At 62.0% G+C, this 53,001-nt stretch carries 34 protein-coding genes (1 of these 34 cut by a window edge); 21 read left to right on the top strand and 13 right to left on the bottom strand.

The window, feature by feature from the left end:
* The 14 genes from RCH93_RS15685 to RCH93_RS15620 all read left to right on the top strand — a co-directional run.
* Positions 1–348 (top strand): MliC family protein (locus RCH93_RS15685; RefSeq protein ID WP_306549364.1); only part of this gene is annotated, 348 nt, incomplete at its 5' end.
* A 209-nt stretch (positions 349–557) separates the two neighbouring features.
* Positions 558–1,070 (top strand): lysozyme, encoded by a 513-nt coding sequence (locus tag RCH93_RS15680; protein ID WP_306549363.1) that lies wholly within the window; start codon positions 558–560, stop codon positions 1,068–1,070.
* Positions 1,049–1,666 (top strand): GNAT family N-acetyltransferase, encoded by a 618-nt coding sequence (locus tag RCH93_RS15675; protein WP_306549362.1) that lies wholly within the window; start codon positions 1,049–1,051, stop codon positions 1,664–1,666. The genes RCH93_RS15680 and RCH93_RS15675 overlap by 22 nt, the downstream gene beginning before the upstream one ends.
* A gap of 49 nt (positions 1,667–1,715) precedes the next feature.
* Positions 1,716–2,690: an alpha/beta hydrolase gene (locus tag RCH93_RS15670; protein ID WP_306549361.1), complete on the top strand. Its 975-nt coding sequence runs from the start codon at positions 1,716–1,718 to the stop codon at positions 2,688–2,690.
* Positions 2,691–2,861: 171 nt separating this feature from the next.
* Complete coding sequence (locus RCH93_RS15665; RefSeq protein ID WP_306549360.1) at positions 2,862–3,416, top strand: cysteine hydrolase family protein; 555 nt, start codon at positions 2,862–2,864, stop codon at positions 3,414–3,416.
* A 14-nt stretch (positions 3,417–3,430) separates the two neighbouring features.
* Complete coding sequence (locus tag RCH93_RS15660; protein ID WP_306549359.1) at positions 3,431–4,042, top strand: NAD(P)H-dependent oxidoreductase; 612 nt, start codon at positions 3,431–3,433, stop codon at positions 4,040–4,042.
* Between the two features lie 154 nt (positions 4,043–4,196).
* The gene (locus RCH93_RS15655) at positions 4,197–7,004 is read left to right on the top strand and encodes a monovalent cation/H+ antiporter subunit A (RefSeq protein ID WP_306549358.1); all 2,808 of its coding nucleotides are present in this window, start codon (positions 4,197–4,199) and stop codon (positions 7,002–7,004) included.
* Positions 7,004–7,342: a Na+/H+ antiporter subunit C gene (locus RCH93_RS15650; protein ID WP_306549357.1), complete on the top strand. Its 339-nt coding sequence runs from the start codon at positions 7,004–7,006 to the stop codon at positions 7,340–7,342. Before RCH93_RS15655 ends, RCH93_RS15650 begins: the two co-directional genes overlap by 1 nt.
* Complete coding sequence (locus RCH93_RS15645; RefSeq protein ID WP_373693309.1) at positions 7,342–8,853, top strand: monovalent cation/H+ antiporter subunit D; 1,512 nt, start codon at positions 7,342–7,344, stop codon at positions 8,851–8,853. Before RCH93_RS15650 ends, RCH93_RS15645 begins: the two co-directional genes overlap by 1 nt.
* Positions 8,850–9,338 carry a Na+/H+ antiporter subunit E gene (locus RCH93_RS15640; RefSeq protein ID WP_306549355.1) on the top strand — a complete coding sequence of 163 codons (489 nt, stop codon included), beginning with the start codon at positions 8,850–8,852 and terminating at the stop codon, positions 9,336–9,338. The genes RCH93_RS15645 and RCH93_RS15640 overlap by 4 nt, the downstream gene beginning before the upstream one ends.
* Positions 9,332–9,601, top strand: a complete 270-nt coding sequence (locus RCH93_RS15635; protein WP_306549354.1) for a K+/H+ antiporter subunit F — start codon at positions 9,332–9,334, stop codon at positions 9,599–9,601. Before RCH93_RS15640 ends, RCH93_RS15635 begins: the two co-directional genes overlap by 7 nt.
* A gap of 19 nt (positions 9,602–9,620) precedes the next feature.
* Positions 9,621–9,917, top strand: a complete 297-nt coding sequence (locus RCH93_RS15630; protein WP_306549365.1) for a Na+/H+ antiporter subunit G — start codon at positions 9,621–9,623, stop codon at positions 9,915–9,917.
* Between the two features lie 28 nt (positions 9,918–9,945).
* The gene (locus RCH93_RS15625) at positions 9,946–12,657 is read left to right on the top strand and encodes a cation-transporting P-type ATPase (RefSeq protein ID WP_306549353.1); all 2,712 of its coding nucleotides are present in this window, start codon (positions 9,946–9,948) and stop codon (positions 12,655–12,657) included.
* A 42-nt stretch (positions 12,658–12,699) separates the two neighbouring features.
* Positions 12,700–13,134, top strand: coding sequence for a phosphate-starvation-inducible PsiE family protein (locus RCH93_RS15620; protein WP_306549352.1), 435 nt, complete (start codon positions 12,700–12,702; stop codon positions 13,132–13,134).
* 1 nt (position 13,135) lies between these two features.
* Here RCH93_RS15620 and RCH93_RS15615 read toward each other — a convergent pair whose 3' ends face one another.
* The 12 genes from RCH93_RS15615 to RCH93_RS15560 all read right to left on the bottom strand — a co-directional run bounded on the left by RCH93_RS15615 (position 13,136) and on the right by RCH93_RS15560 (position 36,402).
* A complete protein-coding gene (locus tag RCH93_RS15615) occupies positions 13,136–15,091 on the bottom strand; it encodes a methyl-accepting chemotaxis protein (RefSeq protein WP_306549351.1) in 1,956 nt (651 codons plus the stop codon).
* 11 nt (positions 15,092–15,102) lie between these two features.
* Positions 15,103–16,875, bottom strand: a complete 1,773-nt coding sequence (locus tag RCH93_RS15610; protein WP_306549350.1) for a bifunctional diguanylate cyclase/phosphodiesterase — start codon at positions 16,873–16,875, stop codon at positions 15,103–15,105.
* 223 nt (positions 16,876–17,098) lie between these two features.
* On the bottom strand, positions 17,099–18,760 hold the full coding sequence (locus RCH93_RS15605) for a methyl-accepting chemotaxis protein (protein ID WP_306549349.1): 1,662 nt from the start codon (positions 18,758–18,760) through the stop codon (positions 17,099–17,101).
* 276 nt (positions 18,761–19,036) lie between these two features.
* A complete protein-coding gene (locus RCH93_RS15600; RefSeq protein WP_306549348.1) occupies positions 19,037–19,306 on the bottom strand; it encodes a hypothetical protein in 270 nt (89 codons plus the stop codon).
* Positions 19,307–19,461: 155 nt separating this feature from the next.
* Positions 19,462–21,591: a bifunctional diguanylate cyclase/phosphodiesterase gene (locus RCH93_RS15595; protein ID WP_306549347.1), complete on the bottom strand. Its 2,130-nt coding sequence runs from the start codon at positions 21,589–21,591 to the stop codon at positions 19,462–19,464.
* Positions 21,592–21,622: 31 nt separating this feature from the next.
* On the bottom strand, positions 21,623–24,772 hold the full coding sequence (locus tag RCH93_RS15590; protein WP_306549346.1) for an ATP-binding protein: 3,150 nt from the start codon (positions 24,770–24,772) through the stop codon (positions 21,623–21,625).
* Complete coding sequence (locus RCH93_RS15585) at positions 24,769–25,872, bottom strand: PotD/PotF family extracellular solute-binding protein (RefSeq protein ID WP_306549345.1); 1,104 nt, start codon at positions 25,870–25,872, stop codon at positions 24,769–24,771. The genes RCH93_RS15590 and RCH93_RS15585 overlap by 4 nt, the downstream gene beginning before the upstream one ends.
* A 14-nt stretch (positions 25,873–25,886) precedes the next feature.
* Positions 25,887–26,939 (bottom strand): spermidine/putrescine ABC transporter substrate-binding protein, encoded by a 1,053-nt coding sequence (locus tag RCH93_RS15580; protein ID WP_306549344.1) that lies wholly within the window; start codon positions 26,937–26,939, stop codon positions 25,887–25,889.
* A gap of 207 nt (positions 26,940–27,146) precedes the next feature.
* On the bottom strand, positions 27,147–30,116 hold the full coding sequence (locus RCH93_RS15575; protein WP_306549343.1) for a CHASE4 domain-containing protein: 2,970 nt from the start codon (positions 30,114–30,116) through the stop codon (positions 27,147–27,149).
* A 118-nt stretch (positions 30,117–30,234) separates the two neighbouring features.
* Entirely contained in the window at positions 30,235–32,619 is a 2,385-nt protein-coding gene (locus RCH93_RS15570; RefSeq protein WP_306549342.1) for a cache domain-containing protein, read from the bottom strand.
* Complete coding sequence (locus tag RCH93_RS15565; protein ID WP_306549341.1) at positions 32,616–34,736, bottom strand: methyl-accepting chemotaxis protein; 2,121 nt, start codon at positions 34,734–34,736, stop codon at positions 32,616–32,618. The genes RCH93_RS15570 and RCH93_RS15565 overlap by 4 nt, the downstream gene beginning before the upstream one ends.
* Before the next feature lie 217 nt (positions 34,737–34,953).
* Positions 34,954–36,402, bottom strand: a complete 1,449-nt coding sequence (locus RCH93_RS15560) for a sigma-54 dependent transcriptional regulator (protein WP_306549340.1) — start codon at positions 36,400–36,402, stop codon at positions 34,954–34,956.
* Between the two features lie 302 nt (positions 36,403–36,704).
* Between RCH93_RS15560 and RCH93_RS15555 the strand changes: the two genes are divergently transcribed.
* The 7 genes from RCH93_RS15555 (at position 36,705) to RCH93_RS15530 (ending at position 51,787) form a co-directional block, all read left to right on the top strand.
* On the top strand, positions 36,705–36,932 hold the full coding sequence (locus tag RCH93_RS15555) for a diguanylate cyclase domain-containing protein (RefSeq protein WP_306549339.1): 228 nt from the start codon (positions 36,705–36,707) through the stop codon (positions 36,930–36,932).
* Between the two features lie 529 nt (positions 36,933–37,461).
* Complete coding sequence (locus RCH93_RS17955; RefSeq protein ID WP_373693308.1) at positions 37,462–37,581, top strand: PAS domain-containing protein; 120 nt, start codon at positions 37,462–37,464, stop codon at positions 37,579–37,581.
* Positions 37,582–37,631: 50 nt separating this feature from the next.
* Positions 37,632–40,151, top strand: coding sequence for a PAS domain S-box protein (locus RCH93_RS15550; protein WP_306549338.1), 2,520 nt, complete (start codon positions 37,632–37,634; stop codon positions 40,149–40,151).
* Entirely contained in the window at positions 40,144–42,501 is a 2,358-nt protein-coding gene (locus RCH93_RS15545; RefSeq protein WP_306549337.1) for a PAS domain S-box protein, read from the top strand. Before RCH93_RS15550 ends, RCH93_RS15545 begins: the two co-directional genes overlap by 8 nt.
* Positions 42,485–47,236 carry a PAS domain S-box protein gene (locus RCH93_RS15540; RefSeq protein WP_306549336.1) on the top strand — a complete coding sequence of 1,584 codons (4,752 nt, stop codon included), beginning with the start codon at positions 42,485–42,487 and terminating at the stop codon, positions 47,234–47,236. Before RCH93_RS15545 ends, RCH93_RS15540 begins: the two co-directional genes overlap by 17 nt.
* Positions 47,233–48,846 (top strand): ATP-binding protein, encoded by a 1,614-nt coding sequence (locus RCH93_RS15535; RefSeq protein WP_306549335.1) that lies wholly within the window; start codon positions 47,233–47,235, stop codon positions 48,844–48,846. The genes RCH93_RS15540 and RCH93_RS15535 overlap by 4 nt, the downstream gene beginning before the upstream one ends.
* Positions 48,847–49,045: 199 nt before the next feature.
* The gene (locus tag RCH93_RS15530; protein ID WP_306549334.1) at positions 49,046–51,787 is read left to right on the top strand and encodes a PAS domain-containing sensor histidine kinase; all 2,742 of its coding nucleotides are present in this window, start codon (positions 49,046–49,048) and stop codon (positions 51,785–51,787) included.
* Between the two features lie 85 nt (positions 51,788–51,872).
* Here the strand turns inward: RCH93_RS15530 and RCH93_RS15525 are convergent, their stop codons facing one another.
* Positions 51,873–53,001 carry the 3' portion of a PAS domain-containing sensor histidine kinase gene (locus tag RCH93_RS15525; RefSeq protein WP_306549333.1) on the bottom strand. It continues 599 nt past the right edge of the window, so the window shows 1,129 of its 1,728 coding nt (coding positions 600–1,728); the start codon falls outside the window, past its right edge; it ends in the stop codon at positions 51,873–51,875.

The raw sequence follows: 53,001 nt of genomic DNA, 5'->3' as shown, positions 1-53,001 counted from the left end.
GACCTGCGGCGTTGCGTGGTCGACAGCTACCGCCTGCGCATCGCCGAATTGCAGGCCCGTTATCGCCTGGTTGCAGGCATTGGGCCGATAACCTATCAGTGCGACGGCAATCCCGCAAACGAGGTGATCGCCACCTATTTCCAGACCGATCCGCGAACACTGATTGCCGAGCGCGGCGACCAGGTTTCCCTGATGATCCAGCAGCCCAGCGCCAGCGGCGCCCGCTACCAGGGCCGCAACGAATCGCTGTGGGAACATCACGGCGAGGCGATGATCACCTGGGGGTACGAGGCGCAGGAGATGCGCTGCGTCGCAACCCCGCAACCGGGACAGGGCACGGGACCATGAGCAGAGCCGGCTGTCGTCAGGCCTCGGCGGGGCTGCGGCAGAAGGCGCGCATCGCATCTGTGAATATTTTCACTATCCATTTTTCTCCCATTTTTTCTGTATTGTTTTTTCCTCTGCATCAGCCAATGGTTAGAGACGTTTTTTGAACGTATTCAGCGTCTTGATCGTCAGATCAGATCGGCAACAACCAACAAACCAGGGGGAACACCATGGCGCGAAACCTCAGTCAGGCGGTGGAGTTGATCAAATCGTTTGAAGGCATTCCCGACGGCGACCCGACGACCGTCAATCTGGACCCCTATCTCTGTCCGGCCGGCTATTGGACCATCGGCTGGGGCCATGTGGCGCTTGATCCGCGCGGCAAGCAGATTAAAGGCGCGGAGAACAAAGCACTGGCGCGTTCCGTCTACCCTGGCGGCATCACCAAGGCCGAGGCTGAGGTGCTGCTGACCGACGACGTCCGTCGGTTTTCCGCCGGAGTCGAGCAACTGCTCAAAGTGACGGTCAGCGACGCCCGGTTCTGCGCCCTGGTCAGTTTCGCCTTTAATGTCGGCGTGGGCGCACTGGAGCGTTCGACCTTGCTTCGGCTGGTTAATGAGGGCGCCTTTACTCAGGTTCCGGCCCAGTTTCTCCGTTGGACCAAGGCGGGCGGCAAGGAACTGGCTGGGTTGAAGCGCCGCCGCGAAGCCGAGGCGAAATTGTGGCAGTCGGTTGCGGCGTAACCGGGCCGGTTGGTGCGGCCATGGTCGCCGCAAAGCGTTTGGTGACCGGTCGGCTTGCGTTGGTGGCCGCCGAGCCGCACCACCTGATCGCCGAACTGGAGGCGCCGGAACGGTTGGCGCTGCTGCTGGGGGCCAGCGTTGGGCCTGATTGGCCGCCGGGCGAGTACGACCGGGACGCGCAGGCCTTCTTTCTTGCCCGGCTGATTGAAGGCGGGCCGGACGTCTGCGGCTGGTTTTGCTGGTACGCCGTTCGACCGGCGGACGGCGAACAGCCTGCGGTCGCGGTCGGCGCCGGGGGCTATTGCGGGCCGCCGGACGACAACGGCGAGGTTGAAATCGGCTTCTCGATCCTGCCGGCGCAGCGGGGGCAGGGGTATGCAACCGAACTCGCCCACGCCTTGGTGGGGCGCGCGTTTGCCGAGCCGCTTGTTGTTGCGGTGGTCGCCCATGCCGGAGCCGAGAATGGGCCGTCGCGCAAGGTGCTCGAAAAATGTGGTTTTGCTTGCATCGGTCGGGACGACGAATCCGGCAACGACCGCTTTCTGCTGACGCGCGACCAGGGCGGCTCTGGTCGCGGCGGCTGTTTACCGAAATAGAAACAGTCTTACGTGTCTTGTTTATCGATCCATTGATCAGGAGGGAACCATGCTGTTCATCACCAATCGTTTTCCCAAGGGATCCATCCAAACCAGGGTGGGGCGGAAGTTTGACTTTGATCTGCGCAACAACGCGCCCAGCAATTCGGTTTATTTTTGCCGTTTGGGCGAGGACGGCGGCTGCACCGAGGTCGGCGGCCTGAATTTCATGTCGGCGCTCAAGCAGTCGTCCTACCGGCAGCTGCTGCTCTACATCCACGGCTATTCCAATCTGCCCGAGGACGTGTTCAGGGGGGCAAGGGAGTTTCAGCAGCTGTGCGACCAAAAATGCTCTGAAGAGGTGCTGGTGGCGCCGGTGATCTGGCCCTGCGACAACGATATGGGCATCGTCAAGGATTACTGGGACGATCAGAAAGCGGCGGACGCCAGCGCCCCGTCCTTTGCCCGCGCCCTGTGCCGGTTCATCGAGTGGCGCGAATCCAATCTCAACGACCCCAATTCCGATCCCTGCCTCAAGCGGATCAACGTGCTCGCCCATTCCATGGGCAACAGGGTGTTGCGCGAAACCATGGTTTCCTGGAACAAGTACGACCTGGCCGACGGCGTGCCCATGATCTTCCGCAACACCTTTCTGGTTGCCGCCGACATTGAAAACGAGTCGATCCACCGCGAGGAAAAGGGGCGGTTGATCTGCGACGCCTCGCGCAACGTGGTGGTCTATTTCGCCTCGGACGATCTTGCCCTGCGCAGCAGCAAGGCGGCCAACCTCAAAAACAAGATCGCCTCCCGCCGTCTTGGTCACAGCGGCCCCGAGAATATGGACCTGACGCCCAATAACGTGTATATCGTCGATTGCGACGACGTCAACAACGCCTACGACCATCCCAAGGGCCACAGCTATTTCCGCAGCGGCCGCAAACAGGGCGAACCTGGCGTGGTTTTTAACCACATTTTCGAATGCCTGAAGACCGGGCGGGTGTTTCCCGAGGATGCGGAGCGGCGTTCCACCATTGTGCGCGAATAACAATTCCCGCCGCCTGCCTTCCCGCCTTTTTCCGGCGTCCCGACGGCAGCGTCCGGGGCGCCGGGTCTGCCCGCGTGGGCTTTCCGTTGGCGCCTGTTGGAAGCCTGACCGTCGCAACGATCCGCGAACCAACCCTAAAGACGATCAACCCCTACCCCTATGAGAAAACCCATGAACCAGGCCTTGCTGCTTGTCGACATCCAAAACGATTATTTTCCCGGCGGAACCATGGAACTGGTCGGAAGCCCGGAGGCGGCCGTGAAGGCCAAAGAACTGCTGCAGTTTTTCCGCCGCAAATCCCTGCCGGTGATCCATGTCCAGCACGTCGCCTCTCGGGAGGGCGCCACCTTTTTCCTGCCCGACACGCCTGGGGTCGCCATCCATCCGGACGTGGCGCCGGTGGCGGGCGAGACGGTGGTGGTCAAACATTTTCCCAACAGCTTCCGCCAGACCGGGTTGTTGGAGCGTCTCCGCCGGCGGCAGACCTCAACCCTGGTGATTGCCGGCATGATGACCCACATGTGCATTGACGCCACCACCCGCGCCGCTGCGGATTACGGCTTTCAGTGCGTGCTCGCCCACGACGCCTGCGCCACCAAGGCTCTGTCGTTTGGCGGCGTGGCGGTGAGCGCCGAGCAGGTGCAGGCAGCCTATCTGGCCGCCCTGGACGGGCCTTTTGCCAAGGTGCTGAGCGTGGATGCAATCTGCGGCGCATCCCCGGCCTGAGCGGAGGGGCGACGATGCAGGTGTTGCTCATCCTTGCCCATCCCCAGGAGGGCAGTTTCAACCACGCCCTTGCGCGCGCGGCGGCGGATCGGCTGACGGCCAACGGCCACGACGTGGTTGTCCACGATCTCTATCGGGAAGGGTTTGACCCTGTACTGCCCGGCGACGAGATTGACAGGGGCGCGGCCCTGCCGCCGTTGATTGCCCGCCACTGCGCCGAGATCGCGGCGGCCGACGGCATCGTGATTGTCCACCCCAACTGGTGGGGCATGCCGCCGGCCATATTAACCGGCTGGGTGGATCGGATCGTCCGGCCGGGCGTGGCCTACGAATTTCTGGAAGGCGACAGCGGCGAAGGCGTGCCCCGCGGCCTGCTCAAGGCGCGGGTTGCCCTGGTGCTCAACACCTCGAACACCGTGGCTGCGCGGGAACAGGCAGTGTTTGGCGATCCCCTGGAGCGTATCTGGAAAGACTGCGTTTTCGGCCTCTGCGGGGTGGGGCGATGTGAGCGCCGGATGTTTGGCGTGGTGGCAACCAGCAGCGAGGCGCAGCGCGCCGGCTGGCTGGCCGAGGCTGCCGCCCTGGTGGAGCGATCTTTCCCGAGCACATCGGAGCTGTCTCGGTAAGCATTGATATTGTTCGGCCTTCATGGCAAGATAGATCTTCCTGACCTCATCTCCCGGTAGACCCTAGACCCTGCCAGCGTGCCTTCCAGGGAGAAAGCGCGCACTGCCGGAGAGCGAGGGAACAGGGTGTCTTCTGCTGGAGGACCTGCCCCCCATGCCGCTGTTGCTGCTTGTTCTGCTGCCGCTCGTCGGCTCCCTGCTTCCTGCTTTGATCCTGCGGCCGGCCGGCCGAACGGCCCCGGCCCTGGCGGCTGCGGTCGTGACCATCGCTGCCCTGCTGGCAGCGTTCCCCGGCCTGCTGGCGGCATTTGCCGGCACCCCCATGGCAGTGTACTGGCCCTGGCTGCCCCAGGCCGGGCTGGACCTCGCCCTGCGCATGGACGGTCTGGCGGCGTTGTTTGTCCTGCTCATCCTCGGCATCGGCCTGCTGGTCATCCTCTACGCCCAGTATTATTTGGCCAAGGAGGAGGCTCTCGGCCGCTTCTACAGCCTCTTCCTACTGTTCATGGGCGCCATGCTCGGGGTGGTGCTCTCCGACCACCTGCTGCAGCTGGTGGTGTTCTGGGAGTTGACCTCGCTCAGCTCCTTTCTGCTCATCGGCTTCAACCACCAGAGTCGTGAGGCCAGGGGGGGGGCGGCCATGGCCCTGACCATCACCGGCGGCGGCGGCCTGGCCCTGCTGGCCGGGTGTCTTCTCCTGGGGCAGATCGCCGGCACCTACCGTATCTCAGCCCTGCTGCACATGGGCGACCTGATCCGCGCCCACGCCCTCTATGTTCCCACCCTGCTGCTCATTCTGCTCGGCGCCTGCACCAAATCGGCCCAGTTTCCGTTTCACTTCTGGCTGCCCCGGGCCATGGCCGCGCCCACCCCGGTCAGCGCCTACCTCCATTCGGCCACTCTGGTCAAGGCCGGCGTCTTTTTGCTGGCCCGGCTCTTTCCGGTCCTCTCCGGTACGGACTTGTGGTTCTTCGCCGTGGGTGGGGCCGGTCTGCTGACCCTGTTGTACGGGGCCTATCACGCCCTGTTCCAGCACGATCTCAAGGGGTTGCTGGCCTACTCGACCATCAGTCATCTCGGTCTGATCGTACTGTTGTTCGGCATCGACACGCCGCTGGCCGCCGTGGCCGGGGTGTTTCATCTCATCAACCACGCCACCTTCAAGGCCTCGCTGTTCATGGCCGCCGGCATCATCGACCATGAGACCGGCACCCGCGACATGCGGCTGATCAACGGCCTGTGGGGGTATATGCCGCGCACCGCCGCCCTGGCCATGGCGGCTGCTGCGGCCATGGCCGGCGTGCCCCTGCTCAACGGTTTTCTTTCCAAGGAGATGTTTTTTGCCGAGACCCTGCACCTGAGCGCGCTCGGACCGGCGCGCTGGCTGGCGCCGCTGGCCGCCACCCTGGCCGGCGTTTTTGCCGTGGCCTATTCCGCCCGTTTCATCCACGATGTCTTCTTCAACGGTCAACCCCGCGACCTGCCCAAATTTCCACCCCACGAACCGCCGCGCTTCATGCAACTGCCGGTGGTGATCCTGGTCGGCCAGTGTTTGCTGGTGGGCATCTTCCCCGGACTGACCGTGGCCCCCTTTCTCGCCCTGGCGGCGGGCGACATGCTGGGCGCTCCGCTTCCCGACTACAGTCTGGCCATCTGGCACGGCTTCAACGCCCCCCTGGCCATGAGCCTGGTGGCCCTGGTCGGAGGTTTGGGCCTCTATTCCGCCCGCCGTTGGTTGTTCGCCTTGCATCACCAGCACTGGCCGGCCATGGACGCCCTGGCCCTGTTCCAAAGCAGTGTTGAACGAATGGTCTCCGCTGCCGGCCGGCTCACCCATGTGCTGGAAAATGGTTCCCTGCAGCGTGCCACGGCCCTGCTCCTGCTGGCCGCGGTTGCGGCCGTGTGCTGGCCGCTGGCCACCACCACTGCAGCGCTCACCGGCCCCCTGCGCTTAAGTCCCATTGATGGCCTGACCCTGGTCGGTGCGCTGTTGATGATGGGAGCCGCCGTGCTGGCGGCGCTCTGGCATCGCCGCCGCTTCACCGTCCTGATTGCGCTCAGCGTGGTCGGGCTGATGGTGGTGCTGGCCTTTGTCCGCTTTTCCGCGCCCGACCTCGCCTTGACCCAACTGGCCGTGGAGGTGGTAACCATCCTTCTGCTCATCCTGGCCCTGTTCTTCCTGCCCCAGCACGGCCGGCCCGAGTCCCGCCCGCTCCGGCGCGGTCGCGACCTGCTACTGGCCCTGGGCATGGGTGGGGGCGCCGGCATGCTCACCTGGTCCATCCTCACCCGACCCTTTGCCGCCATCTCCGATTTTTATCTGGCTAACAGCCTACCTGGTGGCGGCGGCGCCAACGTGGTCAACGTCATTCTAGTTGACTTTCGCGGCTTCGACACCCTGGGTGAGATCACCGTGCTCGCCGTGGCCGCCCTCGGCATCTTTGCCCTGCTCGACAACCTCTGCCTGGAGGCGGGCACGGTGGAAGGGTTGCCACGCCGCTATGCCGACGAGCGCCACACCCTGGTGCTGTCGCTGCTCACCCGGTTGCTGCTGCCGCTGGCGCTGCTGGTGTCGATCCACCTCTTCCTCCGTGGCCATAACGCGCCGGGCGGCGGCTTCATCGCCGGCTTGGTCACCGCCGTGGCCCTGATCCTCCAGTCCATGGCCAGCGGCATCGCCTGGACCCGACAGCAGTGGCGCATGCGCTACCAGCCGCTGATCGCCTGGGGGGTGCTGATCGCCTCCGCCACCGGCGCGGGCTCCTGGCTGTTTGGCCACCCCTTTCTCACCTCCGCCTTCGGCCATTTTTCCTTGCCGCTGGTCGGCGAGTTGGAACTGGCCACGGCCATGCTGTTCGATTTTGGGGTCTATCTCGCCGTGGTCGGAGTGGTGATGCTGATCCTTGCCACCCTGGGCAATCTCAATCTGCGCTGCGCCGAAGCACGCAAAGGGGGGGGCTGATGGAAGCGCTGGCTGCCTGCACCGTGGCCGTCCTGGTGGCCTGCGGGGTCTACCTGCTGCTCCGCGCCCGCACCTTTTCGGTGGTGGTGGGACTCTCGCTGCTCTCCTATGCGGTCAACCTCTTTCTTTTCTTCACCGGCCGACTGCTGGCCAGCGCGCCGCCGTTGGTCGGTTCCGGCGCCGGAGCCGAAGGGGCGATCGCCGACCCCCTGCCCCAGGCCCTGGTGTTGACGGCCATTGTCATCGGCTTTGCCATGACCGCCTTTGTTCTCATCCTGGCCCTGCGCGCCCGGGGTGAACTGGGCAACGACCATGTCGACGGCAAGGGGGGCAGATGATGACTCACTGGCTCGTGGTCCCGCTGGTCCTGCCCCTGGTGGCGGCCATGGTCAACCTGCTGCTTGGCGAACGGGAAATCGGACGCCAGCGGCTCGTTTCCCTTGTCTGCGCCAGCGGCTTGCTGGTGGCGGCCATGGTCCTGCTGGAGCGCGCCGCCGGCGGTGGACTGACCGTGTACCGGCTGGGCAACTGGCCGGCCCCGTTCGGCATTGTCCTGGTTTTGGACCGGTTGAGCGGCCTGCTGCTGACCACCACCGCCGTGCTTGCCCTGCTCAGCCTGCTCCACGCCGTCAATGGCGACGACGCCCGCGGCCACCACTTCCATGTGTTCTTTCCCATCCAGCTGCTGGGCATCAACGGCGCCTTCCTCACCGGTGATCTGTTCAACCTGTTCGTCTTCTTCGAGGTTCTGCTGATTGCCTCCTACTGCCTGTCCCTGCACGGCGGCGGGCCGGAACGGGTGCGCGCCAGCCTCCGCTACGTGGCGCTCAACCTGATCGGCTCGGCGCTCTTTCTCCTAGCCGTCGGCGCCCTCTACGGACTGACCGGCACCCTTAATATGGCCGATCTGGGGAGCAAGGTGGCGGCGGCTCCCGTGGAACAGGTGGCCCTGCTGCGGGCCGGTGGACTGTTGCTGCTGGTGGTTTTCGGCCTTAAGGCGGCGATCCTGCCGCTGCACCCCTGGCTGCCTCCTCTGTACGGATCGGTCCTGGCTCCGGTGGCGGCCCTGTTCGCGGTCATGACCAAGGTGGGGGTGTACGGCATCCTGCGCACCGTGACCCTGATCCTTCCGCCACAGGGGGCGGTGGGCGGCGCCATTGCAGAGGTGCTGCCGCTGCTGGCCCTGCTCACCCTGGCCGCCGGTGGTCTGGGCGTGCTGGCCGCGGCCCGGCTGCGAACCCTGATCGCTTCGCTGGTGGTGCTTTCGGTGGGCGCCCTGTTGGCCGGCATCGGCCAGTTCAACGCCGCTGGCATTGCCGCGGCCCTCTACTATCTGCCGCACACCACCTTGGTCGCCGCCGGCCTCTTTTTGCTGGCCGAGCCGATCACCTGCCAGCGCGGCGAGGTCGAGGACCGGTTCATCCCCGGCCCGCCCCTGCTCCAGCCGACCCGGCTCGGCCTGCTGTTCGTTCTTGGCGCCGTGGCGGCCGCGGGTCTGCCGCCGCTCTCGGGCTTTATCGGCAAATTGATGCTGCTGCGCTCGGTGGCCCCGGCAGACGGCCCATGGTTGTGGATCGTGGTGCTGGGCGCCAGCCTGCTGACGCTGATTGCCCTCAGCCGGGCGGGCAGTCGCCTGTTCTGGGGGACAGCGGGTACGGCCGGCGCCGCCGGTACTGTCGGATGGCGACAGCTGCTGCCGGCTGCCCTGCTGCTGGCGGCAAGCATTGGGATGACCATTGCCGCCGCCCCGATCAGCCGCTACACCGAGGCCGCCGCCCACCAGTTGCTTGCTCCGCAACAGTATATCGACGCCGTGCTCGGAGCATCGGCCACCGGAGGAAAACCATGAAGCGCTGGCTGCCCCAACCGCTGACGAGCGGCTGCCTGTGGCTGGTCTGGCTGCTGCTGGCCCAATCCCTGACCCCCGGCCATCTGCTCCTGGGCGGACTGCTCGCCCTTGTCCTGCCCCTGTTCACCGTGCGCTTCTGGCCCGACCGGCCGCGTGTCCGCCGCCCCCTCCTGTTGCTGCCCTACCTGGCGGTGCTGCTGTGGGACATCACCCTGGCCAACCTGGTGGCGGCGCGGCTGATTCTCGGTCCGGCGCGCCGGCTGCGGCCGGCCTTCATTAGGCTGCCGCTTGATCTGCGCAGCGAGCTGGCCATCGTCCTGCTCACCCATACCATTTCCCTGACCCCGGGCACGGTGGCCGCCCATTTGAGCCCGGACCAGCGTGTCCTGCTCATCCACGCCCTGGACGTCGACGACGAGGCCGCACTCATCGCCCGCATCAAACAGCGCTACGAACAACCCCTTAAGGAGATTTTCGCATGCTGAAGCTTGCCGTCGCCATCGCCCTGGCCTGCATAGGCGCCGCCCTGCTGCTCAACTTCTGGCGCCTGGTGCGCGGTCCCGGTCCGGCCGACCGCATCCTTGCCCTGGACACCATGTACGTCAACACCACCGCCCTTTTGGTGCTGTTGGGCATTCATCTCAACCGCACCGTTTACTTTGAGGCGGCCCTGCTCATCGCCCTGATGGGCTTTGTCGGCACCGTGGCCCTGTGCAAGTACCTATTGCGCGGCGACATCATCGAATAAGGAGGCGCCCGTGCTTGAAATGCTCACCGCCCTGTTTCTGCTCATCGGCGCGGCCTTTGCCCTGATCGGCTCCGTCGGTCTGGCTCGCCTGCCTGACCTGTTCATGCGCTTGCACGGACCCACCAAGGCCACCACCCTGGGCATCGGCGGCATTCTCATCGCCTCCATTCTCCATTTCAGCGACCAGGGCCAGGGGGTGAGCCTGCATGAAATCCTGATCACCCTGTTTGTCTTCACCACCGCCCCGATCAGCGCCTACCTGGTTGCCCGCACGGGGCTGCATCTGGACGCCCGCAACGGCGACAATGTGGACTGACCGACAACCACCACAGAGGAGCCCGCCCATGCAACCAATGACCGAAACCCCATGGCATCATCTCCCCGCCGACGAGGTGGTTCAGCGACTGGACGCCTCGCCCGAATATGGCCTGGACCCGGCGGAGGCCGAGCGGCGAGCGCAGCAGTACGGGCCCAACGCCCTGGTCGCACACAAGGGCACGAGCCCGCTGCTGCTCTTTGCCCAGCAGTTTCACCAGCCCCTGATCTACATCCTGCTCGCGGCCACCCTGGTGACCCTGTTCCTGAACGAGTGGGTCGATGCCGGGGTTATCTTCGGGGTGGTGCTGGTCAACGCCATTATCGGCTTTGTCCAGGAATCCAAGGCCATCAAGGCGATTGAATCGCTGTCGCGGAGCATGACCACCAGCGCCGTCGTGATGCGTGGCGGTGTGCGACGCCAGATTCCGGCCGCCCAATTGGCGCCGGGGGACATCGTCCTGCTGCAGTCCGGGGACAAGGTGCCCGCCGACCTGCGGCTTTTGACCATCAAGGAGCTGCAGGTGGATGAATCCGCCCTGACCGGGGAATCGGCGCCGGTCCAGAAGGGCAGGGCCTCCCTGCCGGAGGACACGGTGCTGGCCGATCGCCGCAACATGGCCTACTCCTCGGCCCTGGTGACCTACGGCATCGGCCGGGGGGTGGTGGTGGCCATCGGCAAGGATACCGAAATCGGGCGCATCAATGAGATGATCGCCGCCGCCGACATCCTGGCCACGCCATTGACCAGAAAAATCGCCGGCTTCAGTCATCTCTTGCTCTATGTCATCCTCGGGCTGGCGGCGCTGACCTTCCTTGTCGGCGTGGGCCGGGGCGGCAGTTGGGACGAGATGTTCATGGCGGCGGTGGCCTTGGCTGTGGGGGCGATCCCCGAAGGTTTGCCGGCGGCGGTCACCATCACCCTGGCGCTTGGCGTGTCCATCATGGCCAAACGCAACGCCATCATCCGCAAACTGCCCGCGGTCGAGACCCTGGGGAGCACCACCGTCATCTGCTCCGACAAGACCGGCACCCTCACCCAAAACCAGATGACGGTGCAGGAGATCCTTGCCGGCGGCGAGCTGTTTGCGGTTTCGGGCGGCGGCTATGAACCCGAGGGCGAATTCAGCCGCGATGGCCGCCGGATTGAGGCGGCGGACAGTCTGGCTCTGCAGGAATGTGTGCTGGCCGGACTGTTGTGCAACGATGCGGTGCTGGCCAAGGGAGAGGAGGGCGAATGGCGGGTGGAGGGCGATCCCACCGAGGCGGCCCTGGTGGTGGCGGCGCACAAGGCCGGTTTTACGCGCGAGACGCTTGCCGTCGAGCGGCCCCGGCTTGATGTCGTCCCCTTCGAGTCCCGCTACCAGTACATGGCCACCCTGCACGGCAGAGCGGAGGACCAGGAGCAGCAGATGGTCTACCTCAAGGGCTCGGTGGAGAGTCTGCTCAGCCGCTGCTGCCAGACCCTGGCCAGGGACGGCAAGCTCGAACCATTGAACAGCGAGGCCTGCCACCGGATGGCCGAAGAGCTCGCGGTCAAGGGGTTGCGGGTGCTGGCCTTTGCCCGCAAGGAGCGGCAAAAAAACGGAGCGGAACTTGACCACGCGGATGTGGCCGAAGGACTCACCTTTCTTGGCCTGCAGGCCATGATCGATCCCCCCGGGCCGGAGGCAATCGAATCGGTGCGGGTCTGTCGGCAGGCCGGCATCCGGGTGAAGATGATCACCGGCGACCATGCGGTCACCGCCATGGCCATTGCCCGCCAGATAGGCCTGGACGGCGACGGCGAGGAGCGGATAGCCGCCATGACCGGCAGGGAACTGGCGGAGCTGTCCGATGAGGCGCTGATCGCCACCGTCGAACAGACGATGGTCTTTGCCCGAGTGGCGCCGGAGCAGAAGCTGCGCTTGGTCCGGGCCCTGCAGGCCAGGGATCAGATCGTGGCCATGACCGGTGACGGGGTCAATGACGCCCCGGCTCTCCGCCAAGCCGACATCGGCGTTGCCATGGGCATCACCGGCGCCGAGGTGGCCAAGGAGGCGTCCGACATGCTGCTCACCGACGACAACTTCGCCTCGATTACCGCCGCAGTCGAGGAGGGGCGGGGCGTGTACGACAATCTGGTCAAGTTCATCACCTGGACCCTGCCCACCAACCTCGGCGAGGGGCTGGTCATTCTCGCCGCCGTGTTTGCCGGCCGCCAACTGCCGATCCTGCCGGTGCAGATCCTGTGGATCAACATGACCACCGCGGTGCTCCTGGGGCTGATGCTCGCCTTTGAGCCCAAGGAACCGGGGATCATGGACCGGCCGCCCCGTGATCCCCGGCAGTCCCTGCTCACCCGTGAGCTGATCGGCCGGATTCTCGTGGTCGGCCTGCTGCTGCTGGCGGGCGCCTTTGGCCTGTTCGAGCTGGGCCTGTGGCGGGGCCGCAGCATTGAGGCCGCCCGGACCTGCGCGGTCAATGTCTTTGTCTTCGGCGAGCTGTTCTACCTGTTCAACTGCCGTTCTCTGCGCCATTCTCCCTTCAGCCTCGGCTTTTTCAGCAATCGACCCCTGCTGCTCGGCGTCGGCCTGATGATCGTGCTGCAGCTGCTGTTCACTTATCTGCCGGTGATGCAGGCGGCCTTTGGCAGCCAGGGGCTGGATGCGGTCGAGTGGTTGCTGATTGTCGGCGGCGCGTCCGTCACCTACGCGGTGATCGAGCTGGAGAAGTGGCTGCGCCGCCGTGGAAGGGTCTAGGCGAAATCAGGACACGCACATCATGGTCGACGGAGGCCTGCAATGATAGCGATGATCAAGAAGTTGGAGCGGATGCTCATTCTCGCCCTGGTGGCGATGATGGCCCTGGTGGTGGTGCTGGCCACCGTGGAGTTGGGTTGGATTATTACCAAGGACGTTGTGAGCCCACCGGTTTTTCTCCTGGAAATCGAGGAATTGCTGGAAATCTTCGGCCTGTTCATGCTGGTGCTGATTGGCATCGAACTGCTGGAAACGATCGTCAAGACCTACCTGCACCAGTCCGCCGACCATGCCAGGATCGTCATGTCCGTGGCCATTATCGCCGTGGCCCGCAAGGTGATCATCCTGGATGTTGAGGATGCGTCGGAGCTGACCCTGCTGGGACTGGCCGCCATCATCCTCGCCCTCTGCATCGGCTATTATCTGATCAGGAGCAAACAGTGCTCTGGGGATGCCCCGCAACCCCCCGAGGCCTAGTTCAACCCGCTTGAGCACTGATGGCGGGAAGGCTCTCGACGGAGGCCGCCGGCCGGCGAACGTCGACCTCCGGCCACTGCTGCGCCTGGGTCGGGGCCGGGTGTGTTGCACTGCTGTCCCGTCCTGCCTCTGCCGTCTCTTCCCGGCCGCTCATTGTTTCCAGATCATGGACGCCGCCGGCGAGCAGTTCGCCGAGATGCAAGGCGATTTCCTCGGCGCATTGGCGCGTTTCGCCTGAGAGCTGCAAGACCCCGGCCGCCGCATTGTTGACCTCGGCGATCCGGCTTGACACCTCCTGGGTGTTTGCTCCGGTGGCCCCGGCCAACGCGACGATCGCCCCGGTCAGGCGCCGCTGTTGCTCAACCGTCTGGCCAATGGTTGCGGTCACCTGGTGGAGTTGCGCCGCCCCCTGATCCAGGACGTCGAAACAGGCGATAAAAGCGCGGCAGGTGCTGTTGATCGCCTCGATTTTGTCGAGCACGTCGCGGGTGGCAAGGGCCGTGTCCTGGGAGAGTTTTTTCACTTCGTCGGCAACCACGGCAAAGCCCCGGCCGTGTTCGCCTGCCTTGACCGCCTCAATCGCGGCGTTGATGGCCAGAATCTTGGTCTGGTCGGTGATAAGGTGCACCGCGCCGACAATGGCGTCGATTTCAATCACCGATTGCCGCAGATTGTCCAGCTGTCGCCGTGCCTGGCCAATCTCCCCCACCATTTGATCCACCTCCAGATTCTGGGCGCCGAGTTCCCGGTGAATATCCCCCACCGCCGCGCTGATCTGGAGCGACGAGGCGTTGACCTCGTCGGTGCGGCGGGCGGTGTCGCCGGCCAGCCCGGCCACGTTGTTGGACTCCCGCTCGGTAATGCCGGCCAGTTCCTGAAGCGAGAGCGACATCTGGGCCATTCGCTCCGCCCGCTGGTTGAGCCCGTGAATCGCGGCGGTCATGGCGGCCACCAGGGTTTCGATCCGTTGCCGGTCCTCGGCCTTGCGCTCCTCCTCGCGCTTCAGGGTCAGCAACACCTCGCGAAAGCGGCCAATGGCCGAGCAGAGCACGCCGATCTGATCGCGGCGGGTGCTCCAGGGAATCTCCGGATAGCGTCCGGCGCCGAGGGCCTCGACAATCCCGGTCAACCGCCGCAGCGGTCGTTCGACGATGATGCGGGTGAGCAGGAACAGCACCAGGGCGTTGCCCGCCATGGCCGCCAACCCGACGGTGAGGGAAAAACGTCGGTGCTCCTGGCTGGCCTCGGCCATCTGGCGTTCATGGACATTGATTTCGTCAACAAAGCCGAGGATTTCGGTGCGGCTTTTTTCGGCCTCCAGGCTTTTGTCGGCGGCAACGCCGCGCAACAGCGCCACCTTGTCCTCAAACCCGGCGCTGTTCTGCGTTTCGGCCTGGGCCGCGTTGATCAGCGTCTGCAACCGTTCCAGGTCTGTTTCCGGCTGGCTGCTGACCAGCCGCAGCCGCTCAACCTCCGAGGCAAAACCGCCCTGCGCGTCGAACAGCCCCAGGGAAAGGGTCAGTTCGTTGTCCTCGATTTTGGCCACGGTCTGCCCGTTGGCGAGATCGCGTTTTTCCGTGCGCGAGAACAAGGCGCCGTAACTTTCCCGGCCAGCCAGCCGTTGCCGGTCCTGCACCTGAAATTCGCGCTCCACCCGCTCCACAATCGTTTTCTTGGCGTCCACGGCGAACAGTTGCGGCAGGGCGACAAACTCCTTTTGCAGACGAACAATGGTCTCCCGCAGGTTGACGTCCACCCGTTCCCGGATGGCCAGGACCTCGGCGGTTCGTTGTTCGGCGGCTTCGGTCGCCCGGTGGTTGACCAGGAGCAGGGCGCCGATGAAGCAGTTGGACGCCAGGGCAACGCCAACCAGCAGTTTGACGCCCACGGTCAGCCAACTGGCCTGGGTCAGGGGTTTGGAGGCGTCCATGGCGGAGTCAGCGGTCAGAGAGGTCATAGTGGCTAGGGTCATTGGCTGTCGGCAGTGCATTGCAGGTCGACGGCGAGCATCGGTTCAACCTGCAGTTGGTGGATGTAGAGGCTGCTGCCGGGCATGGCCTTGGCGTGGTGTTTGGCGATCGAGGCCTCTTCCGAGAGATCGATGTGACAGCGCCATTGCGAGGGACGCACCGCCACCGCTCCCACCGAAAGAGTCATCTGCCCGTATTGCCGCTCCCGGCCTTCCCGGTCGGCGGCGGTGATCACGCAGCCGATGTGGCCGTTGTAGAGGCCGCCGATGCTGTCGTCGAACTGCTGCAGGATCCGCTCCACCGTGTCCTGCCAGTTGGGGCTGCGGAAGATGGCGACAAAGTCGTCGCCGCCGATGTGGCCGATGAAATCGACCTGATCGTCGATGTTGGCGGTCAGCAGCTCGGAGACAAAGCGAATCACCTTGTCGCCGCGACTGAAACCGAAGAAGTCGTTGAAGGGTTTGAAGTGGTCGAGGTCGAAATAGCAGACGGTAAAGGCCACCGACTGGCGGAACAGTTTCTGCAGCAGCTGCTGGATGGGCACGTTGCCGGGCAGCAGGGTGAGCGGGTTGGCGTGGCGGGCCCGGTTGACCTGCAGCTTGGTGATTTCGTGAAGCAGGTCGATCATCCGTCCCTTGCCGGCCAGGCAGGAGCCGTCGAGGACAATGAACTCGTCGGTGTGAATGTCAAGCGAGGTGGTCAGGCGGTAGCTGGCCTCTTCCAGGGGCAGTCGTTTGTCCACCTGCATGACGTTGCGGTTGATGAACCGCAGGATCGGCTGCTTGCCGTAGAGCTCCTTGCCGTACAGGCTGGCGTACAGATCCATGAATTCGCGGCGCAGCACCAGGCCCAGCACCTCGCTTTCATGGACCACCACGATCGATTCCAGATCCGGGGTGGAGGTGAACAGGTCGCCCACCTCCAACACCTTGGCGCTGGCCTGCACCGACACCACCGGCCGGATGAGCATCTCGACAGTGGGCGACTCGTCATCCTCATAGCTGCGCAGTTCCTTGCGAAACAGCTTGGAGGCAATGGCCACCGGCGGCACCTCCACCGGCCGGCAGAAGTAGTAGCCCTGCAGCATCTCGACCCCGAGTTTGCGCAGGGTGGCGTATTCCCGCTCGGTTTCCACCCCTTCGGTGATTACCCTGCAGCCCAGGGCGGTGGCGGTTTTGAGGATGGTGGTCACAAACTGCTGTTTGGTGCGGTCCTGGTCCACGCCCTGGATGAAATGGCGGTCGATCTTGACGATGTCCGGCCGGATCTCCGACCAGAGCTTGAGCCCCGAATACCCGGCGCCAAGGTCGTCGAGGGCGACGCGGAAGCCCATTTCCCGGTAATGGACCATGGCCTGCTGCATCAGCTGAACATCCTCCACCGGGTGGGTTTCGGTCAGTTCGATGATCACCTGCGAGGGGGCGAGGCCAGCCTGCTCGACAAATTCCAGGGTCTGGCCTTCGCGGAAATGCTCATGCATCAGACTGAAGGGATCGACGTTGATGAACAGTCGTCCGGGCAGCCGCAGTTGGGCGAAGCGCTTGATCACCGCCCGGCGGCACATCAGATCGAGCTCGGCCAGCCGGCCGGCGCGGGTCGCCGCCTCAAACAGCCGGGTGGGCGAGTGGAGCACGGTGTTGACCGGGCCGCGCGTCAGCCCTTCATAACCGTAAATCTGTCGGGTCTGGAGGTGGACGATGGGTTGGAAATGTATCTTGATGTCGTGCTGCGCAATCACCGCATGCAGCAATGCTTCCGTTCTCTGATCCATGATCCCGGTTTGGTCCGTTCTGGTTGAATGAGCCTGGAGACCTTGCGGCGCAAGGGTTTTCCTTGTTTCCAGGAAAGCCTCTTCTACCCGCCGCGTATGAGGATTGGATCAGGGAAGCATTTTGTTTGAGTTTCGAACGGCGCGCGGGCGACCTTGCGAAGCCGGGATGGGCAGCCCCGGGCGAGGTCGCTCCGGGGGAGAGGGGGTGCGGGAGGCGGGACGCTCAGACCTTGAATTGTTGGGTCAGCTTTTCCAGTTGCGCGGCCAGCGCCGCCAGATCGCGGGCGTTGTCCTGGACCAGATCGCTGCCTGCGTTCACCTGGGACGCCTGCTGGTTGATGCCGGCAATGTCGCGGGTGACGTCGCCGATCACCACCGAACTCTGGGCCACGTTTTCGTTGACCTCGGCAATGCCCTGGGAGGCGTGGGCGATGTTGGCGCTGATTTCGGTGGACGCCGCCGACTGTTGTTCCGCCGTGGCGGCTATGCCGTTGATGACGCTGTTGATCTCGGCAATGACCTGGGCGATGGTTGCAATGTCCGTCACCGTGTCGGCGGTGGTGGCCTGCATCTCCTCAATCTGGTCCTTGATGTCGACGGTTGCGGCGGCGGTTTGTCGGGCCAGTTCTTTGATTTCATTGGCAACCACGGCAAACCCTTTGCCCGAGTCGCCGGCCCTGGCCGCCTCGATGGTGGCATTGAGCGCCAGGAGATTGGTTTGGTCGGAGATTTCGGTGATAGTTTCGGTCACTTGACCGATTTTGCGCGCCGATTCTCCCAGGCGGGTTATGCGTTCCGAGGCCCGTTGGGATTGGATGACCGCGCCTTCTGAGATGGCGTGCGCCTTTTCCGTGTTGCGCGCGATTTCATGGACAGTGGCCGTCATCTCCTCGGTGGCTGCGGCCACCATGTTGACGTTGGCCGAGGACTGGCCCATGGCCGCCGCCACCGACTGCATGTTGACGCTCATCTCTTCCACGGCTGCGGCCACCGAAGCCGATGTGTCGGAGGTGTTGTGGGCGGCTGCGGAGAGCTGGTTGGAAACCGTCGCCAGATCAACCGACGAGACCGACAGGCAGTTGATCCCCTTGATGAGGTCCCTGAGCATCGCGGCCAGTTGTCCGGTCATGCCGTTGAGGGCCCGGGCCATGGCGCCGAGTTCGTTGTTCTGCCGGCTGTCGAGTTGCGCGGTGAAATCGCCCTGGGCCAGGGTTGCAGCCAGGCCGGAAACCTTGTGCAACGGACCGGTGATCGAGCGGGTGATCAGCACGCCGAGCAGCGTCGCCGTCAACACCCCCAGAACAAGGGCCAGGGTTGAGAAGGTCTTGCCGCGCGCATAGATCCCGGCGCTCCGATCATATTGCTCTTTTGCCGCTTTCAGCTGCACTTCCACCAGTTCGCTGAACTTGGCCGACACCGGATCAATCACCGGATAGAGGTCGTTGACGGTAAAACGGGCCAGGGCTTCACCGTCTTCGCGCCGTAAAATCTCCGCCAGTTGGGCCACGGTCGCGTCGGCGGCCTGCATCAGGGGCTTGGTTTGCGCAACCAGTTGCTGCTCCTCTGCGGTCAGCGTGGTCGCCAGGTAGGTCTGCCACTGTTTCGTGATGGTGGCAACGGCCTCGGCCACGGAACTCCGCCCCTGCGCCCACGGCAGATTGCCGTTGCGGACCTTGTGCGAGAGGTCGACAATGTTGACCGCATACATGTCGGCAACCACCTTCAGATCCTTCAGCGGCACGACCCGGTCGTTGTAGACCGTCTCCAATCCCAGGAACGCCTGGCGCGCGCTGTGCAGGCCGAGCATGCCAACAGCCAGCAGCAGGAGCGACAGAAAACCGATGAGAATGTACAGCCGCGTGCCTATTTTGAGTGCGTGAAACATTGCCCCTCCTTGGGGTGCAGTTTTTTTGTGGTGTTTTTTGACGGCGAAAAAACCGTCGCGCAGCCCTCGTCCCAGGGCTTCTTGGGGTATTGTATTTCCAAATCAAGCGAAGCACGATGCACAGCGCAAAACATCGCCGACAAAGGGCTGTCATATAAAGGCGAGATCTCTCCCTTCGGTCGAGATGACAAAAAAAGAACCTTGGCCAAAGGATAAAACAGTAGTTTTTCAGGAGTTTCTTTGGGTCTGTCGAACGAAGTGAGCAATCTCTCGCCTTCACGAAATGTTCCTTCGCGAGCTTTCTCCTCGCAGTGCGGCGTCGAGCACGCGCCCCTGTTCGTCGGTTTCCACCCCTTCGGCGATCACCTTGAGGTCGAAATTCTTGGCGATGCCGACAATCGAACGCAGCCGCGCGGTTTTGTCCAGGCTGACTAGATAAGCCTGGAGGCCTTGCGGCGCAAGGATTTTTCTTGATTTCAGGAAAACCTCTTCTATCCGCCTTGCGTGAGGATTGGATCGGGGACGCGTTTTGTTTGGGTTCTGCACGGCGCGAGGGCGACCTTGCGGAGGGGTGAGGCGCAGCCCCGGGCGAGGTTGCTGCTCCGGGGGAAGGCGGCGGAAAGGCGGCGCGGGAGGCTCAGGCCTTGCATTGTTGCATCAGTTCTTTCAGCGGCGCGGCCAAGGTCGCCAGACCAAGGCCGCTAGTTTTTGGCTGCGGCAAAACCGTCGCGCAGCCCCCGTTCCAGGGCTTCTTGGGGTATCGGTCTGCTGAACAGATACCCCTGCAGTTGATCGCAGTGGATGGCGTCGAGCACGTGCACCTGTTCGTCGGTTTCCACGCCTTCGGCGACCACCTTGAGGTTGAAACTCTTGGCGATGCCGACAATGGAATGGAGCAGCGCGATGCTGTTGCCCTCGGTCGAGATGTTCTGCACAAACGATTTGTCGATTTTCAGGGTGGTCAGGGGAAAGATCTGGAGATGGCTCAAGGCCGAATAGCCGGTGCCGAAGTCGTCGATGGCCACGGCAATGCCCATTTCCTTGAAGCGCTCAAGCGATTCCACCGCTTCCTCGGTGTTTTCCATCATCACCCGTTCGGTCAACTCCAGTTCGAGATGGTGGGGGGCAAGACCGGTTTGTTCCAGAATATGGATAATCCGCGCCGCCAGCTTCTTGAAGTTGAGGTTCTGGCCGGAGATGTTGACCGCCATGCGGCAGCCCTCGAACAGCCCGGCTGCAACCCATTGCTGGGCCTGGGCGCAGGCAGTCGCGATCACCCAGTCGTTGATGGCGTGGATCAGGCCGCTCTCCTCGGCAAAGGGGAGGAAGCTGATCGGGGGCACGAGGCCAAGCTCCGGGTCCATCCAGCGGATCAGGGCCTCGGCCCCGGTCATCTTCCTGGTTTGGCTGCAGAACTGCGGCTGATAGTGGAGCACGAACTCGTTGTTGCGCAGCGCCCGGCGCAGGCTGTTGGCCAGCTGAAAACGGGCGTTGGCGGCGTCGTTCATCTGGCTCTGGAAAAACTGGTAGTTGTTGCGGCCCTTTTCCTTGGCCTCGTACATGGCAGTGTCCGCGTTTTTGAGCAGGTCGTCGATGTTGTCGCAGTCGTCGGGATAGACGCTGATCCCGACGCTGGCCGACAGGGTGAGGGTTTGATCGTCGATGAGGATGGGTTGCTCAATGGTCTGGGTGATCCGCTCGGCCAGATTGGCGATATTGTCCAGGGTGGAGAAGCTGGCGGAAAGAATGGTGAATTCGTCGCCCCCCAGCCGGGAGATGATCGAATGCGGCTGCTCCGTCGCGGATCGGGAGACAACGTCGGAATGGCGCAGAACGCTTCTGAGTCGTTCGGCCACCGTAATCAGCACCTTGTCGCCCACCGGGTGGCCGAGGGTGTCGTTGACCCGTTTGAAATGGTCCAGATCAATGAACAAAATGGCGATTTTACGCTGCAGCCGTTCGGCCAGGGGGTGGATTTTGGTCCAGTGCTCCCGGAACAGGCTGCGGTTGGCCAGACCGGTGAGTTTGTCGTAAAAGGCCAGGTAGCGGATCTGATCTTCAGCCTGTTTGAGTTCGGTGATGTCCTGGACAATGCCGACGATCAGGCAGGGGCGATTATTTCGGTCCAGAACGATCTCGCCCTGATTGAAGATGATTCGTTCCTCGCCGTCGGGCCGGATGATGCGGTAATTGAGGGAAAAGGGCTGGCCCTTGCTCCTGGCCTCGTCGAAAAACTGTTGCACCCGATGTTTTTCATCGGCGGCAATATGGGCAAACAGAGACTGGTGGCTGGTCGGGTCGCTGACCCCGAACAGGGCGGGATCCTGGGCGGAGATGTGAAAACGTCCGGTTTGCAGGTTCAGCTCCCAATGACCCAACTGGGCGATCTGCTGGGCCTTGAACAGCCGCTGTCGGCTGCTTTTGAGGTCGGTGAGAATCAGGCCCGAGCGCAGCCAGTAACGCACCCGGTAGCCCAGAATCAGCATGTTGATCGGCTTGCTGATAAAGTCGGTGGCGCCGGCGTCAAAGGCGCAGGTGATGGTTGCCGCGTCCTCCAGGCCGGTGACCATCACAATCGGGGTGTGCTCGCCGCCGGGGAGCTGGCGAAGGCTGCGGCAGGCCGCGAAGCCGTCCATTCCCGGCATGATGATGTCGAGCAGGATCAGATCCGGCGGTTGGCGGGCAAACAGCGTCAGGGCCTCTTCGCCGCTGGCCGCTTCGACCACCGAGTATCCTGAATTTTCCAGGGTAAAACGCAATTGCAGGCGCGCGGATACATCATCGTCAACCACCATGATCACAGGGATTTTGTCTTCTGTCGCATTCGTCATCTCGTCCTTCCTTGGATGTCGATTGTTCGCGCTAAGGCGCGATGGCGTCGTGCGGGGCGGTGCTGTCCGGTGCGGCAATGAAATCACTCAGGCCCTGACGCAGGGTCGCCAGCAGCTCGGCAAAAGGCAGCGACTCCTCTTGGTTCTTGGCCCCGTTGTAGATGACCTGCGCTTGGTCCGCCCACTCGGCCAGGCCGCACTGGAGCAGGGAGCCTTTCAGGGTGTGGGAGGCCCGGGCCAGGGCGGGCAGGTCCTGGTTGCGGATCGCCTCGGCCGCCACGGCGAGGTTGCTTGCGATGCTTGATTGCGCGGCAAGGAGAATTTTTGTCACCTGGTCGGGATTGAGCTGCGTGGCGGTTTGCAGATGCCCCAAAACCTCCTGCGGCGTTGGTTTGCTGTTCCTGCGGGCAATGAACGCGGGTTCCGGCGGTTGGGCCTCCAGCATGTGCTCCAGGGGAAACTCAACCCCTGCGGCGGCCTTGAGCACCTCGGTCAACTGACGGGGGCTAAACGGCTTGGTGACATAGGCGTCCATGCCGGCGGCAAGACACATCTCCCGGTCGCCGCCCATGGCGTGGGCGGTCATGGCCACGATCGGCAGGTGACCACCCCGGAGCCGTTTGCTCAGGGGCGCGCCGATGGGTTCCGGCAACTCGACGGCCAGCGGCGCGCCCTGTTCAATCGCCCGGATGATCTTGGTGGCGGCAAGGCCGTCGATCACCGGCATCTGCACATCCATCAGCACAATGTCAAAGTCGCCGGAGGCCAGCACCTTGAGGGCCTCCAGGCCATTGGTCGCGGTTGCCACCTGGTGGTCCGCTTCCAGGGTCATGCTGGCCACGTCCCGATTGACGGCGTTGTCGTCAACCACCAGAATCCGCAGCCCGTGGACCGTTGGATTTTCGGGCGCGCCGTCAACGGTCAGATCCGCTGCAAGCGGTTGTTGGTAGGGCGGCAGGGGCAGGCTGAAGTGAAAGGCGCTGCCCTGATGTTCGCTGCTTTCAGCCCAGATCCTGCCGCCCATCAGGGCGACCAACTGCTTGCAGATGGCCAATCCCAGGCCGGCGCCACTGTACTGCCGGGCATAGGAATTGTCCACCTGCTCGAAGCGGTTGAACACCAGAGGGAGCTTGTCGGCGGGGATGCCAATGCCAGTGTCGGTCACGATGAAATGAACGCTCATGGCGGCATCCTGGTCGCTGGTCGCCGGCTCGACCGTGACGGCGACTCCGCCGGCCGGCGTGAATTTGACGGCGTTGCCGACCAGATTGAGGAGGATCTGCCTGATGCGCAACTCATCGCCGACGCAGGCCTCCGGCAGTTCTTCGGCGAGGGTGGTTTGCAGTTGCAGCCCTTTTTCCGTCGCCGGGACGGCCAGGGTTGCCGCAACCCCGGCAAGCAAGCGGCGCAGGCTGAAGGGGGCCTTGTTCAGCTGAAGCTGGCCTGCCTCCATTTTTGAAAAATCAAGGATGTCGTTGAGCAGGCCGAGCAGCCCCTCGGCCGAGTCCTCCACGGTCTGGAGAAACCGCTGACGTCTGTCTTCGCTGCGTTCCTGCTTGGCCATGCGGCTCATGCCGATGATGGCGCTCATCGGGGTGCGGATCTCGTGGCTCATGTTGGCCAGGAACTGCGATTTGGCCTTGTTGGCCGTTTCCGCCTCCTCTTTGGCCTGCTGCAGCATCTGCAGGGCGTGTTTTCGTTCGGTCACGTCACGGCCGACGCCGGCGTATTCAGCCAGACCTCCCTGGGCGTCAAAGATCGCCCGGTCGGTCCACAGGAGCCAGCGATCCTCCTGGTTGGGGAAAACAATTCGGTATTCACAGCTTTCCACGGGATGCGCCGCGTTCAGTTTCGCCAGCACCCGTCTCTTGGTCTGCAGATTTTCCGGCGACATCAAGGGCTTGAAATCGCTGCCGACAAGTTCCTCGCGCTGTCTGTCAAAATAGCGGCAAAAGGCCTCGTTGACAAAGGTGACGACGTCGTTTGGCAGATATCGGCAGACCAGTTCGGTCTGGTCCTCGACAATCGCGCGGTACCTTGCCTCGCTCTTCTGCAGGGCGCGATTGTGCTCGGCCAGTTGGTCGTCTCTTTCCTGCAGTCTGCCGGCCATGAGATTGAAGGCCTCGCCCACCTGACGGATCTCTATGGGCCCGGACAGGGGGATGCGATGTTCCAGCTCCCCGTGGCTGATATGGAACACGCCGTGCAGGAGTTGCTCCATGGGATGGATGAACTGACGCCGGATCAGGACCAGGACCACCACGCTCAGCAGGGCCGTCACCAGCAGGGCGGCGGCAATCATCAGCGACAGGGCCTTGCGGCTGGCGGCGTAGGCCTCGGCGGAGGGCAATTCGGTGACCGCCATCCATGGCGTTCCCGGCACGGCAATCATGGTGCCAACCACCAACTGGCCCTGGAAGTTGCGATATTCGCCGTGCCAGATGTCCTTGGTGGTCCGGATCAGGTCGAGGAGCTGGTGGTGATGTTCCTGCTCGGCGTTGGGCCGCGTCGCCGCCGGCGTGCTGTGGGCGATCATCCGTCCGTCGCGGTTGAGCAGATAGGCGATGCCGCCTTTGCCGAAATGGAGGCTGGCCACCAGCTGGCTGAGCATGTCCACCCGCAGGCGACTGGCGACAACCCCTCCAGTGGAGACGGGAACGGAAAAAAGAATATAGGGTTCATCGTTGGCCGAAAGCTGCATGTCGCCGATGTAGTCTGCGCCTTTTTGGGCGGTCACAAACCAGTTCGACTGGGCAATGGTAAACAGGTTGGCGAGCAGGCTCTGGTCAAGCGAGGCGTGGGCGACAATCCGCCCGTTGGCGTCGGTGTAGATCAACTCTTTCATGATCGGCTGTGCGTGCAGCAGCTGATTCATGACCACCGAATTTTGCTCCATCTCATCTAGGCCAAAGAGGTTCAAAAGCTGCAGCATCTGCTGTTGCTGGCGCATGAAATCGCCGGTGGTTTGCGCCACCCGCTGGGTGGCCTCCCGCTGGCGGCCCTCCCATCCCTCCTGTTCGGTGGTGCGCACCAGGTAGAAAATCCCGGTGATGCTGGCGACGAGCAAAAACAGGATCGCCAGGCCGAACACCCCCAGCAGCTGTTGCCCCAGGCTGCCCATGAAAACGGCGGATTGCCGCTCTGCAGCCGGGGCGGGGAGCCTGGAGGGTGAGGTGTTCATTGCCGTTCTCTCGAGGCGGCGGTTGCCGCCAGGACGCGCTCCCAGGCGCGCTGGTAGAGCGCTTCGCCGGCTGGGGTCAAGGGCAGGTAGAAATGGGCCCGGCGGAGTTCGTCGGCCGAAGGGAAGATAACCGGATCGTTGCGAATGTCTGGATGCACCAGGGGAAGGGCGGCCTCGTTGGCGGTGGGATAATTTTTTTCATTGGCGATCTGGGCGCTGATCTCGGGGCGAAGCAGGAAATTGATGAAGACCTCGGCGGTGTAGGCGTTGGCGCTGCTGGCTGGAATCACGTAGTTGTCGCTCCACAGGGCGGTGCCCTCCTGGGGAAGGACATAGGCGACGGTCGGATTACCCGCCTTGGCCAATTGGTAGTCCAGCGGCCAGCCGAGCAGGATCACGGCCTCGCCGCTGAGGAGTTTGCCAACCGCCTCGGCGTTGTCGACGTCGACCACAAGGGCTGATTTCTTCAGGGTGATCAGCCGGTCGACCGCGGCGTCGATCTCTTCGGGTTTTTCCGAACCCAGCGCATGGCCGAGCGAGAGCAGGGTCAGGCCGATCAATTCCCGCGGTTGCAGCCGGATGGCCACCTTGCCGGCAAACCGCGGATCCCACAGGTCGGCCCAGCGGCTCACCGTCGCGCCGACCAGATCGGTGCGCACCAGCAATCCGGTGGTGCCGTAATGGTAGGGGACCGTGTAGCGGTTGCCCGGATCAATGGCTAAATCGCGAAAGTTGGGCGAGATGTTCTTGAAGTTGGGGATGTGGAGAAAATTGAGTTCGGCAAGCCGGTTGGCCGCCAGCAGCGAGGGAATGAACGGATTTTCCACCACCGCCACATCGTAGACCTTGCCGCTGCGGATGTTGGTAACCGCCTCTTCCTGGGAGCCAAAGGGCACATAGTGGACCTTGACCCCGTATTCTTGGGTAAAGGCGTCCAGCACCGATTGGGGCATGTCGTCCACCCAGTTGTAGAACACCAATTCTTTGGCCAGCTGGGGTTTGGCCTTGGACTCAGCCAAGGGGGCCGGGTCTTTGCAGCCGTGCAGCAGGCAGCTGAGCAGCAAGCCGCAGACGATGACGAACCAGGTGCGCGCACGCATGAACGAGGTCTCCTTCAGTGATGGGCGGCCATGAAGCGCGCCCAGACGTCGGTGTACAGGCTTTGCCCTTGCGGGCTCAGCGGTTGAATGAGCACGCCGTTTTTGATGTCCTGATTGGCGGGGAAAACAACGGCGTTGTCGCGGAGTTCCGGATCGATCAGGGCCAGGGCGGCGTCGTTGGGCTGGGCGTATTTTTTCTCCTTGATGATCTGGGCGGTAATTTCCGGGCGGAGGAGAAAATTGAGAAAGACCTCGGCGGTATACTGACGCCGGCTGTTGGCGGGGATGGCATAGCTCTCGCCCCACAGAGCCGTGCATTCCTGGGGCAGAACATAGGCGACGGCGGGGTTGCGCTCGTGGGCCTCTTGGTAATCCTCGGCATACCCGTGGAGGATGGCGATCTTGCCGTCGAGCAGCAGGCGAACGGCGTTGTCGGCCTCAATGGCGAGCATGGTTGCCGCCGGTTTCAGCTCCAGCAGACGCTTGAGCGCGGCTTCAAGTTCTTCGGGATTTTCCGAGGCAAAGGCATAGCCCAGGGAGCGCAGGGTCATGCCGATGATTTCACGGGGTTGGGCGCGCAGGCCGATCTTGCCGGCATAGCGCGGGTTCCATAAATCGGCCCAGCGGCTCAGGCCGGTCCCGACCAGGTCGGTGCGCACAATCAGACCGGTGGTCCCATAGGAAGCGGGGATGGAAAAACGGTTGCCGGGATCCATCGCCAAGTCGCGAAAATTGACCGAGATGTTTTTGAAGTTCGGGATGTGTTGGAAGTTGATTGCCGCCAGCAGGCGTTGCTCCAACAAGGTGGGGAAGAGTTGATGCTCAATCAGGACCAGGTCGTATTCCTTGCCCGAAACGATGCTTGCCTGCGCCTCTTCAGGAGATTGAAACGGCTGGTAATCGACGGCAACCCCAAACTCGGCGGCAAAGGCGTCCAGGACCGACTGGGGCATGTCCTCGGCAAAGGCGTAGAACGTCAATGCCTTGGCTAGGGTGGGCTTCGGCGGAGTCGGCGGGGTTGGCGGCTCGGCCTCGCGGCAACCGCTGGCCAGGATCAGAGCGATCATCAGCGCCCCACCCCAGAGGCGGATGATCGACGCGCGCCCTTTCGCGAGTCGGAAATGCTGGAATACAGTGAAAGCACACATAAGGTCCAATTGCTCTCGTTGAATGGCGGAAGGCCTGGGGCGTTTTTTTTCGAAATCTGGGTGATTGTACCACGATGTTGCGCAAACCATAACGATTGCTGTGTCAAAAGCGCAGATCGCACGTGTTCACCTCTGCCTGTGGTTGTCGAGCACGGCGCGGACGGTCACGGCCAGTTTGTTGACCGTGACCGGCTTGAGCAGCAGGTCATGGATGCCCATGGTCGCCAGCTCGGCCTTGGTCTGTCCCTCGTTGTGGCCGGTGCAGATGATCACCGGCGGCGGCGAGTCGAGCTGCTGCAGGCTCTGGGCCAACTCCAATCCCGTGAGCTTGGGCATGGTCATATCCGAGACCACCAGATCCACCTCCGGGGCGCGCGCCTGGACAAAGCGCAGGGCCTCGCCGCTGTCGGTAAACCCGGTCACCTGATAACCGAGGCCGCGCAGGATTTCGGAGCCGACGTCCACCAGAAATTCCTCGTCGTCGACATAGACCACATGCTCGCGGCCGGTTGGAATGGCCTGATGGGCAACCGGATCCATGGCTTCTTCCTCCTTGATTCTGGGGAGATACAGGGTGAACCGGGCGCCCTGCCCGGGCTGGGAGTCAACCAGGATCAGGCCGTGCATGCCGCTGACGATGCCATGCACCATGGACAGGCCCAGGCCCGTGCCTTCCCCTTTCTTTTTGGTGGTGAAAAAGGGGTCAAAGATCCGGTCCATCAGGTGGGCGGGAATGCCCTGGCCGGTGTCGGCGATCTCGATGCGCACAAAATCGCCGGGGGTAATTTCGGGATAAAGGGCCGCGAATCGGTCGTCCAGGACCATGTCGTCCAGTCTGACGCTCAGGATCCCGCCCTGTTCTTTCATGGCGTGGCCGGCATTGGCGCACAGGTTCATGAACACCTGGTGGATCTGAATCGGATCCGCCAACACCGTGGCCTGGGAGTTGTACTGCGGCTCAATGGCGATGGTGGCCGGCAGGCTGGCCCGAATCAACTGCAACACATCGTCGACCGTCCGCTGCACCCGGATTGGTCGCTGGTCGGTTTCCGTCTGGCGGCTGAAGGTCAGAATCTTCTGGATGAGATCCCTGGCCCGCTCGCCGGCGGCAAGAATGTGGCTGAGATTGCGCTGATTTTTTGAATCCGGTACTTCGTTGAGGTTGCGCATGACGATTTCGGTGTAGCCCATCATTCCAGCCAGGATGTTGTTGAAATCATGGGCAATGCCGCCGGCCAGGGCGCCGATGGCCTCCATCTTTTGCGCCTGCCGGATCTCTCGTTCCAGCAGGACCCGCTTGCTGTCGTCAAAAAGATGGCCCCGGGTCTGCACCAAGACGCCCTGTTGATCGAACTCGCCGATCAAGGTGCAGACGCAGTAGACGACCTGGCCGTCGAGACGTTGCATCGCGCCCTGATGTCGTTCGATTTTCCCCTGGTGCTGCAGCCGATCAAGCAGCGCTGCGCGATGCTCCGGGGAAAAATAATGGGCCCGGATGTTGACCCCTTGCGCCTCTGCAACGCTCTGATAGCCGAGCATGGTTGCAAAGGCGCGGTTGCAGTCCAGGATCAAGCCGTCAACCGAGCTGATGAAATTGCCGGTGAGATCATCGTCAAAGAATTGGCGGTATTTTATTTCGCTGGCCTGCAGCTCCAGTTGGGTTTTTTTCAACTCGCTGACGTCAATGAAACTTTCCACACGATGCCGTTGACCGTTCCGCTCAATCAGGGACACGCTTTTCAGCACCGGCAACTGGCTGCCGTCGGCGCGTTGGATGCTGCATACGCAAAGCGGCGTCGGTTGGCTTGCATCCGGCAGCGAACACGGACGTTCCTCACCTGGGCAGACCATCTGGGCGCAGACCTTGCCGACAATCTCCTCAGGCGCGCGACCGAGCAGGGTGGCGCCGGTTGTATTGACGGACACGATCCGCTGTCCCTCGGCTTCGACGATCATGACGCCGCAGTTGATGGAGTCAAGAATGTGGTGCAGGTGTTGTTCGTTGTCGCGGCGCAGGTTCTGCAGTTTCTGCAGCGAACCCAGCATGCCGTTGATCTGGGCTGCGAGTTCGCCGATTTCGTCGGCCGTGGTTGCCGCTACCCGCAAATCGTGGCGGCCTTCGCGGCCAATGGTTTGCACTTCCTCCGTCAGCCGGGTCAGGTGGCGCAGGATGCCCCGGTGCAACAGCAGCACCAGCAGCAGGACGAAGAGCCCCCCCATGCCGGCCAGGGCCAGGACGTGTTCGCGCCACATGGCCAGGCCTTGGCGAAAAATCGTTCGCGGCTGGCTGATCGAAAGGACGATGGCGGGCGCGCCTGTAACGTCGTTCACCTGCACATAGCCGTGCATCACCTGGTCGTCGCTCGCCTGGGCGACGAACGGGTTGGCGGCCGCATGACCCGCATCGGCCAGCGTCTGCACGGCGGCGTCGCGGAACATCTGCCGCTTGTCCTGGTAGGGGTGCATCTCCACCGCCAGCCTGGTGCTCTCGCCGATCTGCTTCACTTTGTGGGCGTCGATATAGCAACCGAAAATCAAGGTTCCACGGATGGGCCCCTGGAAGGTGCTGGTGACGATCGGCGCCGACGCCAGCAGCACCGGGCCGGAAGAGGTCAGAACCAGCCCGGATTTCGTGTCCTTGACCGAGTCGTGCTGCAACAACTGCGGCAGCAGCCGGACGGCCTCGACCACGGCGTTGTCCGGGGCAACGGTTTGCTGCGCCTCCTGATCATAGAACACTTGATGGACCAGGGCGGATTTGGCGTCGAAAAAGAGCATGAAATGGAGCTGCAGGGTCTGGAAAGTCTCCACCGAGAGGTTGTTGGCAACGTAGTCGTTGTTGGTTCCCCCGATAAAGGCAGAGGTCTCGTCCCAGGGCGCCCAGTCGGCAACCTTGGCGTCCAGGGCCTTGCGGGCGTTCTCCAGCTCGTTGATCACCCGTTCGAGATTAACTCTGGCCTCGTCGTTTTCCAGGGACGAAAACTGGCGGGTCACGAGGCGGTAGGAGGTCGCAGCCAGGATCGTGGTCAGCGCCAGCACCACGGCGCAGACGATGAAGAGCGTTTTGGAAAGGATGCCTTGCGGTTGTATGTTCATGGCAACTCATTGATTCAACAAAACAAGGGGTGAAATGAATGCTGTGCTGCGCCTCCTCAGCGTGCGAAGGCGCCGTGGGGCGGGGCCGTTGTTGCTTGCTTGCCGACCGCGCCCGGTTTTACCCTTGCGCGTCCAGCACCCTCCGGACCGTTTGGCCCAGTTCGGCGATTGCGTAGGGTTTTTTTAGATACTCCCGGACTCCGAGGCGCAGGGCGGTTGCCACCCGTTCCGATTCCGCGTAGCCGCTGACGATCACCACTTTTTGTTGCGGGACCTGCTCGCGGATCCGCCTGTAGGTGTTCAATCCGTCTATTCCCGGGCCGAGCATCATGTCCAGCAGGACAAGGGCGCATGGTTCCCGCGCAAGCAACGCCGCCCCTTCCTCACCGGTGGCGGCGGTCGCGGTGGCGTAGCCCAGTTCCTTGAGCGTGGCTGCGGCAAGCTCCCGCTGCTCGCGGGAATCGTCAATGATCAGTATTTTTTCTCCCCGGCCCTGAACATCGGGGGTGCGCGGCGTGTGCGGAGGGGGTTCTTGAACCGGATCAGCGGTTGCCGGAAAGTAGAGCTCGAACCGGGCGCCCTGTCCTTTTTGGCTGGCGCAGTCGATGAAGCCGTCGTGATCCTTGACGGTTCCCCAGACAACGGCCATGCCCAGGCCGGTGCCGCCCTGGCCCATCTTTTTGCTGGTGTGAAAGGGTTCAAAGATTCGGGCGAGATCTTCGGGCTCGATGCCGCCGCCCTGATCCTCGACCGTCAACACCGCATACTGGCCGGGGTTGATCTGTTCGTAGCGTTTCAGGGTCGTGTCGAGGCGCCGATTTTCGGTGGCGATGCGGATGGTTCCGCCCTGACCCATGGCCTCGGCCGCATTGCAGGTCAGATTGATCACCGCTTTGGTCAGCGCCGCCAGGGACCCGACAACCGGATGGAGATCCGTGCCGCATGCCGCGACCACTTCGATGTCCGGCCGTCGCGACCGCAGCTGTTGATGTTCCGGGCTGTGGAGATATTCCGCAATCACCCGGTTGAGGCAGACCGTCTCCTTTTTGACCCTGGCCCCGCGCCTGGCCAGGGTCAGCAGATCCTGGATGATGGCGGCGGCCTTTTCGCCGGAGAGTTTGATCGATTGCAGGGGCTTGACCAGCGGGCTGTCGGCGGGGAGTTTGAGCAGCAGCAGATCGGGGTAGGTGATGATGCCCGAGAGGATGTTGTTGAGATCGTGGGCCACGCCGCCGGCAAGGGCCCCGATCATCTCCAGTTTTTCCACCCGGGCCAGCCGCTCTTCAACCCGTTTGCGTTCAATGATCTCGCTTTCCAGCGCCAGGCTGCGGTCGGCGATGATGTGCTCCAGATTTTCCTGGTGATAGGCCAGCATCTGTTCGGTGGATTTGCGGACCTCGATCTCGCCGTTGAGCTTCTTCATGGCGGCGTCCAACTGGGCGATCATGGCGTTGAACGATTCGATGAGCCCGGACACTTCGTCCTCGACTGCCGCAGGCAAGGGGATGCGGCCGCTCAGATCGCCGGCCTTGATCTGTTCAATGCGCTGCAACATGGTCTGCAGGCGTTCCGTGACCAACCGGCGAAAGAGGGACGCGATAATCGAGGCAAGCAGTGTAAACAGGACCAATCCAGTGGTCGCGCTGATCTTTTCGGCCTTGAGCAGCGGTTGGAGGGTGGCGTCCAGCGATTGATCGAGGAAAAAGGTCCATGCGCCGTGCTGGAGCGGTTGAAACACGGTCAGCATGTTGGCCGCGTCAAGCCGGTGGGTGAACATGCCTGGGCGGCCTGGGGTGATGCGCTGCAGCACATCGGGCTGCAGGGAGCGTTCGCGCTCATTGTCCCGCGAACTGGCGATCACCAGGCCGTCCGCATCGGCAAGCACGGCCTCGCCATTTTTTTTCAGCTTGAAGTCGTTGAGAAAGAGGGTCTGGAATGCGGCCGCATCCACCACGCCGCCGATCACGCCGACAATTTTCTCGTTGGCGCGCACCGGGGCCGCGACCACAAAAATGCGGTGGCCGGTGAGACGACTGACCAGGATCGGCGAGATCGCCTTGTTGCCGGCCAACGCCTCCTGAAAATAGGGACGATCCGCCAGGTTGATTTGGGCAAGGGGGTGGTCCGCCATGGTGGAAAAGACGGTCACCTCTCCCTGCACATTGGCCAGAAAAACGCTTTCGTAAAAAGGGTGTCCCTGCCGCAGGACGCTCAGAAATAGAGCGGCGCCGTCCCGGGCGCTTTTGCCGTAATATCCCTGCTCGGTCAGGGCTTCAGTCAAGACTGTCTGCTGCGCCCAGATGGTCAGGTCGGTGGTTCGCGCCTGCAGCCAACTGTCGATCAGCCGGGCGGCAAGTTGCGTCTCCCGTTGCATGCGGTTCGCCAGTTCCTCGTGCGCCGCCTGCCGTGCCGTGAGATAGGTGACCACCAGGGTGATCGCCAATCCCGCCGCAACCAGGGCCAGCGTGGGGGCGAGAATTCGTTTGCCCAGGCTGGATTTCATGTCCGTGCTGGTCGGTTGTAACCCATTGCGCCGGCGGCCGCCGGTTTGGCCGTGTAGACCGATTGCGGCTGCGGCTTGGTCGTCTTAACCGTTTTAGCCGAAGTCTCTTCGGTTTTGAACTGGCCGACCATCTGGTTGAGTTGTTCCGCCAGGGCGGACAAATCAAGGGCGCTGGTGCTGACCTGGGAGCTGCTGGTGAACATTTCGCCGGCAATGGCGCTGACGTCGGTGATTTCCTTGGCAATCTCGGTCGCCACCACCGAACTCTGGTTGACGTTTTCGTTGACCTCGCTGATCCCTTGAGCCATCTGGTTGACGTTGCTTGAAATCTCGGCCGTGGCTGCGGTTTGTTCCTCCACTGCGGTGGCAATGCTGCTCACCACCTCGTTGACGTCGGTGATGACCGCGTTGATCTCGGAGATTTGCTGGACCGTCTTGGCGGTGGTTCCTTGAATGTTGCCCACCTTGTCCTTGATGTCGTAGGTGGCGGCCGCCGTCTGTTTGGCCAGTTCCTTGATTTCATTGGCGACTACGGCAAATCCCTTGCCCGCTTCGCCGGCCCGCGCCGCCTCGATGGTGGCGTTGAGGGCCAGTAGATTGACCTGCTCGGAGATTTCGGTGATGGTTTCAATCACCTTGCCGATCGATTTGGCCGATTCGCCCAGTTCGTTGATGTTGTTGGTGGCCTCGCTCGCTTTTTTTGCCGCGTTTTCCGAGATGAGCCGCGCATTTTCCGCATGCTGGGCAATCTCGCCGATGGTCGAGGACATCTCTTCCGAGGCGGTGGCCACAATGTTGGTGTTGGTGGTCGATTGCTCCATGGCGGCGGCCACATTGTTCATGTTGGCGCTCATCTCCTCGGCGGCGGCGGCCACGGTGTTCGATTTCGCGGAAGCCTGCTGTGCGCCCTGGTTCATCTGCTCGGAAATCTTTGATAATTCGGTTGAAGAGGAGGACAGGGTATGGATGCCGCCGGCAACGTCGCTGATGATGTGCTGCAGTTTGTCGATGAAAACGTTGAACCAGACGGCCAATTCGCCGACCTCGTCTTTGCTGCTGACCTGAAGGCGCATGGTCAGGTCGCCCTCGCCCTGGGCAATATCCTTGAGTCCGGCCACGGCGGCGTTGATCGGGCGGACGATCCGGCGGATGGAGACGACCAGGATCAGGGTCACGACACTCAGGGCAACGGCCAGCACAACCAGAATGATGGTCCGAATCTGGTTGGAGGCGAGCAGGAATTCCTCCGCATTCTGGGTCACGGCAACCGACCAACCATTGACGCCGACCGGAGCGAATCCGGCGATCTTGCTGATGTCGTTAAAAACGTAAGGGGCGGCGCCGCTCTTGCCGGCAACCATCAGGGGGATGAAGTCTTCCATGCCTTTGCTGGCGGCAAGGTTGAGTTTGAGGAGATATTCCGCTTTGGGATGGGCGAGCACGATCCCCTCTTTGTTGATCATGAAGGGGTATCCGGTCTCGCCGACCTTGCGGTCGGCAACCAGGTGGGTGAAATACTCGGCTTTGAGCACCAGGCCGACAACCCCCAGGAACTGGTTGGCCGAGGAGTGCAGCGGGGCGGCGATGGGGACGATCAGGTTGGCGGTGGCCTTGGACTGCATCATCTCGCCGATGGCGGCCGCGCCGGTCTGTTTGGCCTTGATGAATTCCTCATCGTTGGCCACCGACACCTTGCCGTACTCCTCGCCGCCGGCAAGCGCGCCGGTAAGGATTTGTCCGGAAGGGTCGGTGATAAAAATCCCCTGGTATTGCCCGCCCTCGTTCATCACCTTGAATCGACGACTGAGATAGGCGAACATCGCCTGGGTGAGCTCCTTGCCCGCGTCGCCGCTTGCACTCGAGAGCTTCTCCAGGCTGGCGACCAGCATCTGCGAGTCGGCCAGGGTGGCGGCCGTTTCTTTTTCGGCGTGCATCAGGTTGCCCACCAGTCGCGACAGATCGCCGGCCATGGTTTGAGCTTTGTCCATGGAGAGGACGGTGAGGGCCTCGGAGGATTTGGTCACGGCAAAGTACCCGACGATCAAGAGGGGCAGCAGGACCGACAACAATCCAGTGGCCAGCAGTTTGAATTGGATGGAATGCGTTTGAATCTTCATCGACAATCTCCTTGGGGGACGTGAGCGCCTGGAAAAACGGCTCCAGGAGGACGGCGGTTACAAGGTGAAAAGCGAGAAGCGTGCCAGAACCTTTGTTTGGCTATTGGGAATGAAAATCAGTGGGTTAACTTGAAGGCAGGGGGTGGGAGGGTGTGCAGACAGCGGCCATTGTCCAGGATTGTCCGGGATTGTCGGACAGTTTAAGCGGACAGTCCGATTATTCCGGACGGGGATCAGCGGCGCAGCCGAGGCCGTGCGCTTTGAGCAAATCGTAGAGGCGGGAGCGGCTGAGGCCGGAAACTCCGCAGGCCTTGGCAATGTCGGCTGCGGTGTCACGAAGCAGCCGTTGCAGGTAGTGTTTTTCGATGTCTGCGGTGAGTTGGCGGCGATATTCCTTAAAAGGCGGCAGGCTTTCAGGAAAGACGATCTGCTCAGGCCCGGATGCGGAGGGAGGGCCGCAACTGGCCGGCGTCTGCTCGTGCTTCTGCGAAACCATGGTGCGAATGCGGCAGAGACGGATTTCCGGGGGCAGATGAATGGGATACAGCACCGGATTGCCGGGGTCGGCGATGATCGCCTTTTCCAAGGTGTTTTTCAGCTCGCGAACATTGCCCGGCCAGTGGTAGGCGGCCAGGGTTTCCAGGGTTTCGGGCACCACGCCTTTGATCGACAGGTGATTGCGCCGGCAGATGGCAAACACAAAGCCCATGACCAGTTTTTCGATGTCCTGCTCGCGGTCCCGCAGCGGCGGCAGATGGATGTTGAAGGTGTTGAGCCGGAAATAGAGATCGCTGCGGAAAAGGCCCTGCTCGACCATGCTCCACAGGTCGCGGTTGGTGGCGGCAACCAGGCGGAAATTGCTTTTTTGCTCCCGGTCCTTGCCCACCGGTCGAAAGACCCGTTCCTGGAGCACGCGGAGAAAACTCTTTTGGGTGTCCAGGGGCAGTTCGCCCGCCTCGTCAAGAAACAGGGTGCCGCCGTCGGCCTGTTCAATCAATCCTTTTTGGTCGCAGTTGGCGCTGGTGAAGGCCCCTTTGACGTGGCCAAACAGCAGGCTTTCCGCCAGTTTTTCCGGCAGGCTGGTGCAGTCGACCACGACGAAGGGCCCCTTGGCCCGCAGGCTGTTGGCGTGGATGGCCTGGGCAAACAGTTCCTTGCCGGTGCCGGTTTCGCCGGTGATCAGCACCCCGGATTCGGTGGCGGCGCAGTGGGCCACCTGATCCAGGCAGTGGGAAATGGCCTTGCTCTTGCCAATGATCTCGTCGCGTTTGAGATTGATTTGGGCCGAACGCGGCAGTTTTTTTTCGTGATACTCCAGGGCGCGTTGGATGTGGAGCACGATTTCCTGGCGGGTGAGGGGTTTTTGCAGATAATCCCAGGCCCCGTTTTTGATCGCCAGCTCGGCCCCGTTGGCGTCGCCCATGCCGGTGATGATGATCACCTCGGGCATTGAGGGCAGTCCCTGGATAAAGGGCAGGGCTTCCAGGCCGTTGCCGTCGGGCAGGCTGACGTCAAGAAAGACCAAGTCCGCCGGGCGCCGCGCCAGCAGGGCTCTGCCTTCCTCGATGCTGCCCGCAACCTCTGCTTCATGCCCCAGCAGGGTGCAGTGTTCGGCAAGCAGCACCTGGAACACCGCATCGTCGTCGATGATGACTATTTTTCCCATGGCAATCGGCCTCGTTGACCATGCCGCACGCTGTGAATATTTCTCCCGCATCTCGAACGATTGCGGGCGCGCCGGCAGTTGGTGGGGTGAGGAACAGGAGAGCCTGCGCCTTTCCAAGGATCTTGTCTTCTCAAGAACACTTCAATATTAAACACTATTCTTGGTATTGGTCAAGAAAGGGCGCGCTTCGCACGCAGCCGATTCTTTCCGCGAAGGGCAGCTCGCGGTTTTTCTTGGTCGCGATATGGATACCCAGGGCCTTTTCCACCCAATGGTTGAGCCCGCACTGCAGTAAGGCGCCCTTGACCTGCGCACTGGCAACACGCCTCAAAGAAAGCCTCTGGGACGACGACACCGTCGACCGCATCGGCGGCGAAGAATTTTTTATCGTCTCCACCATGCAGGCTGGAACCGATGCCCTAGCCCTCTGTGCCAGCATCCGCTCCCGGATTGCCCAGGCCGCCCTGGTCGCGCGATCCGTCGGCCTTCATATCACCGCGTTGCCACGGCGGTTGCCGGCAACACCGTAAATTCCCTCCTTGAATGCCGCGATTTGGCTCTCTATCAGGCGAACAACGAGGGCCGCAACCGTGTCCGTTCTTGCTCCGCGCCTCCATCAGCCGCAAGCAACGGCAACGAGTAGGCGCTGGCATGAGCACCCGCTCCCCAGCCGCGCTTCTTCAACCAGTGGGCTCCCTAGAAACAGTTGCCTCGACTGACGACACCGCATACGCCTCAGGCTTGTGACGGGCACACCTTGGTCCTCCCCATGGGGTGTCTTCGTCCTTCGTTTCCTCTCCTCCCGAAGGCTGCGGTCAGCGGAGTTCCTCGCACAACCCTTGCGGTGCAAGACATTGCAAAAGGTTCTCCTTGTTGCCGTGACCCTCTCCGTGGTACACAAAAAGTTCAAGATCCGCATGAGCGGATTTTGGCTGGTCATCCCCTTCCAAGGCCGCGAGCCGCTCCATTCCCCGGAGATTTCGATGCTTCCGCACCAGAGAGAGACCATGCAGGGCAACAACACCCTCGCCACTTCGGCCCTGCAGCTCCAATGCATCCTTGGCGCCTCCGCCGGTGGGAGTGCTGATCGTCAACGACCGGGAAGAAGTGATCGCCGCCAATCCGCCTGCCGGGCAAATTTTCGATTTGTCGCCCCAGGCCGCAATGGAGGCCGCATGATAAGGCGCCTGTGCTCCGCGAAGCGGTTTTCTTGGCTCATGGCCTTGTTCTTGGCAATACTGATCTTTGCTGGCTCTGTTGGTGCGGCACAGGACCAGCCGAATGTTCTCATCCTCAACTCATATCATCATGGGGAAGACTGGTCGGACAACGAGATCGCCGGTATTTTTAGTCGATTACGCACGGAATATCCCAACCTGGTTCCACGAGTCGAGTCGCTGGACAGCAAACGTTTCCCTTCGCCCTCGCATCTTGTCTTCTTGCAAGACACCCTGGCCCGCAAATATAACGGCCAGACGCCCGACCTCGTCATGGTTCTGGACAACCCTGCCCTTGATCTGGTTACGCACTTCGCACATAGCCTCTTCCCCGGGGCGCCTGTCGTCTTCGCCGGCATCAATGGCTACCAGCCGGATATGACCGCAGGCAGGCCAAAGGTCACCGGCGTGATGGAACGACAGGATGTGGCCGGCACGCTTGCCCTGGCGCTGTCGCTGCACCCCGAGGTGTCCAAAGTGCTGGCTGTGCACGATTATACCGCCAGCGGTCTTGCCGTGCGGCAGGAAACCGAAGCAGCCCTGGCCCCGTTTGCAGGCAAGCTGGACATTGCCTACGCAGCGGACGTTCCTTTCGAGACTCTAAGCGAGGAATTGAAGGCCATGCCGAACAACGGCCTGGTACTCATCCTGACCTATGTCACCGATGCCGCCGGTCGGACCTTCACCCGGGAAGAAAGCACCCGCCTGATCACATCGCTCAGTCCGGCGCCCGTCTATGCCATGCATGAAACCCGTCTCGGATTCGGCATCATGGGAGGCTTGCTGCTGGAAGGGCAGGAACACGGCTGGCAGGCTGGCGGCCTGGCTCTGCGGATCCTTGCGGGGGCCGATCCAGACGACATACCGGTGGAAGCGAGCCGGTCGCGAGCCATTCTTGATTATACGACGATGCGCCGCTTTCAGATTCCAGAACGCCTCTTGCCCGCGAATGCCGTCATTGTCAACCGCCCGGAGTCCTTCTGGATTCGCCATCGTACAGTCCTTATTCCCGCACTTTCCGCCATCGGCGTCATGGGACTGCTGTCTGCGATGCTGATTGCCGCAGTGCTCCGCCAACGGCGGACGCAAGCGGCCCTGCACCAAAGCGAAGAAAAATATCGCCTCCTTTTCAACATCTTTCCCCTTGGGCTCACTCTCACCGACCGCTTGGGCGCCATTGTGGAAACCAACGAAACGGCCGCCAAGTTATTGGGTGTGCCCCGGGATGAACACCTCGCCCGGAGCATTGACAGCGACCACTGGTCTGTTATCCGTCCGGATGGCACACCCATGCCGCCGGAGGAATACGCCGCTGTGCGGGCGTTGCGAGAACACTGCACGGTCGAGAATGCCGAGATGGGCATAGTGCGGCCGGATGCGCCCATCACCTGGATCAATGTGACCGCAGCGCCACTCCACCTGGAACACTTCGGGGTGGTCGTGACCTATGGCGATATTACAAAGCGTAAGCAGGCTGAGGAACTGCTGGCCGCCCAAGAGCGCAAATATCGCGATCTCTTCGAGGCCAATCAGGACGGCATCTCCCTGTTCAGGATCAACCCGGACGGAACGCCGGCGCCATTTCTCGACGTCAACGAGGCCGCCACAGCCATGGTGGGCTATGCCAAGCAGGAGCTGGCCGGGATGACGGCCATGGATGTGGAGCAAGCGGTTGCCCCGGAATGCATTGCAGAGCGGCTGGCAATCCTGGCAGCGACCGGCCAGGCCCGGTTTGAAACAGTCCTGATCGCCAAAGACCAGCGGCAGATTCCGGTTGAGGTGCTGGTCCGCCCCATCATCTACGAGGGTGGGCCGGCGATGATGAATATCGTCCGCGACATCAGTGAACGCAAGCGGGCGGAGGCGGCGCTGCGTGCCTCTCTCGCTGAAAAGGAAGTGCTGCTGCGCGAGGTGCATCACCGGGTCAAAAACAACCTTGCGGCTATTGTCGGGCTCTTTGACCTGCAGCGGCAGTCCATGGACGATCCGCAGGCCTTGACCGTTCTCGCTGAATTGAGCAACCGGATCAGATCCATGAGCCTGGTGCACGAAAAGCTCTACCGCTCCGATAGCCTGGCCAGCATCGATTTCGAGGAGTATCTCCACTCCCTGATCTCGCATCTGCGCACCTCCTTCGGCACGGCCCGCATCCGCTGCGATATTGCCGCCCCCGGACTGCGCATGCCGCTGGACCTGGCCGTCCCCTGCGGCATGATCATCAACGAGCTGGTGACCAATGCCCTCAAATACGCCTTCCCCGAGGACCGGATGGAGTTGGAGGACGGCGATTGCCGCATCCACATCCATGTTGCCCTGGGCCGCGACGACAACACCTTCATTTTGTCCGTGGCCGACAATGGCATTGGCCTGCCGGCTGATTTCGACTGGCGCACCGCCAAGACCATGGGGCTGACCCTGGTTCGGATGCTCGGCCAGCATCAGCTGGGCGGCCGCTGCGAGGTGGATCAGCGGCAGGGAACCCGATTCACCCTCACCTTTACCCCCCGCACCAGGAATCACGCTCATGGATAAGCCCCATATTCTCATCGTTGAGGACGACGGCATTCTGGCCGCCTGTCTCCAGGAAATGGTCGCCCGCATGGGCTATGCCGTGGCGGGTCCCCTGGCCAGCGGCGAAGAGGCCGTCGCCTTTGTTGCCGGCCAGCAGGCTGATCTGGTGCTGATGGACATCGAACTGGCCGGATGCATGACCGGCATCGAGGCCGCCGAAGCCATCTGCCGGGCAACGGATGTTCCCGTCGTCTTCCTCACCGGCTATTCCCAGGATCCCTTGCTGGAACAGGCCAAGATTGCCACCCCCTACGGCTACCTGATCAAACCCGTGCCGGAACGGGAGCTGGCCGCCACCATTGCCTTGGCCCTGCACCGGCACGCCCTGGACCGGGATCTCCGCCAGAGCCAGCGGGCCCTCGCCGAAAGCGAACAGCAGTATCGCACCCTCGCCAATTCCGGCCAGGCCCTGATTTGGACCAGCAACCCGGACAAGCTGTGCACCTACTTCAATGAACCCTGGCTCCGCTTTACCGGCCGCACCCTGGAGCAGGAATGGGGCAACGGTTGGACCGAGGGCGTGCATCCGGAGGATTTTGACCGCTGCCTCCAAACCTACGTCATCGCTTTTGACCAGCGGCAGAAGTTCAGCATGAACTACCGTCTGCGCAACGCCCGCGGCGAATACCGATGGCTGCAGGACGACGGCACGCCCCGGTTCGACAGCAGCGGCGCCTTCCTCGGCTATATCGGCCATTGCCTCGACATCACCGAGCTCAAACAGGCGGAGGCAGCGTTGCGCGCCAGCGAAGAGCAGTATCGGCGCATTGTCGAGACCGCCCTGGAAGGCATCTGGGGGATGGATGCGTCGATGCGGACTACCTTTGTTAACCCGCCTCTGGCCGCAATGCTCGGTTACCCCCCCGAGGAGCTGCTGGGGCGAGCAATCAGCGATTTTATCTGCCCCGAGGAGATCGACGACCATGTGCAGCAGGTCCAACTGCGGCGGCAGGGCAAAAATAGCCGCTATGAACGCCGGTTGCTGCACAGAGACGGCCACGCGGTCTGGACCCAGGTGTCGGCCAGCGCTGTGCAGGACAGCGCTGGCCGGTTCGCCGGTTCTTTTTGCATGTTCACCGATATCAGCGAGCGCAAACGGGTCGAGGAAGAGCACAAACGCCTCCAGGACCAACTGCAGCAGGCCCAGAAAATGGAGGCCATCGGCACCCTGGCGGGCGGCATTGCGCACGATTTCAACAACATCCTCGGCGCAGTGCTCGGCTATGCCGAAATGGCCCGAGACGACTGCCCGCAGGGATCGCATGTGGCGCGGCACCTGGACAAGGTGCTGGAAGCCGGCAACCGGGCCAAATCCCTGGTCAAACAGATCCTCGCTTTCAGCCGCCAGAACGCAAGCGAACGTAGTGCCCACAATCCTGCGCGCACCGTCAATGAGGTTGTCAATTTGCTTCGGCCGATCCTGCCCTCGACCATCGCCATCAGTACGCAGATAACCGCCACCCGATCCGTGCGGGCCGACCCGGTCCAAATGCACCAGGTGCTGATGAATCTCTGCACCAACGCCTTCCAGGCCATGGAACAGACCGGCGGCGCCCTGGCTATCACCCTTGCTGAGCGCACCCTGACCACCGCCGACATCGGACCGCGGGCGAACCTCCTGCCCGGCGATTTTGCGGTACTCTCCGTCGCCGATACCGGGCCGGGCATTCCCCCCGACATCCAGGAGCGGATTTTCGAGCCCTACTTCACCACCAAGGACGTCGGACAAGGGACCGGCATGGGGCTTTCGATCGTCCATGGCATCGTCGGCGATCATGGCGGCTTTGTCACCTGCGCGAGCGAACCCGGCTCGGGCGCGACGTTCCAGGTCTTCCTGCCGATTATCGATGGAGAAGCCCCGCTCGATGCCGCCGCTACCGAACCGGCAGTCACCGGCAGGGGGCGCATTCTGCTGGTCGATGACGAAAAAATTCTGGTGGAAATGGGGCAGGCCATGCTTGAGCGGCTTGGCTATGCAGTGACTGCCTACACCAGCAGCCTCGCCGCCCTGGCCGCCTTCCAGAGCGAACCGGAGTGCTTTGACGCGGTGCTCACCGACCAGACCATGCCGGGGATGACCGGCATTGATCTTGCCGGGCGGATGCTGCAGATCCGTCCCGGCCTGCCGATCATCCTCTGCACCGGCTACAGCAGCCTGGTCGACGAAACCCAGGCTAAGGCCAGGGGCATCAAAGGGTTTGCGATGAAGCCGCTCACCCGAAAAGCCATCGCCGGCTTGCTCCGAGACGTCCTCGAGGGCCGTCCCAGCCGCCAGCCAGTGATGGAGGAGTCGTATGAACCCCACGGATGACCGATCCGCTCCCGCCGCTGCCTTGCGCCGCAAGGCCGAAACCATTGCCCAAACCCAAGCGTCGCCGTCCCCGGCGGACCTCGCCGCGCTGCCGCCCGAAGCAACCTGGCAAATGCTCCAGGAACTGCGGGTGCATCAGATCGAACTGGAGTTGCAGAACGAGGAACTGCGCCGGACCCAGGAAGAGCTCGAAGCCGTGAAAACACGTTATTTCGACCTCTATGAGATGGCCCCGGTGGGGTACTGCACCCTCAACGACGAGGGGATCATCCTGGAGGCCAACCTCGCCGCCTCGTCCATGCTGGGTGTTGCCCGCAGTGCGCTGGTCAACCAGCCGCTCTCGCGGTTTTTGTGCAGCGACGACCAGGACATCCTCTACCTGCTGCGGAAAAGCCTCTGTGCCAACGGGGAGCCGCAGGGGAGCGAAGTGCGGATGGTGCTTTCATGCGGCACGATGTTCTGGGCGCGGCTGGATGGCGTCCTGGCGACCGGCGCCGATGCCGCGCCGCAATGCCGCCTGGTGATCAGCGACATCAGCCAGGGCAAACAGGCCGAGGAGGCTCTGCGAGCAAGCGAACAACGGCTGCGTTTTCTTGTCCAGAACAGCTCGGACAGTCTGGTTGTGGTCAATCCCGACGGCGCCCTGCGCTACCTCAGTCCGGCAATGGAAAAAATTACCGGCTTTTCGCTTGCCGCCTTGGAAGGCCGAGCGTTCGCAACCTTCATCCATCCCGACGACGCCCACCAGGTGCGGGCAGTCTGGGAGGAGACGCTCGCCCATCCGGAAAAGACCGTCACCCTCCAATTCCGGCATGCCCACAAAACCAGGGGATGGATTTGTCTCGAGGCCATAGCCCAGAGTTTTCTCGCCGAACCTTCGCTCAACGGGGTCATCGCCAGCGTCCGCGACATCAGCGAACGGCACGCGCTGGAACAGACCGTGCGCGGGCAACAGCTTGATCTCGAGGCCATTTTCAACGCCACCACCGAATCGATTCACCTGATCGACGCGCAGGGCGTCGTGCTCATGGCCAACGAATACACCGCCCGCCGCTTGGGGACCACAGTGGAGGAGCTGGTTGGCCGCTCGGTTTTCGATTTTTTCCCGGCCGAGGTGGCCGCCAGGAGAAAAGCATGTCTCCAGCAGGTGGCGGCGTCCGGCCAGCCCCTGACGATGCACGACCAGCGGGATGGCCACTCCTTTGAATCAAGTCTCTGGCCGATACCCGATGCCGGCGGCGGGGTCCACCGGATCGCCATCTTTTGCAAGGAGGTGACCGAGCGCGTTGTCGCTGAACAGGCTTTTACCCACAGCCAGAACCTGCTCAACGCCACCCAGCGGCTCACCAAGGTCGGCGGCTGGGAATGGGACGTGGATGCGCAACACATGACCTGGACCGACGAGACCTACCGCATCCACGGCCTTACGCCAGCCGACCAGCCGACCGACGCCGCCGACCACATCCGCCGGAGCCTGGCCTGTTACCCGCCCGAAGACCGGGCGGTGGTCGGCGCGGCTTTCGAGCGCTGCGTCGCATCGGGCGAACCCTACGATCTTCGCTTGCGATTTCTCACCGTTGACGGGCGCGCACTGTGGGTCCGCACTGTGGCCGAACCCATCTGGGCGGACGGACAGATCGCCCTGGTGCGCGGCACCATCATGGACATCACCCGAGAGGTGGAGCAGGAGCAGCATCTCCACATTTTTCACAACATTGTCGCTTCGACCACCGATGCCATGGCCTATCTCGATCAGGATTACCGCTATGTGGTGGTCAACAAGGCCTACGAACGGTTTTCCGGGCGCGACCGGGAACACTTCATTGGGCTGACCGTGGCCGAATATCTCGGCGAGGAGGTCTTCCAGGAGGTGGTCAAACCGCTGTTTGACCGCTGCTTGCAAGGCGAGGTGATCAACTACCGCAGGTGGTTCGACTATCCGACCCTGGGGCGAAGGTATGTCGACCTTAGCTATTTCCCCTACCGGGATGACCATGATCGTCTCACCGGCATTATAGCCCAAACCCGCGACATTACAGATCATGTCGAGGCTGCTGAGGCCCTGTGGGCCAGCGAAGAGCGCTTCCAGGCCATTGTCGAAGCCTGCCCGTTGGCAGTGACGCTCATCCGCGACGGCCGTTACCACTATGTCAACCCCTTTGCCCGCCGGATGCTCGGCTGGCCGCCCGACGCCGACCTCGCCGCCATCTCGATCGAACAGACGATTGATCCCCGCTATCACGAGGCTATGAGATCCCGGATTGACCTGGCCGTCACATCCGGCCAGGCCAATCCGCCGATGGAACTGATGCTGATCCGCCCCGACGGCAGACGGGTGATGACGGAAACGCTGTCCATGCCCATCCAACTGCCGGAAGGCCCGGCCATCCTGGTGATGGGGACGGATATCACTGCACTGAAGAAGAGGGAGCACCTGGTGCGCGCGCGGCTGCGGATCAGCGAGGCCGCGACCACCGGAGACATGGACGACCTGCTCCAGCTGATTATCGACGAGGCCGAGATGCTCAGCGACAGCCGGATCGGCTTCTTCCATTTCCTGGAAGACGATCAACAGACCGTGTCCCTGCAGACCTGGTCGACCAGCACCCTGGAGCGGTTCTGCCAGGCCGAAGGCCAGGGGCTGCATTACAGCGTCGACCAGGCGGGGGTGTGGATCGACTGCATCCGGCAGCGGCGGCCGATCATCCATAACGACTACGCGGCTCTGCCTCACCGCAAGGGCTTGCCCGCCGGGCACGCAGCGGTGGCGCGCGAACTGCTGGTTCCGATCTTCCGGGGCGAGAAGATTGTCGGGGTGTTCGGCGTGGGCAACAAGGAGCAGGACTATACCCCGGAGGATATCGAACTGGTCACCACCCTGGGCGACCTGGCCTGGGATATTGTTCTGCGCAAGCGGGCTGAGGAGGCGCTACGGGCGAGCGAAGCACGATTCCGCCTGCTCCTGGAGAGCCTGCCTGCAGTGGCGATTCAAGGCTACGACACCGATGGCACGGTGCTCTACTGGAACCAGGCCTCCGAGCGCTTGTATGGGTTCAGCGCGGAGGAAGCCCTCGGGCGCAATCTGCTGGATCTGATCATCCCGCCGGAAATGCGGGACGAGGTCCAGCAGGCAATGCGCGACATGGCCGAGAGTAGAACACCTCTCCCCCCCGCGGAACTCTCCCTGCAGTGCCGCGACGGCTCGCGGGTGACGGTCTATTCGGGCCACCTCCTCCTGGATGGCCAGGAGGGCAGACCGCAATTATACTGCGTCGACATCGACCTGACCGAACGCAGACAGATGGAGAGCACGCTGCGGGAGCGGCAGGCGTACCTGCAGAGCATCTTTCGCGCCTCTCCGGTCGGCATCGGCGTGGTCATCGACCGCATAGTCAGTGATGTGAACATGCAGATGTGCACGATCACCGGCTACAGCGAAGGGGAACTGCTTGGCCAGAATGCGGGCATGCTCTACCCCACTGAAGCCGAGTACCGCTGGGTGGGCGAAGAAAAATACCGCCAGATCAGCCACGATGGCGCCGGTACCGTGGAAACCCGCTGGCAGCGCAAGGATGGCCGCATCATTGAAGTGCTCCTCAGTTCGACCCCCATCGACCTCGCCGATCTTTCCCTGGGGGTCACTTTTACCGCCCTGGACATCACCGAGCGCAAGCAGGCCGAAATTCGGATTCAGGAGCAGGCGGCATTCAACCGGCGCATTCTCGACTCCACCGCCGCCCATATCGCCATCCTTGATCCACAGGGCATGATTATCGACGTCAACACCCCGTGGAACCGTTTTGCCCAGGAAAATCAAGGCACGCAAACCGATAAACTTGGACCGGGCGCCAGCTATTTCTGTGCCTGGGATGCCCAGCATGGCGATATCTCGGGGGCCGAACAGGCCTTTGCCGGCATACGCCAGGTGCAGCGCGGCGAAAGGGAATCCTTTGAAATCGAATACCCCTGTCACTCCTTGGAGGAAAACCGCTGGTTCAGCCTCCGGGTTCTGCCGCTTGCAGGGGGCGAGGGCCAGGTGCTGGTCTCCCATACCGACGTCTCCGCTCTGAAGCAGAGCGAAGAACATCTCCGTGCCGCCCTGGCGGAAAAGGAGGTGCTGCTGCGCGAGGTCCATCATCGGGTGAAAAACAATCTGGCGGCGATCATCGGCCTGCTGGACATGCAGCGCCGGATGCTCGAAGATCCCCAGGGCCAGGATATCCTGACCGAACTGGCTGGGCGGATCCGCAGCATGAGCCTAATCCACGAAAAACTCTACCGTGCCGACAACCTGGCCCGGATCGATTTCCAGCAGTACCTCCAGGCGCTGATCTCCCACCTGCGCACCTCCTACGGCTCGCCCCGCATCCAGTGCCAGACCGAAGCTCAGGGCGTGGAACTGCCGTTGGACTTTGCCGTGCCCTGCGGCATGATCGTCAACGAGCTGATGACCAATGCCCTTAAATATGCCTTCCCGGGCGGCCAGCCCGCCCCCGGCAAGGACACCTGCCGCATCCAGGTGCACATGGGCCAGGAGAAAGGCGTTTGCACGCTCAGCGTCGCCGACAACGGCGTCGGGTTGCCGGCTGGTTTTGACTGGAGCTGCGCCACAACCCTGGGCATGGTGCTCGTCCGCATGCTTGGCCAACACCAGTTGGGCGGCAGGTATGCAATTGACCAGAACGACGGACTCTGCTTCACCCTCTCCTTCAGCGAACAGCGAGGCAAACGATGACTACCAACAACCTGCTGATTGTCGAGGACGATGGCATCCTGGCCGCCAACCTCTCGTTCGTGATCATGGGACTCGGCTACGGCGTCCTCGGCCCGGTAAGCACCGGCGAAGAGGCCCTGGCCCTGCTCGAGGACCAGCGGGCCGATCTGGTGCTGATGGATATCGAACTGGCCGGCGCCTTGAACGGCATTGAGACCGCCGCGATCATCACCAGCAGATCCGATGTGCCCATCGTCTTTCTCACCGGATTCTCCCAGGAGCCCCTGCTCGAACAGGCCAAGTTCACCGCCCCCTACGGCTATCTGATCAAACCGGTGGCCGAACGGGAACTGGCCGCGACCCTGGCCATCAGTCTGCACCGCCATGCCATTGACCAGCAGTTGAAGCAGAGCCGGATGGCCCTGGCTGAGAGCGAGGCCAAGTATCGCCGCCTGGTTGAAGATGCGCCACTGGGCATTTTCCGCACCACCATGGACGGCACAAGCCTGCTCGCCAACACGGAGATGGCCAACATGCTCGGCTGCGCCAGTCCCGAAGAGGCCCTCAACACCTTCACCGACCTGGCGCACCAGCTGTATGCGGACCCTGGCGAGCGCAAAAATTTTATCGACCTGCTGCAGACCCACGGCGAGGTGCGCAATTTTGAATACCAGGGGCGGAAGAAAAACGGCGAGCCCATCTGGGTCTTGATGAACGCCCGCCTCACCGCCGCCAGCAACACCCCCGGGCAGGACGGCCCGGTGATCGACGGTTTCGCCCAGGACATCACCTGGCGCAAGGCCATTGAATCGCAGCTGATGGCGGCCAACGAGGTCCTGGAACGCAAGGTGGAGCAGCGCACCCTGGAACTGCAGGAGAAGCAGAAACAGTTGCTCCATGCCGAGAAGCTGTCGGCCATCGGCAAACTCGCCGCATCCGTGGCCCACGAATTCAACAACCCGCTGCAAGGGATTCTCCTCATCCTCAAAGGGCTGCAGAAACGAGCCACCATGGCCAAGGAGGACAGCCAGCTGCTGCAGGCGGCGATCAACGAAGGACTCCGGATCAAAAAACTGATCGCCTCGCTGCGCGATTTCAACCGCCCTTCTCCCGGTAAAAAATCCCTGATACATCTGGAGGAGGCTATTGATTCGGTGCTGCTGCTCAACACCTACGATTTTAAAACCAAGGGGATCACGCTCACCGTGGCGCATGGCGAACACCTGCCCCAGATCTTCGCCGTTCCCGATCAGATCAAACAGGTGCTCCTCAACCTCCTCAGCAACGCCATGGATGCCTGTCCGCCGCAGGGGTGCGAGATTGACCTGACGACGCGGCAGGAGGGCGAATATGTAGTCCTGGCGATCAAGGACAACGGCGCGGGCATCAAACCAGACGACATGGAGCACATTTTCGAACCCTTCTTCACCACCAAATCCCAGGTCAAAGGCACCGGCCTGGGGCTGGCCGTGGTGCACGGCATCATCAAGGAGCATCAGGGGATGATTGACATCACCAGCCAACCCGGTCAAGGCGCCCTGTGCACGCTGCGGCTGCCCATTGACGGCGGCCACGGGCGGCGCGGCCCGGAACCGGCAGAACGCTGTTCGCCAGCGGCGGAACGCCCATGACCCGCGCCACCTTGCTCATCCTACTGGCAGGCGCGATACCCCGTGGGGTAGGAGCGGACCATGCCCGCGATGTGGCACGAGCCGCTGCAGGACCGCAATATTACCGCCAAGACAAAAAAGTGCAGCGGTTACGCCGCTTGCGATCCAACAATACGCTTGGTATCCCTGATCCAACCCACAAAAAAAACTCCGAGGGAGCATGAACCAACAGATGCCATCCACTGGCGAGCGCATCCATGAACTTGAAACCAGACTCGCCGCGCTGGAGTCCCACAATGCCCGCCTCACAGCCGAAAACATTTCGTTGCGGCAGCTCTACGAACGGGCGCCGCTCAGCTACCAGTCTCTTGACGAAAACGGCTGTTTTGTCTCGGTCAATCAGGCCTGGCTTGATGCCCTGGGATACAGCCAGGAGGAGGTTGTTGGTCACAACTTCGGCGATTTTCTCCATCCCGACTGGCAGGACCATTTCAAGGAAAATTTCCCCCGATTCAAGGCGGTGGGCGAAATCCTCGGGGTGGAATTCGAGATGCGGAAAAAAGACGGCAGTTTCGTGCATGTGTCCTTCAACGGCAGAATAGGGAAAGACTCCCGGGGGAATTTCCAGCAGACCTATTGCATATTCCAGGACATTACCCGGCAGAAACAGGCGGAAGAGGCATTGATCCGTTCCCAGGAAAAATGGCGCAATATTATTATTTCCGTCCCGCTCATCGGCATCAGTCTCGATCCGGGGGGACGAATACTCTTTGCCAATACCCATTTTCTGCAATTGGTCGGATGGGAGGAACACGAGGTCCTTGGCCGGGACTGGTTTGATCTGTTCATACCTGCTCATCTAAGGGAGCAGATGCGGGCCGTCTTCCTTACCGTCATGCAGCAGGAGGGTATCCTTGATTTTTCAAATTACGAAAACGAGATCGTCACCAGGGCCGGCGAGCTGCGCAATGTGGCCTGGTCCAATGTGCTCAGCAAGGACATCCTCGGCAATATCGTCGACGCGACCTGTCTGGGTGTCGATCTGACCGAACGCAAACGGGCGATGGCGGCACTGCGTGAGAGCGATGAGCGCCACCGAGCGATCATCATGACAGCCATGGACGGCTTCTGGGTCGTGAACGAGCATGGCCGCATTCTTGAAACGAACGAAACGTACTGCCGGATGAGCGGCTATACGGAACAGGAACTGCTCTCCATGCACATCAGCGATCTGGAGGCAAAGGAAACCGCGAATGAAACGGCTAGCCACATGCGCCATTTGATATCCAAGCAGGAAGACCGTTTTTTCACCCGGCATCGCCGCAAGGACGGAATCCTCCTCGACGTTGAGATCAGAGCCCAGTGCAGCCCCGCATTAGACGGGTTGTGCGTTGTTTTTCTTCGGGACATAACCGAGCAGAAGAGGTCCGAAGAAAACCTCAAAGAGAGCGAGGCACGTTTTAAGGCCTTGCACAATGCCTCCTTCGGGGGCATTACCATCCATGATCAGGGCCGGATTCTAGAATGCAACCAGGGGCTTGCCGAGATCACCGGATTTTCCGTCGCCGAACTCATCGGCATGGATGGGCTGTTGCTGATCGCCCCCAGAACCCGGGATATGGTGAAGACCAACATCCTGGCGGGCTATGAACACCCCTATGAAGCTTTGGGCATACGGAAAAACGGCGAGGAGTATCCCCTGCGGCTTGAAGCGAGAAACATCCCCTATAAAGGAAAGCAGGTCAGAGTCGTTGAATTTAGAGACATTACCGCCGAGAAAGAGAACGAGACGGAACGGGAGCGGCTGCAGATGCAGTTGCTGCAAGCGCAGAAGATGGAATCCGTGGGCCGCCTTGCCGGGGGGATAGCCCATGATTTCAACAATATGCTGGGGGTCATTCTCGGCCGCACAGAAATGGCGCAGGAGAGTGTGGACCCCTCACTGCCGCTCTATGCCGATCTGGAGCATATCTACAAGGCCGCTGTCCGATCCGCCAACCTTACCCGGCAATTGCTTGCCTTTGCCCGCAAACAGACCATCGCCCCCAAGGTCCTTGATTTCAACGAGGTCGTCTCGAGCATGCTCAACATGGTGCAGCGGCTCATCGGCGAAGATATCGATCTTGTCTGGCTGCCGAAAGCGAACCTGTGGGAGGTCAAAATGGATCCCTCCCAGCTCGATCAAATTCTAGCCAATCTCTGCGTCAATGCACGGGACGCCATCGCCGGGGTCGGCAAAATCACCATTGAAACGGCAAACACCACCTTCGACGCCCGGTACTGTGCCGCTCACCAAGGCTATATTCCCGGCGACTATGTCCAGCTGGCCCTGAGCGACAATGGGTGCGGCATGGGCATGGAAACGCTGAGCCACATTTTCGAGCCCTTCTTTACCACCAAGGAAACGGGAAAAGGAACCGGCCTCGGGCTGGCCACGGTGTATGGCATCGTCAAGCAGAACAATGGCTTCATCAATGTCTACAGCGAACCCGCTCAGGGGACGACTTTTAGGATCTACCTGCCGCGGCATCGGGCTACGTCCGCATTCGTGGCCGAGAATGGCGCGGCGCAACCGGTAAAACGCGGCGATGAAACCATCCTCCTGGTCGAAGACGAAGCGGCTATTCTGGAAATGACCACAACCATGCTCGAGCGCCTGGGCTATCATGTTCTGCCGGCAAGCACTCCCGGGGAGGCCCTGACCCTGGCGGAATCGTTCGACGGCGTCATCAGTTTACTGTTGACCGATGTGGTCATGCCGGGGATGAACGGCCGCGACCTGGCCCGTCAAATAGTGGCCCTGCATCCCAACATCGCCCCATTGTTCATGTCGGGCTACACCGCCAATGTCATCGCCCACCATGGGGTGCTGGACACCGGCGTGCAATTTCTCGAAAAACCCTTCTCCAAGAAGGAGCTGGCCTCCAAAATCAGGGACGCGCTCAACCAGCATCTGCACTGAAAACGATCTGGATCGGTTGCAGAAATTTGCAGCCGACGGCCTGCGGTTCCTGGATGATCCGCTGGTTCCGTTCACCTGCAACAGGTCAGCCTTGGACAGGAAAATACACCTGAAAGGTTGTCCCGCCCCCAGGCCTGCTTTCCACGGTTGCACAACTGTTATGCGCCTTGAGAATACCCAGGACCAGGGCTAGACCCATGCCCCGACCGGTAAATTTGCTGGAAAAAAACGGCTCGAAAATTTTGCTCAAATCCTCGTTTTTTATCCCGCAGCCGTTGTCTTGGACGAGCAGACAGCCGTATTTCTCGGTTTGCGGTTGCCATCCAAAGGGGAAGCGGTGCTGACCGACAATGTCTGCTGCGTCGACCGTTTTTATTGCCAGATGAAGGGCACCGTCTTTTCCCTCGCAGGCTTCCCACCCATTGTGGACCAGATTGGTGAGCAGCACTTGTATCTGGCTGAGGTCGGCGAAGACCACCGGGCCTGAGGAGGGAAAATCGGCGTGCATCGTTCCCCCGCTCGGCGTTATCATCTGCAGCAGAGGAAGACTCTGACGACAGATTACACTAAGATCGAGCTGTTCTTTTTTTGTTGAATTAACCCCAAGATAGGTCAACATTTTGCCGCTTATCTCCGCAGCTCTTTTTGCTCCGCTCAAAGCGGCCGTCAGCATCCTGCTCAGCCCCTGCCCCCGAGGCACATCCTCCAAAGCCATTTCAATATTTCCTATGACCGCAGTCAAAAGATTGTTGAAATGATGGGCGATCGCCCCAGCCATGCGGCCCAGGCTTTCCTCTTTCTCCAATTGGCTGACCTGTCGCTGCAGCAGCAAGTTCTTGTTTTCGAGCTGCCTGCGCTCGGTAATGTTCTCATGGGCAACCACTATCCGCACCACTTCTCCATCGGAAAAGCGGCTGACCCGGCCAATGAACCACCTGTTTGCCATCGGCCCGTGACACGCATACTCATGGGAAAAAGTATCTCGCTCTCCTTTAAGAACAGCGAGAATCCCGGCGGCAAAAACTCCGGCAGTTTCGGCTTCGTGGCCTTGCACCGCCCGGCAAACGGCAAGGTAGTTGACGCCTTCGCTGACCGCTGCAGGCTCGGCTTGATTGGCGCGGCCAAAATCCCTCCAGGCACGATTGACGGCAACAATATGACCGGTCGCATCCAGGATGGCGATATGGGCGGCCAGGGCATCCACGGTCGAGCGA

Source organism: Desulfobulbus sp., from assembly GCF_030824455.1.
Lineage (GTDB): Bacteria > Desulfobacterota > Desulfobulbia > Desulfobulbales > Desulfobulbaceae > Desulfobulbus.
Note: the sequence above shows the minus strand (reverse complement) of the source record. Positions and strands in the feature narration are given on the sequence as shown.

Coding starts and splice junctions, on each gene's coding strand:
- RCH93_RS15635 (WP_306549354.1), top strand. CDS start 9,332: ATGCTGAAGCTTGCCGTCGCCATCGCCCTGGCCTGCATAGGCGCCGCC.
- RCH93_RS15570 (WP_306549342.1), bottom strand. CDS start 32,619: ATGAAATCCAGCCTGGGCAAACGAATTCTCGCCCCCACGCTGGCCCTG.
- RCH93_RS15565 (WP_306549341.1), bottom strand. CDS start 34,736: ATGAAGATTCAAACGCATTCCATCCAATTCAAACTGCTGGCCACTGGA.
- RCH93_RS15605 (WP_306549349.1), bottom strand. CDS start 18,760: ATGTTTCACGCACTCAAAATAGGCACGCGGCTGTACATTCTCATCGGT.
- RCH93_RS15625 (WP_306549353.1), top strand. CDS start 9,946: ATGCAACCAATGACCGAAACCCCATGGCATCATCTCCCCGCCGACGAG.
- RCH93_RS15665 (WP_306549360.1), top strand. CDS start 2,862: ATGAACCAGGCCTTGCTGCTTGTCGACATCCAAAACGATTATTTTCCC.
- RCH93_RS15585 (WP_306549345.1), bottom strand. CDS start 25,872: ATGCGTGCGCGCACCTGGTTCGTCATCGTCTGCGGCTTGCTGCTCAGC.
- RCH93_RS15640 (WP_306549355.1), top strand. CDS start 8,850: ATGAAGCGCTGGCTGCCCCAACCGCTGACGAGCGGCTGCCTGTGGCTG.
- RCH93_RS15575 (WP_306549343.1), bottom strand. CDS start 30,116: ATGAACATACAACCGCAAGGCATCCTTTCCAAAACGCTCTTCATCGTC.
- RCH93_RS15610 (WP_306549350.1), bottom strand. CDS start 16,875: ATGGATCAGAGAACGGAAGCATTGCTGCATGCGGTGATTGCGCAGCAC.
- RCH93_RS15660 (WP_306549359.1), top strand. CDS start 3,431: ATGCAGGTGTTGCTCATCCTTGCCCATCCCCAGGAGGGCAGTTTCAAC.
- RCH93_RS15630 (WP_306549365.1), top strand. CDS start 9,621: ATGCTCACCGCCCTGTTTCTGCTCATCGGCGCGGCCTTTGCCCTGATC.
- RCH93_RS15615 (WP_306549351.1), bottom strand. CDS start 15,091: ATGACCTCTCTGACCGCTGACTCCGCCATGGACGCCTCCAAACCCCTG.
- RCH93_RS15620 (WP_306549352.1), top strand. CDS start 12,700: ATGATAGCGATGATCAAGAAGTTGGAGCGGATGCTCATTCTCGCCCTG.
- RCH93_RS15650 (WP_306549357.1), top strand. CDS start 7,004: ATGGAAGCGCTGGCTGCCTGCACCGTGGCCGTCCTGGTGGCCTGCGGG.
- RCH93_RS15590 (WP_306549346.1), bottom strand. CDS start 24,772: ATGAACACCTCACCCTCCAGGCTCCCCGCCCCGGCTGCAGAGCGGCAA.
- RCH93_RS15680 (WP_306549363.1), top strand. CDS start 558: ATGGCGCGAAACCTCAGTCAGGCGGTGGAGTTGATCAAATCGTTTGAA.
- RCH93_RS15645 (WP_373693309.1), top strand. CDS start 7,342: ATGACTCACTGGCTCGTGGTCCCGCTGGTCCTGCCCCTGGTGGCGGCC.
- RCH93_RS15530 (WP_306549334.1), top strand. CDS start 49,046: ATGAACCAACAGATGCCATCCACTGGCGAGCGCATCCATGAACTTGAA.
- RCH93_RS15560 (WP_306549340.1), bottom strand. CDS start 36,402: ATGGGAAAAATAGTCATCATCGACGACGATGCGGTGTTCCAGGTGCTG.
- RCH93_RS15580 (WP_306549344.1), bottom strand. CDS start 26,939: ATGATCGCTCTGATCCTGGCCAGCGGTTGCCGCGAGGCCGAGCCGCCA.
- RCH93_RS15670 (WP_306549361.1), top strand. CDS start 1,716: ATGCTGTTCATCACCAATCGTTTTCCCAAGGGATCCATCCAAACCAGG.
- RCH93_RS15535 (WP_306549335.1), top strand. CDS start 47,233: ATGACTACCAACAACCTGCTGATTGTCGAGGACGATGGCATCCTGGCC.
- RCH93_RS15595 (WP_306549347.1), bottom strand. CDS start 21,591: ATGACGAATGCGACAGAAGACAAAATCCCTGTGATCATGGTGGTTGAC.
- RCH93_RS15655 (WP_306549358.1), top strand. CDS start 4,197: ATGCCGCTGTTGCTGCTTGTTCTGCTGCCGCTCGTCGGCTCCCTGCTT.
- RCH93_RS15540 (WP_306549336.1), top strand. CDS start 42,485: ATGAACCCCACGGATGACCGATCCGCTCCCGCCGCTGCCTTGCGCCGC.
- RCH93_RS15545 (WP_306549337.1), top strand. CDS start 40,144: ATGGATAAGCCCCATATTCTCATCGTTGAGGACGACGGCATTCTGGCC.